The 56946-nt window shown below is 61.5% G+C and carries 53 protein-coding genes (2 of these 53 running past the window's edge); 35 read left to right on the top strand and 18 right to left on the bottom strand.

Features of this window, described 5'->3' with window-relative positions; genetic code table 11:
- Positions 1–761, bottom strand: the 5' portion of a protein-coding gene (locus AC07OG_RS17365) for an acyl-CoA dehydrogenase family protein (RefSeq protein ID WP_495067592.1). The gene continues 412 nt to the left of window position 1, outside the view; the window shows 761 of its 1173 coding nt (coding positions 1–761); the start codon lies at positions 759–761; its stop codon lies beyond the left edge, outside the window.
- A gap of 194 nt (positions 762–955) precedes the next feature.
- Here AC07OG_RS17365 and AC07OG_RS17360 point away from each other — a divergent pair, with 194 nt between their 5' ends.
- From AC07OG_RS17360 to AC07OG_RS17285, 16 genes are all read left to right on the top strand, one after another.
- A complete protein-coding gene (locus AC07OG_RS17360; protein WP_495067591.1) occupies positions 956–1846 on the top strand; it encodes a VOC family protein in 891 nt (296 codons plus the stop codon).
- 12 nt (positions 1847–1858) lie between these two features.
- On the top strand, positions 1859–2734 hold the full coding sequence (locus AC07OG_RS17355; RefSeq protein ID WP_495067590.1) for a CoA transferase subunit A: 876 nt from the start codon (positions 1859–1861) through the stop codon (positions 2732–2734).
- Between the two features lie 12 nt (positions 2735–2746).
- Complete coding sequence (locus AC07OG_RS17350; protein WP_495067589.1) at positions 2747–3544, top strand: CoA-transferase subunit beta; 798 nt, start codon at positions 2747–2749, stop codon at positions 3542–3544.
- Between the two features lie 15 nt (positions 3545–3559).
- The gene (locus AC07OG_RS17345) at positions 3560–4468 is read left to right on the top strand and encodes an enoyl-CoA hydratase (protein ID WP_060543477.1); all 909 of its coding nucleotides are present in this window, start codon (positions 3560–3562) and stop codon (positions 4466–4468) included.
- Positions 4465–5577, top strand: a complete 1113-nt coding sequence (locus tag AC07OG_RS17340; RefSeq protein WP_060543478.1) for an NAD(P)H-dependent flavin oxidoreductase — start codon at positions 4465–4467, stop codon at positions 5575–5577. The genes AC07OG_RS17345 and AC07OG_RS17340 overlap by 4 nt, the downstream gene beginning before the upstream one ends.
- Entirely contained in the window at positions 5574–6326 is a 753-nt protein-coding gene (locus AC07OG_RS17335; RefSeq protein ID WP_060543479.1) for an enoyl-CoA hydratase family protein, read from the top strand. The genes AC07OG_RS17340 and AC07OG_RS17335 overlap by 4 nt, the downstream gene beginning before the upstream one ends.
- A gap of 9 nt (positions 6327–6335) precedes the next feature.
- Positions 6336–7499, top strand: a complete 1164-nt coding sequence (locus tag AC07OG_RS17330; protein WP_060543480.1) for an acyl-CoA dehydrogenase family protein — start codon at positions 6336–6338, stop codon at positions 7497–7499.
- Between the two features lie 10 nt (positions 7500–7509).
- Entirely contained in the window at positions 7510–8568 is a 1059-nt protein-coding gene (locus tag AC07OG_RS17325) for an acyl-CoA dehydrogenase family protein (RefSeq protein WP_060543481.1), read from the top strand.
- Between the two features lie 3 nt (positions 8569–8571).
- Positions 8572–9723, top strand: a complete 1152-nt coding sequence (locus AC07OG_RS17320) for an acetyl-CoA C-acetyltransferase (RefSeq protein ID WP_495067588.1) — start codon at positions 8572–8574, stop codon at positions 9721–9723.
- 57 nt (positions 9724–9780) lie between these two features.
- On the top strand, positions 9781–10659 hold the full coding sequence (locus AC07OG_RS17315; protein ID WP_060543483.1) for an SDR family oxidoreductase: 879 nt from the start codon (positions 9781–9783) through the stop codon (positions 10657–10659).
- Between the two features lie 220 nt (positions 10660–10879).
- Positions 10880–11665, top strand: a complete 786-nt coding sequence (locus AC07OG_RS17310) for an SDR family oxidoreductase (RefSeq protein WP_495067587.1) — start codon at positions 10880–10882, stop codon at positions 11663–11665.
- A gap of 10 nt (positions 11666–11675) precedes the next feature.
- Positions 11676–12146 (top strand): MaoC family dehydratase, encoded by a 471-nt coding sequence (locus tag AC07OG_RS17305; RefSeq protein WP_060543485.1) that lies wholly within the window; start codon positions 11676–11678, stop codon positions 12144–12146.
- Between the two features lie 7 nt (positions 12147–12153).
- Positions 12154–13362 carry an acetyl-CoA C-acyltransferase gene (locus AC07OG_RS17300; RefSeq protein WP_495067586.1) on the top strand — a complete coding sequence of 403 codons (1209 nt, stop codon included), beginning with the start codon at positions 12154–12156 and terminating at the stop codon, positions 13360–13362.
- A 76-nt stretch (positions 13363–13438) separates the two neighbouring features.
- Positions 13439–14641: a helix-turn-helix transcriptional regulator gene (locus AC07OG_RS17295; protein WP_060543487.1), complete on the top strand. Its 1203-nt coding sequence runs from the start codon at positions 13439–13441 to the stop codon at positions 14639–14641.
- A gap of 101 nt (positions 14642–14742) precedes the next feature.
- Positions 14743–16119 carry a DUF1329 domain-containing protein gene (locus AC07OG_RS17290; RefSeq protein WP_082457612.1) on the top strand — a complete coding sequence of 459 codons (1377 nt, stop codon included), beginning with the start codon at positions 14743–14745 and terminating at the stop codon, positions 16117–16119.
- Between the two features lie 178 nt (positions 16120–16297).
- On the top strand, positions 16298–17338 hold the full coding sequence (locus tag AC07OG_RS17285; RefSeq protein ID WP_060543488.1) for a 3-ketosteroid-9-alpha-monooxygenase, oxygenase component: 1041 nt from the start codon (positions 16298–16300) through the stop codon (positions 17336–17338).
- Between the two features lie 267 nt (positions 17339–17605).
- Here the strand turns inward: AC07OG_RS17285 and AC07OG_RS17280 are convergent, their stop codons facing one another.
- Positions 17606–17767 carry a DUF2986 domain-containing protein gene (locus tag AC07OG_RS17280; RefSeq protein ID WP_082457613.1) on the bottom strand — a complete coding sequence of 54 codons (162 nt, stop codon included), beginning with the start codon at positions 17765–17767 and terminating at the stop codon, positions 17606–17608.
- 335 nt (positions 17768–18102) lie between these two features.
- Here AC07OG_RS17280 and AC07OG_RS17275 point away from each other — a divergent pair, with 335 nt between their 5' ends.
- The 3 genes from AC07OG_RS17275 to AC07OG_RS17265 all read left to right on the top strand — a co-directional run bounded on the left by AC07OG_RS17275 (position 18103) and on the right by AC07OG_RS17265 (position 22414).
- A complete protein-coding gene (locus tag AC07OG_RS17275; RefSeq protein ID WP_495067585.1) occupies positions 18103–20142 on the top strand; it encodes an oxidoreductase in 2040 nt (679 codons plus the stop codon).
- Between the two features lie 172 nt (positions 20143–20314).
- A complete protein-coding gene (locus AC07OG_RS17270; protein WP_495067584.1) occupies positions 20315–21313 on the top strand; it encodes an acyltransferase family protein in 999 nt (332 codons plus the stop codon).
- A gap of 174 nt (positions 21314–21487) precedes the next feature.
- Positions 21488–22414: a 1-aminocyclopropane-1-carboxylate deaminase/D-cysteine desulfhydrase gene (locus AC07OG_RS17265; RefSeq protein WP_060543491.1), complete on the top strand. Its 927-nt coding sequence runs from the start codon at positions 21488–21490 to the stop codon at positions 22412–22414.
- Positions 22415–22540: 126 nt separating this feature from the next.
- On the opposite strand, the gene AC07OG_RS17260 is transcribed toward AC07OG_RS17265, so the two are convergent.
- From AC07OG_RS17260 to AC07OG_RS17250, 3 genes are all read right to left on the bottom strand, one after another.
- A complete protein-coding gene (locus AC07OG_RS17260; RefSeq protein ID WP_495067583.1) occupies positions 22541–23101 on the bottom strand; it encodes a cytochrome b in 561 nt (186 codons plus the stop codon).
- A 262-nt stretch (positions 23102–23363) separates the two neighbouring features.
- Entirely contained in the window at positions 23364–24191 is an 828-nt protein-coding gene (gene phnX, locus AC07OG_RS17255; RefSeq protein WP_218425034.1) for a phosphonoacetaldehyde hydrolase, read from the bottom strand.
- A 151-nt stretch (positions 24192–24342) separates the two neighbouring features.
- Positions 24343–25452, bottom strand: coding sequence for a 2-aminoethylphosphonate--pyruvate transaminase (locus AC07OG_RS17250; protein ID WP_060543494.1), 1110 nt, complete (start codon positions 25450–25452; stop codon positions 24343–24345).
- Positions 25453–25561: 109 nt separating this feature from the next.
- Here AC07OG_RS17250 and AC07OG_RS17245 point away from each other — a divergent pair, with 109 nt between their 5' ends.
- On the top strand, positions 25562–26425 hold the full coding sequence (locus AC07OG_RS17245; RefSeq protein WP_060543495.1) for a LysR substrate-binding domain-containing protein: 864 nt from the start codon (positions 25562–25564) through the stop codon (positions 26423–26425).
- A gap of 101 nt (positions 26426–26526) precedes the next feature.
- On the opposite strand, the gene AC07OG_RS17240 is transcribed toward AC07OG_RS17245, so the two are convergent.
- Complete coding sequence (locus tag AC07OG_RS17240; RefSeq protein WP_495067582.1) at positions 26527–27399, bottom strand: LysR family transcriptional regulator; 873 nt, start codon at positions 27397–27399, stop codon at positions 26527–26529.
- Between the two features lie 266 nt (positions 27400–27665).
- Between AC07OG_RS17240 and AC07OG_RS17235 the strand changes: the two genes are divergently transcribed.
- Together AC07OG_RS17235 and AC07OG_RS17230 are read left to right on the top strand one after the other, a co-directional pair.
- Positions 27666–28991 (top strand): MFS transporter, encoded by a 1326-nt coding sequence (locus AC07OG_RS17235; protein ID WP_218425032.1) that lies wholly within the window; start codon positions 27666–27668, stop codon positions 28989–28991.
- A gap of 70 nt (positions 28992–29061) precedes the next feature.
- Positions 29062–30453 carry an FAD-dependent oxidoreductase gene (locus tag AC07OG_RS17230; protein WP_495067581.1) on the top strand — a complete coding sequence of 464 codons (1392 nt, stop codon included), beginning with the start codon at positions 29062–29064 and terminating at the stop codon, positions 30451–30453.
- 3 nt (positions 30454–30456) lie between these two features.
- Here the strand turns inward: AC07OG_RS17230 and AC07OG_RS17225 are convergent, their stop codons facing one another.
- Entirely contained in the window at positions 30457–31878 is a 1422-nt protein-coding gene (locus AC07OG_RS17225) for a type VI secretion system Vgr family protein (protein WP_495067630.1), read from the bottom strand.
- 215 nt (positions 31879–32093) lie between these two features.
- Here AC07OG_RS17225 and AC07OG_RS17220 point away from each other — a divergent pair, with 215 nt between their 5' ends.
- The gene (locus AC07OG_RS17220; protein WP_060543500.1) at positions 32094–32798 is read left to right on the top strand and encodes a YebC/PmpR family DNA-binding transcriptional regulator; all 705 of its coding nucleotides are present in this window, start codon (positions 32094–32096) and stop codon (positions 32796–32798) included.
- Positions 32799–33137: 339 nt separating this feature from the next.
- Here AC07OG_RS17220 and AC07OG_RS17215 read toward each other — a convergent pair whose 3' ends face one another.
- Together AC07OG_RS17215 and zapE are read right to left on the bottom strand one after the other, a co-directional pair.
- Positions 33138–34472 carry a leucine-rich repeat-containing protein kinase family protein gene (locus AC07OG_RS17215; RefSeq protein ID WP_495067580.1) on the bottom strand — a complete coding sequence of 445 codons (1335 nt, stop codon included), beginning with the start codon at positions 34470–34472 and terminating at the stop codon, positions 33138–33140.
- Between the two features lie 81 nt (positions 34473–34553).
- Positions 34554–35678 carry a cell division protein ZapE gene (gene zapE / locus AC07OG_RS17210; protein WP_495067579.1) on the bottom strand — a complete coding sequence of 375 codons (1125 nt, stop codon included), beginning with the start codon at positions 35676–35678 and terminating at the stop codon, positions 34554–34556.
- 300 nt (positions 35679–35978) lie between these two features.
- On the opposite strand from zapE, the gene AC07OG_RS17205 reads away from it, so the two are divergent.
- From AC07OG_RS17205 to AC07OG_RS17175, 7 genes are all read left to right on the top strand, one after another.
- On the top strand, positions 35979–36479 hold the full coding sequence (locus tag AC07OG_RS17205) for a Csu type fimbrial protein (RefSeq protein WP_495067629.1): 501 nt from the start codon (positions 35979–35981) through the stop codon (positions 36477–36479).
- A gap of 103 nt (positions 36480–36582) precedes the next feature.
- The gene (locus AC07OG_RS17200) at positions 36583–37116 is read left to right on the top strand and encodes a Csu type fimbrial protein (RefSeq protein WP_495067578.1); all 534 of its coding nucleotides are present in this window, start codon (positions 36583–36585) and stop codon (positions 37114–37116) included.
- Positions 37117–37136: 20 nt separating this feature from the next.
- On the top strand, positions 37137–37673 hold the full coding sequence (locus AC07OG_RS17195; protein ID WP_060543505.1) for a Csu type fimbrial protein: 537 nt from the start codon (positions 37137–37139) through the stop codon (positions 37671–37673).
- A 4-nt stretch (positions 37674–37677) separates the two neighbouring features.
- Positions 37678–38178: a Csu type fimbrial protein gene (locus AC07OG_RS17190; RefSeq protein WP_495067577.1), complete on the top strand. Its 501-nt coding sequence runs from the start codon at positions 37678–37680 to the stop codon at positions 38176–38178.
- 30 nt (positions 38179–38208) lie between these two features.
- The gene (locus tag AC07OG_RS17185) at positions 38209–38997 is read left to right on the top strand and encodes a fimbrial biogenesis chaperone (protein WP_495067576.1); all 789 of its coding nucleotides are present in this window, start codon (positions 38209–38211) and stop codon (positions 38995–38997) included.
- Positions 38998–39083: 86 nt separating this feature from the next.
- Positions 39084–41441 carry a fimbria/pilus outer membrane usher protein gene (locus AC07OG_RS17180; protein ID WP_495067575.1) on the top strand — a complete coding sequence of 786 codons (2358 nt, stop codon included), beginning with the start codon at positions 39084–39086 and terminating at the stop codon, positions 41439–41441.
- On the top strand, positions 41438–42409 hold the full coding sequence (locus tag AC07OG_RS17175) for a Csu type fimbrial protein (protein WP_495067574.1): 972 nt from the start codon (positions 41438–41440) through the stop codon (positions 42407–42409). Before AC07OG_RS17180 ends, AC07OG_RS17175 begins: the two co-directional genes overlap by 4 nt.
- A 30-nt stretch (positions 42410–42439) precedes the next feature.
- On the opposite strand, the gene AC07OG_RS17170 is transcribed toward AC07OG_RS17175, so the two are convergent.
- Complete coding sequence (locus AC07OG_RS17170; RefSeq protein ID WP_495067573.1) at positions 42440–43192, bottom strand: anti-sigma factor family protein; 753 nt, start codon at positions 43190–43192, stop codon at positions 42440–42442.
- Positions 43189–43695 carry a sigma-70 family RNA polymerase sigma factor gene (locus AC07OG_RS17165; protein WP_495067572.1) on the bottom strand — a complete coding sequence of 169 codons (507 nt, stop codon included), beginning with the start codon at positions 43693–43695 and terminating at the stop codon, positions 43189–43191. The genes AC07OG_RS17170 and AC07OG_RS17165 overlap by 4 nt, the downstream gene beginning before the upstream one ends.
- 164 nt (positions 43696–43859) lie before the next feature.
- On the opposite strand from AC07OG_RS17165, the gene AC07OG_RS17160 reads away from it, so the two are divergent.
- Both AC07OG_RS17160 and AC07OG_RS17155 read left to right on the top strand, forming a co-directional pair.
- The gene (locus tag AC07OG_RS17160; protein WP_218425022.1) at positions 43860–44945 is read left to right on the top strand and encodes a catalase family peroxidase; all 1086 of its coding nucleotides are present in this window, start codon (positions 43860–43862) and stop codon (positions 44943–44945) included.
- A complete protein-coding gene (locus AC07OG_RS17155; RefSeq protein ID WP_218425021.1) occupies positions 44942–45487 on the top strand; it encodes a cytochrome b in 546 nt (181 codons plus the stop codon). Before AC07OG_RS17160 ends, AC07OG_RS17155 begins: the two co-directional genes overlap by 4 nt.
- 172 nt (positions 45488–45659) lie before the next feature.
- On the opposite strand, the gene AC07OG_RS17150 is transcribed toward AC07OG_RS17155, so the two are convergent.
- Both AC07OG_RS17150 and AC07OG_RS17145 read right to left on the bottom strand, forming a co-directional pair.
- A complete protein-coding gene (locus AC07OG_RS17150) occupies positions 45660–46811 on the bottom strand; it encodes a M14 family metallopeptidase (protein ID WP_495067571.1) in 1152 nt (383 codons plus the stop codon).
- A gap of 482 nt (positions 46812–47293) precedes the next feature.
- Positions 47294–47626, bottom strand: a complete 333-nt coding sequence (locus tag AC07OG_RS17145) for a DUF6124 family protein (RefSeq protein WP_060543514.1) — start codon at positions 47624–47626, stop codon at positions 47294–47296.
- 129 nt (positions 47627–47755) lie between these two features.
- On the opposite strand from AC07OG_RS17145, the gene AC07OG_RS17140 reads away from it, so the two are divergent.
- Positions 47756–48403: a LexA family protein gene (locus AC07OG_RS17140; protein ID WP_060543515.1), complete on the top strand. Its 648-nt coding sequence runs from the start codon at positions 47756–47758 to the stop codon at positions 48401–48403.
- 39 nt (positions 48404–48442) lie between these two features.
- Here AC07OG_RS17140 and AC07OG_RS17135 read toward each other — a convergent pair whose 3' ends face one another.
- From AC07OG_RS17135 to AC07OG_RS17120, 4 genes are all read right to left on the bottom strand, one after another.
- Entirely contained in the window at positions 48443–50398 is a 1956-nt protein-coding gene (locus AC07OG_RS17135) for an acetyl/propionyl/methylcrotonyl-CoA carboxylase subunit alpha (protein ID WP_495067570.1), read from the bottom strand.
- The gene (locus tag AC07OG_RS17130) at positions 50398–51213 is read right to left on the bottom strand and encodes a gamma-carboxygeranoyl-CoA hydratase (RefSeq protein ID WP_495067569.1); all 816 of its coding nucleotides are present in this window, start codon (positions 51211–51213) and stop codon (positions 50398–50400) included. The genes AC07OG_RS17135 and AC07OG_RS17130 overlap by 1 nt, the downstream gene beginning before the upstream one ends.
- Before the next feature lie 111 nt (positions 51214–51324).
- Complete coding sequence (locus AC07OG_RS17125) at positions 51325–52932, bottom strand: carboxyl transferase domain-containing protein (RefSeq protein ID WP_495067568.1); 1608 nt, start codon at positions 52930–52932, stop codon at positions 51325–51327.
- A gap of 12 nt (positions 52933–52944) precedes the next feature.
- The gene (locus AC07OG_RS17120; RefSeq protein WP_060543519.1) at positions 52945–54108 is read right to left on the bottom strand and encodes an isovaleryl-CoA dehydrogenase; all 1164 of its coding nucleotides are present in this window, start codon (positions 54106–54108) and stop codon (positions 52945–52947) included.
- 341 nt (positions 54109–54449) lie between these two features.
- On the opposite strand from AC07OG_RS17120, the gene AC07OG_RS17115 reads away from it, so the two are divergent.
- Both AC07OG_RS17115 and AC07OG_RS17110 read left to right on the top strand, forming a co-directional pair.
- The gene (locus AC07OG_RS17115; RefSeq protein WP_495067567.1) at positions 54450–56144 is read left to right on the top strand and encodes an AMP-binding protein; all 1695 of its coding nucleotides are present in this window, start codon (positions 54450–54452) and stop codon (positions 56142–56144) included.
- Between the two features lie 8 nt (positions 56145–56152).
- Complete coding sequence (locus AC07OG_RS17110; protein ID WP_495067566.1) at positions 56153–56410, top strand: hypothetical protein; 258 nt, start codon at positions 56153–56155, stop codon at positions 56408–56410.
- A 396-nt stretch (positions 56411–56806) separates the two neighbouring features.
- Here AC07OG_RS17110 and AC07OG_RS17105 read toward each other — a convergent pair whose 3' ends face one another.
- Positions 56807–56946 carry the 3' end of a hydroxymethylglutaryl-CoA lyase gene (locus AC07OG_RS17105; protein ID WP_495067565.1) on the bottom strand. The gene runs 760 nt beyond the window's last position, so only the last 140 of its 900 coding nucleotides appear in the window; the start codon falls outside the window, past its right edge; the stop codon is at positions 56807–56809.

The following is a 56946-nucleotide window of genomic DNA, read 5'->3' as shown; positions in this document are numbered from 1 at the left end:
TGTTGCGCGCCGCCCGTTTGCTCGGCAGCAAGCCCGATGGCGCCGATCAGCAGGGTGTCGCGCAGCACCGCCCAGCCTTGCTCGGGGCCGCAAAGCAACTGTGCCTCGCCGACCGACACCCGATGCAGTTCAATGCGTGCCAGGCGACGGGTCTGGTCAAGAGTAGCCAGGGGCGTGCGGATCACACCCGGCGAATCGCCAGGCAAGACGAACAGGCTGATGCCATGTTCGCCCTGTGAACCGGGGGCGCGGGCGGCGACGATCAGCAGGTCGGCCGAGGCGCCATCGATGACTTGTGCGTACTGACCCTGAAGGGTCCAACCTCCCGGGCACGGCTCGGCCACGGCTTGAACACTGCATGCCTCGAGTCCTGGAACGCTGGCAAAGGCCAGGGTGGCGCGGGTTTCGCCGGCGGCAATCGCCCCCAGCCAATGCTCTTGCACGCTCTCGTTGTGCCCCAGCAAGAGGGCCGGCGTGGCGAGGCACGCCGTGGCGAATAGTGGCGAGCCCAGCAGGTAGCGACCGCTTTGCTCCAGCAGGATCGCCAGTTCGACAAAACCCAGGCCCATGCCGCCAAAGCGCTCGGGCACCATCAACGCGGGCCAATACAGCTCCTGGCCGATCCGCCGCCAAACCTCGGGGTCATGCGCATCCGGGCGGTTCATAGCGGCGCGCACGGCATGCGAGTCGCTGGCCTGAGCGAGAAAACGCTCGGCGCTGTCGCGAATCATCAGGTGCTCTTCGGTAAAAGCGAACTCCATGGGGGCGGTCTCTGCAAGGCGGAAGGATGCGCGAGTCTGGGGCGGTGGTGGTGGTGTTCGAATCACTAAAACGGACTAGGAAGGACGCACCATCGTTCTCCTGAAGGGGCTTAGTCTCAACGGACGATGAAGCGCAAGATGGCGCTTAGCACAATGCCTGCCACGTAAGCCATCCAGCCAACGAGGACCAAGGCATGATCGACATTCGCGGTTTGAGCTATTTCGTCTCGCAGATCGAAAACCTCAGCCATTGGCAGCGTTATGCCGAAGACGTGCTGGGCATGCAGGTACAGCAAGCGCCAAGTGGTGGTTTGTACGTGAAAATGGACGAGCGTCCCTTTCGCATGCTGATCGTCGAAGGCCGCGAGGCGCGTTTTCTGGCTTGCGGTTGGGAGCTGGCTAACGAGCCGGCGTTCCAGGCCGCACTTGAGCACCTGAGCGCTGCCGGCATCGAATGGCAGCCGGGCTCTGCCGACGAGATCGAGCAGCGTGGCGTACAGGCGCTGGTCAAGCTCACCGATCCATCGGGCAACTGCCATGAACTGAGCTGGGGCCATCGCTCCGACTGCCTGCCGTTCATCTCGCCTCAAGGCGTGCCGCGCTTCATTACCGGCGACATGGGCCTGGGCCACGCGGTGCTGCCGGCACCGAATTTCGACGCCACCCTGGCGTTCGCCAAGGATGTGCTGGGCTTCAAGCTGTCGGACATTTTCAACTTCCGTCCCGACCCGTCGGCCCCGCCGATCCGCATTCACTTCCTGCATTGCCAGAATGCGCGCCACCACAGCCTGGCCCTGGCCGAGTACCCGGTGCCCTCAGGTTGTGTGCACGTGATGGTCGAGGTCGACTCGATGACCGAAGTCGGCCGTGCCCATGACCGTCTGCGCGCCCATGACGTGCGCCTGTCGGCCACCCTCGGCCAGCACCTCAATGACCGCATGACCAGTTTCTACATGAAGACGCCGTCCGGTTTCGATCTCGAGTACGGCTTTGGTGGGTTGCAAGTCGACTGGGCTGAACATTCAGCGTTCGAATTCACCCGCGTGAGCATTTGGGGGCACGACTTTTCCGTCGGCCAACAGTAAGGAGTGATCAAAATGAACAAACAACTGACAGCGGCCGATGCGGTCGCTCAATTGCGCGATGGCATGACCATCGGTTTCGGTGGTTGGGGCCCGCGGCGCAAGCCGATGGCCATCGTGCGCGAGATCCTGCGTTCACCGGTCAAGGACTTGATCGTGGTCGCGTACGGCGGTCCGGAAGTGGGCATGTTGTGCGCCGCCGGTAAGGTCAAAAAGCTGGTGTTCGGCTTCGCCACTCTCGATGCCATTCCGCTGGAACCTTACTACCGCAAGGCTCGCGAAGCCGGCGAGCTGGAGCTGATGGAGCTGGACGAAGGCATGTTCCAATGGGGCCTGCGCGCGGCCGGCATGCGCTTGCCGTTCCTGCCGACCCGTTGTGGCCTGGCCACTGATGTGACGCGCCTGAATCCAGAGCTCAAGACAATCCAGTCGCCCTACGCCGATGGCGAGGTGTTGCTGGCCATGCCGGCGCTGAATCTCGACGTGGCGTTCGTGCATGCCAACGTCGCCGACCGCCTGGGCAACTGCCTGTTGACCGGGCCGGACCCGTATTTCGACCACCTGTTCGCCCGTGCCGCCAAGCAGTGCTTTGTCTCCTGCGAGCGCCTCGAAGAGCGCCTGGAATTGAACGCAGATCAAGCCCGCTTCAATACCTTCGAGCGTTACCTGGTGAGCGGAGTGGTGCATGCGCCGTTCGGTGCGCATCCGACACTTTGCGCCCCCGATTATGGCTGGGACCTCAAGCACCTGAAAAGCTATGTCGCCAGCAGCCAGGCGGAAAACGGCTGGCAAGACTATGTGCAGACCTTCGTCACCGGTGGCGAACAGACCTATCAGGCACAGAACGGCGGTGCCGAATCCATGGGCGCCTTGCCCCTTCCCCTGTTCTGAGGAGTAGCGACTATGTCTGCAACCTGTGATTTCACTCTCGCTGAACTGATGATTGTTGCCGCCTCCGAAGCCTGGCGCGGCAATGGTGAACTGATTGCCTCGGGCCTGGGCGTGATCCCGCGCCTGGGTGCCAGCCTGGCCAAACTGACCCACAGCCCGGAACTGCTGATGACCGACAGCGAGGCATTCCTGGTCGAAGAGCCGATCCCGCTGGGCCCGCGTGGCGACTACGTGCCGCGCTACTCGGGCTACATGTCGTTCGAGCGCGTCTTCGAATGCGTATGGGGTGGGCGCCGCCACGCGATGATCGGCCCGACCCAGATCGACCGTTGGGGCCAGACCAACCTGTCCTGCGTCGGCGATTATCAAAAGCCCAAGACTGCGATCCTTGGCGTGCGTGGCTTGCCCGGCAACAGCATCAATCACCTCAATTCATTCTTCGTGCCCAGCCATAACAGCCGGGTTTTCGTCAGCGGTGAAGTGGACATGGTCAGCGGTGTCGGCTTCAAGGCCGAGCGTTGGCCCGAAGGTGCGCGCCGCGACTTGATGGACATCCATTGCGTGGTCAGCGACCTGTGCGTCATGGATTTCAATGGCCCGGAACGTGCGGTGCAGGTGCGCTCTTTGCACCCAGGGGTGAGTTTCGAGCAGGTCCAGGAAAACACCGGCTTCCCGTTGCTCAAGTCCGCGCATTTGCAAGAAACCGTGCATCCCACCCCTGAGCAGTTGGCCCTGATCCGTCGACTCGACCCCCACGATTACCGCGCCACGGCGATCAAGGGCAACCCCCCCGGTATCCGTACGGTTTGAGACAAGGAGGCGAGCATGCACAGCAGCGACAGTGAATTCATCGTCCGCCAGGACAACGCCGTCTATGAGACGGACACCCCGGTGCTGTACAGCGTGGCCGAGGGTATCGCCACGCTGACGCTGAACCGGCCGACCTTCAACAATGCGCAAAACTCGCAGATGACCTACGCCCTGGATGCATGCTTTCGCCAGGCGGTGAACGACGACAGCGTCAAGGTCATCGTCCTGCGGGGCAACGGCAAGCACTTCTCGGCGGGACATGATATCGGTACCCCCGGGCGCGACATCGACAAGCCGTTCGAGCGCGCGCACCTGTGGTGGGATCACACCAACAAACCCGGTGGCGAGCAGTTGTATGCCCGCGAGCAGGAGGTGTACCTGGGCATGTGCCGGCGCTGGCGTGAACTGCCCAAGCCGACCATTGCCATGGTCCATGGCGCGTGTATCGCAGGTGGTCTGATGTTGGCCTGGGTCTGCGATCTGATCGTCGCCAGCGACGACGCGTTCTTTCAGGATCCGGTGGTGCGCATGGGTATTCCAGGGGTGGAGTACTTTGCCCACCCCTATGAAATGAATCCGCGCATCGCCAAGGAATTCCTCTTCACCGGTGATCGAATGAGCGCCAACCGGGCCTGGCAAGTGGGTATGGTCAACCGCCTGGTGACCCGTGAAGAACTGGAGTCGGCCACCTATGCCCTGGCTGCCGGCATTGCCCGCCAGCCGCGCATGGGCCTGGCCCTGACCAAGCAGGCGATCAATCACGTCGAGGACCTGCAAGGCAAGCGCACCGCAATGGATGCAGTGTTCGCCTGGCACCACTTTGCCCATGCCCATAACGAGCTGTTGTCCGGCGACAAACTGGGCGGCTTCGATGCCAAGGGCATGGCCCGGGCCAACAAGCAGGCCGAGGACAACAGCCAATGAACCGCTGGCTGGATACTCCGCTGACCGAGGCCCTTGGTTGCCGTTATCCGATAGTGCAAACCGCCATGGGCTGGGTCGCCGACGCCAACCTGGTGATCGCCACGACCCAGGCCGGGGGCTTCGGTTTCCTGGCCGGGGCGACCATCGCGGCTGATGAACTGGAAGGCGAAATCCGCAAGGTGATCGACGCCACCGGCACCAGCAACTTCGGGCTCAATTTCCATATGTTCCAGGACAACGCCGCGCAGTGCGTCGACCTGGCGATCAAGTATCGCCTGCGCGCCGTGAGTTACGGGCGCGGCCCGGACAAGCAGACCATCGCGCGCTTCAAGGCGGCCAAGGTGCTGTGCATTCCCACCGTCGGCGCCTTGAAGCATGCACTCAAAGCGGTGGAACTGGGTGCCGACCTGATCACTATCCAGGGCGGCGAGGGCGGCGGCCATACCGGCGGCGTGCCAAGTTCCATCCTGCTGCCCCAGGTACTGTCGGCGGTCAAGGTGCCGGTGATCGCCGCTGGTGGTTTCGCCACAGGCCGTGGCCTGGCCTCGGTGCTGGCCGCCGGTGGCGCCGGCATCGCCATGGGCACGCGGTTTCTCATGACCCGCGAATCGCCGACCCCGGCCGCGACCCTGGAACGCTACCTGAAGGTCAACGATCCGCAGCGGGTGCGCGTGACCACGGCAGTGGATGGCATGCGCCACCGCATGATCGAAAACCGCTTCATCAATCACCTGGAGCAGGCAGGCCCCTTCGGTCGCCTGCGTATTGCCCTGGGTAGCGCGTGGCAGTGGAAACAGCAGACTGGCATGAGCCTGGGGCACATGGCTGCAGTCTTCCTCAGCGCGTTGCGTGAAGACCCGTCGCAGTTGTCGCAAGTGGTGATGGCAGCTAACCAGCCGGTGCTGTTGCAGCGCTCGATGGTCGATGGCGCCCCGGACGAGGGCATCCTGCCCAGTGGCCAGGTCGCGGCCGCTATCGGCGAGTTGCTCAGTTGCCGCGAAGTCATCGAAGGCATCGCCAGCGAGGCCCAGCAGTGCCTGGACGCGCTCCTTGCGCGCAGCCAGACACACACCTCGAACCACCCCGCCAGTATTGGAGAGCCCCTGTGAACCAGGCATTTACCACACAACTCAATCAGGGGATCGCCGAGCTGGTGATCGCCAAGCCCCCGGTCAATGCCCTCGACAGTCAGCAATGGCACGCCCTGGCGCGGGAAATCGAAGCCCTCGGGGCCAACCCCGAGGTACGGGTGATCGTCATCCGCGCCGAAGGCCGCGGCTTTTGCGCCGGGGTCGACATCAAGGAGCTGGACCAATATCCAGAGCGGATAGTCGAGGTCAATGCCGGTAACTACGCCACTTTCAAGGCCGTGCACCGCAACCCGGTGCCTGTGATTGTCGCGGTCCATGGCTTCGTCCTGGGCGGTGGCATCGGCATCACCGGGGCGGCGGACATCGTCCTCGCCTCCGACTGCGCGACCTTCGCCTTGCCGGAAGTCGACCGCGGCGCCATGGGCGGAGGTGCGCATCTGCAGCGCCTGTTCCCGGTGCAAAAAGTCCGATACCTGTTTTTTACCGGCGACAGCATCGGCGCTCCAGAAGCGCTGCAATACGGCTTTATCGAGCGCGTCGTCAGCAAGGACCAGTTGCGCGAAACCGCCCTGGGCATCGCGGCGAAAATCGCCGAGAAGAGCCCGGCGATGATCCGCATCGCCAAGGAAGCCTTGAACGGCATCGAAGACGGCAACCTGGAAGATAAATACCGCTGGGAACAGGGCTTCACCATGCAGGCCTACAGCAGCCCGGACTCTGCGGAAACGCGCCGGGCCTTCGTCGAAAAACGCGACGCCAAGTTCTGAGATAACGCCATGGACCTGACTTATACCCCCAAGCAAAACGCCTTCCGCGCCGAAGTCCGTGCCTGGCTGGCGGCCAACCTGCCACGCGAGCCCCTGGCGAGCTATGACACTCGCGAAGGCTTTGAACAGCACCGCGCCTGGGAGGCCAAGCTGTTCGAGAGCCGCTGGTCGATGGTGATGTGGCCGGCCGAACTCGGCGGTCGCGGTAGCGACCTGATCGAGTGGCTGATCTTCGAGGAAGAGTATTACGGTGCTGGCGCACCGATGCGCGTCAACCAGAACGGCCAGTTGCTGCTGGGGCCAACGCTGATGGAATTTGGCACCCCGGAGCAGAAAAAGCGTTTCCTGCCACGCATGGCCGCCAGCCTGGACATGTGGGCGCAAGGTTGGTCGGAGCCCAACGCCGGTTCCGACATGGCGGCGATCACCAGCAAGGCGCTGCTCGACGGCGATCATTACGTGATCAATGGGCAGAAAACCTGGTCGACCCGGGCGATCTACGCCGACTGGCTGTTCGGCCTGTTCCGCAGCGAGCCAGGATCGGCTCGTCACCACGGCCTGTCGTTCATCATGGTGCCGCTGGACACGCCGGGGGTGAGCATTCGCCCGATCAAGGCGCTCAATGGCAAAGATGCTTTTGCCGAAGTGTTTTTCGACGATGTGCGAGTGCCGGTGGCCAACCGCATCGGTGACCAAGGACAAGGCTGGCACGTGGCAATGGCCACCGCCGGTTTCGAGCGCGGGCTGCTGTTGCGTTCCCCGGCGCGTTTCCAGGCCACGGCCCGCAAGCTGGTCGAACTGTATAAGGCGAACCGCGCGAGCGCCGACCGCGACCCGGGTCTGCGCGAGGCGGTACTGGAGACCTGGATGGGCGCCGAGGCCTACGCGCTGTCGGCCTATTACACCGTCGGGCGTTTGAGCCGAGGCGAGCAGGTCGGCGCCGAGTCGAGCATCAACAAAATCATCTGGTCGGAGCTGGACCTGAAGATGCACGAGACCGCCATGCGCATTCTCGGCACGCGTGGAGAACTGCTGGACAAGGGCGCGCAGGCGGGTGATGCGGCGGGTTGGCTGGAGGGCTTTCTGTTCGCCCAATCCGGCCCGATCTACGCCGGCACCAACGAAATCCAGCGCAACATCATTGCCGAGCGGATGCTCGGCTTGCCGAAATAAGGGGCCGCCCATGGACTTCACTTTTAACGATGACCAGTTGGCGTTCCGCGAAGCCATCAGTCGTTTCCTGATGACCGAAGCCGCACCGGAAATGCTCAGGGAAATCTGGGAGACCGATGCCGGGCGCTCTCGGGACTTGCGCAACAAGATCGCTGATCAGGGCCTGACCGCTTTGTCGGTGCCCGAGGCTGAAGGTGGCCTTGGCATGGACGATGTAACCTGGGCGCTGATGACCCAGGATCTGGGTTACTACGCCATTCCTGATTCCTTGGCCGACACCGCCTATGTCGCCAGTGGCTTGCTCGCCGCTCTGCCCGCGGGGCATCCCGCCCGCGCCGATCTGTTGCCACGGATCGCCGATGGCAGTTTGCGCATGGCAATCAGTCATCCTGTCAATGCCTTGGTCAGCGACGCGCAACTGGCCGAAGTGTTGATACTCACCGACGGCGACGACATCCACGTGGTGCCGCGAACCGAAGTGGACGTGGAAAACCACCCGAGCATCGATGCTTCGCGACGTCTGGGCCGGGTGAGCTGGACTCCGTCCGCGGCGACCTGCGTGGCCAGTGGCGAGCAGGGTCGGGCTTTGCAGGAACGCCTGTTGGACCGTGGCGCGCTGTCGGTGGCCGGGCAACTGTTAGGGCTGGCGCAGCGCATGCTGGACCTGTCGGTGGACTACGTGGCCCAACGCAAACAGTTCGGCAAACCGATCGGCAGTTTCCAGGCGGTCAAACATCACCTGGCCGACGTGGCCCGTTACATCGAACAGGCCAAGCCGGTGCTGTACCGCGCCGCCCATGCCTTGGCTCGGGGGGACGTCAACGCTGGCGTCTGGGTTTCCCAAGCGCGTCTGGCGGCGAATGAGGCGAGCTGGATTGCCGCGCGCAAAGGTATCCAGGTGCACGGTGCGATGGGGTACACCTGGGAAGTGGATCTGCAAATGTTCATGAAGCGAGCCTGGGCCCTCGATGCGTCCTGGGGGGACCGCGGCTTCCACAAAACCCGTGTCAGCGACTACCTGTTCGCCGACGCCACCGGCCTGGGGCCGGGGCATACTTTCGAGGAATGAGTCATGGCACAGGCCTACATTGTTGATGCACTGCGCAGCCCTACCGGCAAACGCAAGGGAGGGCTGAGCGAGATCCACGCGATTGACCTGGGCGCCCATGTGCTCAAGGCGCTGGTGGAGCGCAATGCGATCCCTGCGGAAGATTATGACGACGTGATATTCGGTTGCGTCGACACCATCGGTTCCCAGGCCGGCGATATCGCCCGCACCAGTTGGCTAGCCGCCGGTTTACCCCTGACGGTGCCCGGCACCACAGTCGATCGCCAGTGCGGGTCGTCGCAACAGGCGCTGCACTTCGCCGCGCAGGCGGTGATGAGCGGCACCCAGGATGTGATTGCGGTGGGCGGGGTACAGACCATGACCCAGATCCCGATTTCCTCGGCAATGCTCGCCGGCCAGCCGCTGGGTTTTGCTGACCCGTTCTCGGGCAGCGTCGGCTGGCGCGCGCGGTTTGGCCAGCAGCCAGTGAACCAGTTCTACGCGGCACAACGGATTGCCGATCACTGGCAGATCAGCCGCGAGCAAATGGAAGCGTTTGCTTTGCAAAGCCACGAACGCGCTTTGGCGGCCATCGCCAGTGGCCGCTTTGCCCGGGAAATCGTCAGTTGCCAGGGCCTGGCGGTGGACGAAACCCCGCGCCACAGCAGCTTGGCGAAGATGGCCGAATTGCAACCGGTGGACCCGCAATTTCCCTCGATCACCGCGGCCGTTTCCAGCCAGACCTGCGACGCCTCGGCGGCGTTGCTGGTGGTGTCCGAGGCGGCGCTCAAGCGCTACGACCTGACGCCACGGGCACGGATTCATCAGTTGACGGTGCTCGGTGACGATCCGATCTGGCACCTCACCGCCCCGATTGCGGCTACCCGCCGGGCCTTGGCCAAAAGCGGCCTGAGCATGGCCGACATCGACCGCGTGGAGATCAACGAAGCCTTTGCCTCGGTGGTCATGGCCTGGGCCAAGGAGCTGGATTACGACCCTGCGCGCACTAACGTCAATGGCGGTGCGATTGCCCTCGGCCATCCGTTGGGCGCGACCGGCGCACGACTGATGACCACGCTGCTCAACGAACTGGAATGCAGCGGTGGCCGCTATGGCTTGCAAACCATGTGTGAAGGCGGCGGCCAGGCCAACGTGACCATCATCGAACGCTTGTAATTTTTTTTGCGGCCGCCGCTTCCGGCGCGCGGTCAGCTATTTATCAAGGAGTCAAACATGGCTATCTGTGCAGACCGCACCGTGATCATCACCGGGGCCGGCGGTGGCCTCGGTCGCGCCTACGCCCTGGCGTTCGCCGCCCAAGGGGCCAATGTCGTGGTCAACGATATTCGCGCCGAGGCTGCAGAAGACGTGGCGGGGGAGATCCGCGTCAACGGTGGGCAGGCGATTGCCAACAGTGACGACATCACCACCCTGGCCACTGCGCAGGGTATTGTCGATGCGGCATTGGCAGCGTTCGGTGAAGTGCATGTGCTGATCAACAACGCCGGGGTGTTGCGCGACCGCATGTTTATCAGCCTCAGTGAAGAAGACTGGGACATGGTCATGCGCGTCCACCTCAAGGGTCACTACTGCCTGGCCAATATCCTTGGTCGTCGCTGGCGCGATCTGGCCAAGGCCGGTACGCCGGTCGACGCGCGGATCATCAACACCAGCTCCGGCGCCGGCCTGCAGGGCTCGGTGGGGCAGTCCAATTATTCGGCGGCAAAGGGCGGTATCGCCTCCCTGACCCTGGTGCAAGCAGCGGAATTGGCCCGCTACGGCGTTACTGCCAACGCGCTGGCACCGGCCGCACGCACTTCGATGACCGAGAGCGCCATGCCCGACGTGGTGAAAAAACCCGATGACGGCAGCTTCGACGCCTGGGCAGCGGAGAACGTCGCGCCGCTGGTCGTGTGGCTGGGTAGCCCTGCATCGGCGCACATCAGCGGCCAGATCTTCGAAAGCCAGGGCGGGCGAATCTCCCTCGGTGACGGCTGGCGCACCGGGGTCACTCGCGACAAAGGCGCGTTGTGGCAGGTCGATGAAATCGGCGCGGCAGTGGACGCCATTCTCGCCGAAGCGCCAAAGGCGCAGAAAGTCTGGGGGAGTTGAGCCCCCCCTGTTGGAGCGAACCTGCTCGACATGGACGTTAGCGATAACGCGTGTTTGTGGATAAACGCGTCGTCTTCAGGTCTATCGCGAGAAGGCTCGCTCCTGCAACAGTCAATTTTTTTTGCAGCATCCTGCCGCCGCCATACCCCATTTTGACGATGCGCCCGCAACGCCCTCTCCGTACAAATGCAGCGTATTGATTTCTTCGGAGGTAGACGCTGTGAAACAAGCCCCCCCTTATGTTCCCGGTCATCAATTGCTGGCTGGAAAATCGGTGTTGATTACCGCTGCTGCCGGTGCCGGTATCGGTTATTCGGCGGCCCGCCGCAGTGCCGAGGAAGGCTGTCGGGCACTGATGATTTCTGATGTGCATGCGCGGCGGCTGGAGGAGGCAGTGGAGCGTCTCAAGGCCGAGACTGGCTTGCAGGCGATTTATGGCCAGGTGTGCAATGTGACTATCGAAGACGAAGTCCAGGCCTTGGTGGCTGCTGCCGAAGAGGCCCTGGGCGGGGTCGATGTGTTGATCAACAACGCCGGCCTGGGTGGCCAGAAGCGCGTTATGGATATGAGCGACGAAGAGTGGTTGCGGGTGCTGGATGTGACCTTGACCGGCACCTTCCGCATGACCCGGGCGATGTTGCCGCACATGCAGCGTCGTGGCGCCGGGGCCATCGTCAACAACGCCTCGGTGCTCGGTTGGCGGGCACAGAAAGAGCAAGCTCACTATGCCGCCGCCAAGGCAGGGGTGATGGCGTTCACCCGTTGCAGTGCCCTGGAAGCCGCCGAGTTCGGCGTGCGCATCAATGCCGTGTCGCCATCGATTGCCCTGCACGATTTCCTCAAGAAAGCCTCCAGCGAAGAGCTGCTAGAGAGCCTGGCCGGGCGCGAGGCGTTCGGTCGCGCCGCCGAGGTCTGGGAAGTGGCCAACGTAATGATGTTCCTGGCCAGCGACTACGCCTCCTACATGGTTGGCGAAGTGCTGTCCGTCAGTTCCCAGCAAGCTTGAGGATTGCCACATGAGTCACGTTTTCAGTAGTGCCCAGGCGTTGCTTGCGGCCGAGGGCCTGGACCTGGGCCACACCGAATGGCTGACCATTGACCAGCACCGCATCGATCTGTTTGCCCAAGCCACCAGTGATCACCAGTGGATTCATGTCGACCCGGTACGCGCCGCCAGCGGTCCTTTTGGTGCCTGCATTGCCCACGGTTACCTGACGCAGTCCCTGGCCAATCTGTTCATGCCGCAGTTGATGAACATCGAAAACATGGCCATGGGCGTCAACTATGGCAGCGACCGGGTGCGCTTCCCGGCACCGGTCAAGGTCGATTCGCGGGTGCGCGGCAGTGGCCGGATCATCCGCGCCGAAACTCTGGGCGACGCCGTGCAACTGGTCGTGCGCATGACCATGGAAGTCGAGGGCCAGGCGCGCCCGGGCTGCGTGATCGACACCATCAGCCGCTACACCTTCAACCCTATTTCCGAGTGAGTTGCCCATGGACCAGAATGAAGTTGTCATTGTCGCCACCGCCCGTACCGCGCTGGCCAAGTCGTTTCGCGGATCGTTCAACGATACCGAAGCCCCGGTGCTGGGCGGCCATGTTGTGCGCGCAGTGGTCGAGCGCGCTGGTATCGAGCCTGCTGACGTCGAGGATGTGATCATGGGCGCAGCGGTCCAGCAGGGCACCCAGGCCTATAACATCGGACGGCTCTGTGCCTACACCGGCGGTTTGCCGGACAGCGTGCCGGGCATGGCCCTGGACCGGATGTGTGCCTCGGGACTGATGAGTATCGGCGTCGCGGCCAAGGGCATCATGACCGGCGAGATGAGCATCGCCATCGGCGGCGGTGTGGAGTCGCTATCGCTGACCCAGACCAAACACAAAAACAGCTTTCGCGCGCAATCCGAAGCCGTTCTGCAGGTGATGCCCAGTGCCTACATCCCCATGATCGAAACCGCCGAGATCGTCTCGCGCCGCTACGGCATCAGCCGCGCCGCCCAGGATGAATACTCGCTGCAAAGCCAACTGCGCACCGCTGCCGCCCAGCGCGACGGTCTGTTCGACGAGGAAATCGTCGGCCTGAGCGTGGACAAATTGTTGTTCGCCGCCGATGGTCAGCCCAATGGCCATGAACGCGTGCAGGTCTTGCGTGACGAGTGCAACCGGCCCAATACGCGCCTGGAAGACCTGGCGGGATTGAAGCCGGTGTGGAAGGACGGCAAATGGATCGAGCAGGGCGAGTTCGTCACCGCCGGCAACGCCTCGCAGTTCTCCGACGGTGCCGCGGCCAGTCTGCTGATGAGTCGAGCCGAGGCCAAGCGTCGCGGGTTGACGCCACTGGGCATCTACCGCGGCATTGCCGTGGCCGGTTGCGCGCCTGAGGAAATGGGCATCGGCCCGGTAATCGCCATTCCCAAACTGCTCAAGCGCTTTGGCCTGGGGGTGGCGGATATCGGTCTGTGGGAGATCAACGAGGCCTTTGCCAGCCAGGTCTTGCATTGCCGCGACGCGCTGCAGATCCCGGCCGAACGCCTGAACGTCAATGGCGGGGCGATTGCCATCGGGCACCCCTTCGGTATGTCCGGCGCGCGGATGGTTGGTCACGCCTTGCTCGAAGGTCGTCGGCGCGGCGTGCGTTATGTAGTGATCGCCATGTGCATCGGTGGCGGCATGGGCGCCGCCGGCCTTTTCGAGCTGCCGTGAGACGAGCGGGGCGCCGCCTCTGTTTCGATTCAATCCATGGGGGCCCGCCGGTCGGGCCCGCTGCTGGGGAATGGTTATGCAAAGTTGTATGCCCAATGCACAGGTCCTGGCGCAAATGGGCCTGGAGCTGGCCGAATACGAACGGATCATCGGCAACATCTACGAAGCGGCGATGAACACCCGCTGCCTGAGCGACTCGCTGCGCGAGATCCGCGGCTTGTTCAAGGCCAATTTCGTGACTCTGATCCTGCGGGTCCAGGATGAGCCGCTGCTGTCACCGATGGTCGTCGCCGGTGATATCGAACTGGGGCAGGGCGGGATCAACCATTACGCCTACTACGCCAAATCCACCCTGTTCGATGGCTTGCCCACCGACACCGTGTTCACCATCGATGAGCTGGTCAGCGATGCCGAATGGGCCAGTTCGGCGTTTTACCTGCTGTACTGCCAACCCTACGATTGTTACCACATGCTCGGTGCCGATATCCGCATGCCGGATGGCGGCACGGTGCGTTTCCGGATCAATCGGCCCCGGGGTCAACCAGCTTTCGGTGACACCGAGCGGGCCATGTGTGCCATGTTGCTGCCGCACCTGCGCCGGACCTTGCACATGTATTCGTTGCTCGACCGCAGCGAGTCCCTCGGCAGTCTGTATTCGCAGACGATCAGCCGCCTCGCGGTGGCGACTATCGTGCTCGATGAAAACGGCAGCGTGGTGCAACTCAACCCCGTGGCACGGGACATTCTCGCCAGTCAGGACGGCCTCAAGGTGGTGGGCGGGCGGCTGGAAGCGACCTATCCAAGTGACAATCGCGAGTTGACGCGCCTGGTACGCAACGCCTTCCAGCGTGCCAGGCAGGGCACCGCCAAGGGCGTGCAGTTGGCCGAGGCGACGTCGATTTCCCGTCCTTCAGGGCAGGTCAGCCTGGGGGTTGTGGTGGAGTTGATTCCCTCCCGGGATCTGCTCGAAGGCACCGGCAAGCCGACGGTGGTGGTGTATGTGCGCGATGCGGTGAGCAAGTCGCTGGTGAGCACGGTGCTGACGTCGCAACTGTATAACCTGACCCCGGCGGAAACCGCGCTGGCCCTGGAATTGGCCAACGGCTTGTCGCTGGAGGAAGCCTCGGAACTGCTTAACATCCGGCGTAATACCGCGCGTGCGCACCTGCGTTCGATTTTTTCCAAGACCGGCGTGCGGCGTCAGACCGAGCTGGTGCGGATCATGCTCAACAGCGTGGTGGCGCTGGGTGCGCCGCAGCAGGACGGGGCCCGGCTGTGAGGCGTGGCTGCGGTAAAATGCGTTAGTCCGTGCGGACGATGCTGCCGGCTTCCTGGCCTGTCGATACTGGGCAACCGTTGTCGAATCCAAGGAGAATAAAAATGACCGGCAGTAATCAGGCCTCTGGCTGGGCCATGACCTTGTTGTTGGGATGCTGTGCCGTGGGCACGGTGAATGCCGCACCAGAGGACATCCCGCGCCTGGGCAACGACTTGACGTGCCTGGGTGCGGAAAAGGCCGGCAATGCCGACGGCAGCATTCCGGCCTTCAGCGGCAAGTGGCTGGGTGCACCACCCCACGTTGATTTCAAGGGCACAGGCAACCATCCGGTGGATCCGTACCCGGACGAAAAACCGCTGTTTGTGATCACCGCGCAGAACATCGCGAAACACGACGCCTACCTGTCCGATGGCCAGAAAGCCCTGTTCAAGCTGTACCCAGGCACCTACAAAATGCCGGTCTATCCCTCGCATCGGGATTTCCGTTACAACGACGCGGTTTGCCAGGCCACTCGCGAGAACGCCAGCGTGGCACGTCTGGTGGATGATGGCGAAGGGGTGGTCGGCAAAACCGGCGGTACACCGTTCCCGGTACCGCGCAGCGGCCTGGAGCTGTTGAAGAACGCCTCGACTTTTACCTTGCGCGCCTGGACCGAGGAATATGTCTCCGATAACGCCTATGTGCTCAAGGACGGCAACATCAACTGGGGCCGCGTGCATTCGCGCAACCTGGCACCGTCGCTGGAGCCTGGCAAGATTGGCGAAACCATCGGCAACTCGTCGTTCTATCTAAATGAAACCCTGCTGCCACAACGGGACAAGGGTGAGATCAATACAGGCACTGAGTTCTGGAACGACAAGACCGAACCGCGCCAGGCCTGGCGTTACGATCCGGGCACCCGTCGCGTGCGCCAGTCGCCAGGCTATGGTTTCGACATGTCGTTCCCCGGCAGCGGAGGCTCGATCACCGTGGACGAAGTGCGCCTGTTCAACGGTTCCGGCCAGCGCTACGACTGGAAGATCGTCGGCAAGCGCGAGATGTACATACCCTACAACACCTATCGCTTGCATGCAGGCAATCTCAAGTACGCCGACCTGCTGACCCCCGGCCACATCAACCCCGAGGCCATGCGTTATGAGCGCCATCGGGTCTGGGAACTGGAAGGCACACTCAAGCCGGGCTATCGCCACTTGTATGGCAAACGCAAGTTGTATGTCGACGAAGACACCTGGTTCCCGATGCTCGCCGATAACTACGACAACCGGGGCGAGCTGTGGCGCACCTCGATGGTCAACTACTTCTACGCCTACGAAAGTCAGCGTCAGCAGGCGGGTGTGGGCCTGTACTACGACCTCAATGCCGGCAGCTACCTGGCGTTCAACCTGATCAATGAGCAGCGCAACGGTTACCTGTTGAACAAACCCGGCTTCAGCCCCCGCGACTTTGGCCCCGAGGCCGCGCGGCGTTTCGGCCAGTAACCGGCAAGTACGGCGCCCGTTGTGCCATGGGCGCCGATTGAGAGTAGGTCGCATTTGATCTAGTCCAATTGAACGATGATCTGCTTGCGCGACTGCTTAATGATGTTCGCCATGGGATCACCCTGTATTTCTTGGGGGCATTGCCTGCCCCCAAGGCTGCATTCGAGGAACAATAACAATGACCAAACTCGCTGAAATCAACATCGAGAACGCCCAGCGTACCCACCGTTACGCGCGCGGCTGGCACTGCCTGGGCAATGCGAGCGATTACCGTGATGGCAAGCCGCATACCCTGGAAGTCTTCGGCACCCGCCTGGTGGCTTTTGCCGACAGCCAGGGCAACATCAGCATTCTGGATGCCTATTGCCCGCACATGGGCGCCGACCTGTCTCAGGGCACCATCGAGAACGACAGGCTGGTGTGCCCGTTCCACCACTGGAAGTACGACACCGGTGGCAAATGCGTGGAGATCCCTTACTGCAAGCGCATTCCACCCAAGGCCAAGACCCGCAGTTGGTTGACCTGCGAGGAAAACAATCTGCTGTTCGTCTGGAACAACCCGGAGGGCCGTGCGCCAAAAGAGGGTGTGGTCATTCCACACCTGCCGGAGATGGACGATCCGGACTGGATTCATGACTGGAACATCGACACCATGCACATCGAAACCAACCCGCGGGAGTTGGTCGATAACCTGGTGGATGCCCAGCACTTCGGGCCGGTGCACGGTACGCCGACCAAGTACTTCGCCAACGTCTTCGAAGGCCATATCGGCCATCAGATTTTCCATGGCGACTCCGAGCGCCTGGGCGGCGACCTGATTGCGCCATCGGCTTACTACGGGCCAGCCACTCACTTCACGCATATCAGTTCGATGTTCGGCGACGCGCGGATCCACGCCATTCTGCTCAACAGCCACGTGCCGGTGACGCCAAACAGTTTCGACCTGCGCTTCGGTTGTATGGTCAAGCGAGTGCCGGGATGGACCGAAGAGCAGAACCAGGAAGTTGCCAGGGCCTATGTCGAAGGTAACCGTGACTCGTTCTACCAGGACGTGGTGATCTGGAAGCACAAAATTCGTATCGACAAGCCGGTATTGGCAGAAACCGATGGCCCGGTGTATCAGCTGCGTGAGTGGTACGAGCAGTTCTTCACCAATGAGGACGACGTGCCTGCGTTCATGGCGCAGCGCCGCGAGTTCATTACGGTGGACGAGCGCTGACAGGGCAACAGGGCGCCTTCGAGAGATCTGCATCGGTCACGCGAAGGCGCCGTTATAAAGGGGACTGCCCACGCAGTTTCGATTCACAGGCCATGAGAGCACTGACAATGAAAATAAAAAGTCATCTCGCCTATTGTGTTCCGTTTTTGATCCTGTTTTTCCTGGTATTTACCGTGTTGGTTTCCGTGCCGCCGGAACCCGCCAGCGTCAAGGCCTGCAAACGTTACGCGAGTTGTGTGGCGATGAGTTCGAGCGTTCCGAACTGGATCAATTTTCGCTAGGGGAACTGACCGAGGCGTCAGGAGATTCAACGGCCAGTTTCAATCGGTCAGCCTTGCTGATGTATTTAGGCTTTTTCGGTGCCAGTTTGGCGCTGGCCTTTTTGGCCTTGGCCTTGAACAACTGTTGCAGCTTTTTTTGACGGTTCATGTTTTTCCATCTCGCTTGTAAGTGTTTGAATGATATCAGCGTAGCCCTTGCCTGGCCTTACCGTCCGGTGAGGCGGGGCTTGTAGGCAATTGTGGCTATTGCAAATTGCCCCGCGCACCTGCCGACCAGCTAAACCAGCGTATGGAAGGCCGCTGCTATAAGCCGACACTGGCATCGGGCCCGCCGGAGTGGCGCGTACTGCTGCGCATTTCGATCATTAACTTGTCACTTCCGGTCATTGAGTGGCAGCCTCCCGACTCTTAGTCTGTCGAACATGACTGACGGGCGCCGTAGAGCTCCCGCATTTTCCGTGATCGTTCGATGTGGAGTTACCGATGACCGCCGCTCATTACCCGCACCTGCTGGCTCCGCTGGACCTGGGATTCACCACGCTGCGTAACCGCACCCTGATGGGGTCGATGCACACCGGTCTTGAAGAGAAGCCGGGTGGCTTCGAGCGCATGGCGGCGTACTTTGCCGAGCGCGCCCTGGGTGGTGTCGGCCTGATGGTAACCGGTGGTATTGGCCCGAATGACGAGGGTGGCGTGTATTCCGGTGCGGCCAAGCTGACCACCGAGGAAGAGGCGCTCAAGCACCGCATCGTCACCCGTGCGGTGCACGAGGCAGGCGGCAAGATCTGCATGCAGATCCTTCACGCCGGGCGTTATGCCTACAGCCCGAAGCAGGTTGCGCCAAGTGCGATCCAGGCGCCGATCAACCCGTTCAAGCCAAAAGAGCTGGACGAGGAAGGCATCGAGAAACAGATCAGCGATTTCGTCACCTGTTCGACCCTGGCCCAACAGGCCGAGTACGACGGTGTGGAAATCATGGGTTCCGAAGGTTATTTCATTAACCAGTTCCTTGCGGCCCACACCAACCACCGTACCGACCGTTGGGGCGGCAGCTACGAAAACCGTATGCGCCTGCCGGTGGAAATCGTCCGTCGCGTACGTGAAGCGGTCGGCCCGAATTTCATCATCATTTTCCGCCTGTCGATGCTCGATCTGGTGGAAGGCGGCAGCACTTGGGAAGAAATCGTGCAGTTGGCCAAGGCCATCGAGCAGGCCGGTGCGACCATCATCAACACCGGTATCGGCTGGCACGAAGCGCGGATCCCGACCATCGCCACCAAGGTGCCGCGCGCGGCGTTCAGCAAGGTCACGGCCAAGCTGCGGGGTTCGGTGAGCATTCCGTTGATCACCACCAACCGCATCAATACTCCGGAAGTGGCCGAGCAGATTCTCGCCGAGGGCGATGCCGACATGGTTTCCATGGCGCGGCCGTTCCTCGCCGACCCGGATTTCGTCAACAAGGCCGCTGAAGGCCGCGCTGATGAAATCAACACCTGCATCGGCTGCAACCAGGCGTGCCTGGACCACACCTTTGGCGGCAAGCTGACCAGTTGCCTGGTCAATCCGCGTGCCTGCCATGAAACCGAACTCAATTATCTGCCGGTACAGCAGTTGAAGAAAATCGCCGTGGTCGGCGCAGGTCCTGCCGGTCTGTCTGCGGCGACCGTGGCCGCCGAGCGCGGTCACCAGGTCACGCTGTTCGATTCGGCCAGCGAAATCGGTGGTCAGTTCAACATCGCCAAGCGCGTGCCGGGCAAGGAAGAGTTCTTTGAGACCATTCGCTACTTCAACCGCAAATTGCAGACCACTAACGTCGAGGTGTGCCTGAACACCCGCGTGGATGTGGCGCAACTGGTCGAAGGCGGTTACGACGAGATCATTCTGGCCACCGGCATTGCGCCGCGAGTGCCGGCGATTCCAGGCGTGGAGAGTGCCAAGGTGCTGAGCTACCTGGATGTGATCCTGCAGCGCAAGCCGGTGGGCAAGCGTGTTGCCGTGATTGGTGCCGGTGGGATCGGTTTTGACGTGTCGGAGTTCCTGGTTCACCAGGGCGAGGCCACCAGCCAGAACCGCGAGGCCTTCTGGAAAGAGTGGGGCATCGATACGCACCTCGAGGCGCGCGGTGGTGTCGCCGGTATCAAGGCGCAGCCCCATGCACCGGCCCGCGAGGTGTTCCTGCTGCAACGCAAGAAATCCAAGGTCGGCGACGGCCTGGGCAAGACCACCGGCTGGATTCACCGTACCGGTCTGAAGAACAAGCAGGTGCAGATGCTCAACAGCGTCGAATACCTGAAGATCGACGACGACGGCCTGCACATCCGCATCGGCGAAACCGGCGAGCCGCAAGTGCTTGCGGTGGACAATATCGTGATCTGCGCGGGGCAGGATCCGCTGCGTGAATTGCACGAAGGTCTGGTCGCGGCGGGGCAGAAGGTGCACCTGATCGGCGGCGCGGATGTCGCGGCAGAGCTGGATGCCAAGCGGGCGATCAATCAGGGTTCGCGGTTGGCGGCAGAGCTTTAATAAAGCGCCTGGTACCCGAGGCTTTCGTTGGAGCGCCGACCTGCCTAGGGCGGTGTTTCGCGAAGGCGGTCTTTGAGCGAGCGGGAGGCTGGTTCTGTAGCGAAAGCCTGTTCTTGCGGCGCAAAACATCGTAGTTTGCGTGCCATGACTACAAGGACGTTTTGGGGTAAAAGTGGGAGCTTATCGTCTGTTATTGGCCGTTCTGGTGGCCGTTTCTCATATGGGCAAGACGTTCGCAGGTCTGAACCCCGGCGTGGTCGCCGTGATTTCATTCCTGATCATCAGCGGTTTCGTGATGACTTCGCTGATCGAGCGCCACTATAAGGCGCCGGGGAACGTCGGTCTGTTCTACATGGACAGGGCTTTGCGGCTGTATCCGCAGTTCCTGTTCTACTTCGTCATCTCCTGCGTGGTGATCTATTTCCTGCTGCCAGGTACACCCCAGGCTGCTGACCTGACGCTCGGGAATATCGCTGCAAGCCTTCCTATTGTGCCCCTTGGCTTCTACATGTTCGGGGCGGCCGGGGTAGAGATTCTGCCACCGGCCTGGTCGCTGGGGCTTGAGATGTGCTTCTACCTGGCGATCCCCTTCCTGATTATCTACAAGCTGCGGGGAGTCGCGTTTACCCTGTCGGTTGTGATCTTCATGGCCGCGTATCTTGGCTTGATCAACACCGATCTGTACGGCTACCGACTATTGCCGGGCGTCTTGTTCATGTTTCTGTGCGGCAGCTACCTGTACAAACCACAGGCGAAGGGATTGGCGATAGCGGGCGGTACCGCGGTGGTGGCGGCGCTGATGTTCCTGGCGATCATGGCCGGTGTGGTCGAGCGCCGGCCGTTCAATGCCGAAGTGACTGCCGGCCTGGCGTTGGGTGTGCCCGTCGTGTATTTACTGACGAAACTCAGGTTTCACCGGGTTGACGAGTTCCTCGGGAATATCAGCTACGGGGTGTTCCTGAATCACTTTGTGGTGATGTACTTTCTGCGCGCCTTCTGGCCGGTTGCCTATGATGGGTACATCGTTGCCATCGTGCTGGGCCTGTCGTTTGTACTGAGCGGCGTTTCGTACTACTACGTTGAACGGCCCGCCTTGACGCTTCGTCATGCGCTTCGGGCCAGGGTGAGGTATGGTGTGGCACAATCGCGGGACCGTGAAATAGCGGCATGATGTGAGTGGGGCCTGGAGTTGCGGCTCCCGGGTACTTGCCCGATATCATCACGCCGTTTTATTCAAGGGGCTGCCACCGGATTTTCCCAGACCATCCTCACCTGTGCCCGCCTGTTCCCTTCATTGCCCGCAATCCTGGGTCCGCGCTGGTATTCAACTCAGTCCAACACGCCGATGCTTTCTCCTCCCGCACACTGGCTCCCCCAAGCCTCCCTCGATCCCCTTCATCTAGACTGGCTGAAAAATGCCGGCATCGAAGTCGCGATCTTGCGCCTTGACCAGATCGACCCGCTGATCAGCGGCAACAAATGGTTCAAGCTCATCGAACACCTCAAGGCCGCTGACCGCGTCGGTGCCGCGGGCATCATCAGCCTCGGGGGAGCGCACTCCAACCACCTGCATGCGCTGGCTGCGGCGGGCAAACGCTTCGGCTTTCGCACCGTTGGCCTACTGCGCGGGCATCCTCAGGAAACGGCCACGATCAAGGATTTGCAGGCGTTCGGCATGCAACTGCACTGGCTTGGCTACGCAGGTTACAGAGCGAGACATACCGCGGGTTTCTGGGCGCCATGGCAGGCGCAGTATCCCGACCTGCTTGCCGTTGCCGAAGGTGGCGGTGGGCTGCAGGGCGCCAAGGGCTGCAAGCAGCTCAAGACCATGGTAGACGACCAACTGCAGGACCTGGGCTGGAGCGACCATGACGGCTGGTGGCTGGCCTGCGGCACCGGCACGACCCTGGCCGGGCTGGTATTGGCCGAGGCGGGGAAACACCCGGTCTACGGTGCGCTGGCGGTGCCCGAAGATCATGGTGTGGCCCAGCAGGTGGAGGCGATCATCGAGGAGGCGGGGTTGAGCGATCCGGCTTATGAATTACTCGACGCCAGCCGTGGTGGTTTTGCCAGGGTGGATCCGGAGTTGATCGGGTTCATCGAACAGTGCGAGCAGGCCAGTGGCATTCCCCTCGAACCACTGTACACCGGCAAAGCGCTGCTGGCGCTCAGGCAACAGGTTGAAGGGGGTAAATTCGCCCCGGGGACTCGGCTGATCTTCATCCATACCGGCGGCTTGCAAGGGCGGCGTGGCTTCGAAACACAAAGCTGAAAGACTGTGGAGATCCAAATGTGGGAGCGGGCTTGCTCGCGAATGCGATGTGTCAGGCAAAGTTAATGCGACTGACACACCGCCTTCGCGAGCAAGCCCGCTCCCACATTTGGGTTATCGCTTGTTTCAGGAATCGCGGTTCACCCGCTTGGGCATCATCCGCAGCAGGGTGTTATCGCCCACCACATAATGGTGATACAGCCCGGCCAAGGCATGCAGGCCGATCAGCCAGTAGCCGATGGTACCGCCCAGTTCATGCCATTCCTTGATCTGTCGGGCCAGCTCCTTGTCTTCGGCCACCAGCAGCGGCAGGTCGAAGCCATAGAACATCACCTGGTTGCCCTTGGCGCTGGTCACCAGCCAGCCAAGTAGCGGCATGGCGATCATGAAGATGTACAGCGCCCAGTGCATCAATCTGGCCAGCAGGGTCTGCCATTGGGGCGAAGCCGGAAAGATCTGCGGCGCCGGGCCCAGGCTGCGGGCGATTAACCGCAACCAGACCAATACAAACACGGTGAGGCCGAGCATGAAGTGCGACTCGACGATCAGCGTGCGGCCGCCACTGCCTTTGGGGAAGAATCCTCGCAGTTCGATACAGGCGTAAACCACGGCCAGCAGGACCAGCATCAACCAGTGCAGCGTGATCGATACGGTGCTGTAGCGCGAGGCTGAGTTTTTCCAGGGCATAGGTTAGTCCTCACAGGTCCGGTTCATAGCTGCCGTTCTTGATTGACGGTTATGCCTTAACTGTAATCCTGTCTGGCGGATTTGCCTTGGGCAAATTGTCCTCGCAATGCTCTGGATCAAGCGATGGGCAAAAAAACGCACCGCGCTCTTTGTAGACGTGGGCCTGCTCGCGATGGCGTGTCAATCACATCGGTGTCGACTGACACTTCATCGCGAGCAAGCTCGCTCCTACAAGGGGGCGGTGCGTTTCTGCAGAAGTGGATCAGCTCGCCTGTGGCATCTCGCCGTTGGCCAGGCGTTTGTTGATGTCGGCGATCACTTGCGGCAGGTCGGTGATGGTGTCGATCATGTAGTGCGGGCGCGAGCCTTCGAACAGGGTGTGGATGCGCTTGCGTTCACTGTCCAGGGTGTCGCTGGCCAGGGCGCGATAACCTTCATAATCCAGGCCCAGGGCGTTGCCTGAGCAGATCAGCGCCACCGTCCACATGCCGGCACGGCGACCTTCGAGAATGCCCGGCACCGTGTCGTCAATTTTCACGCAGGCGGCGACATCGTCAATGCCCAGGGCGATGACGTTGGCCAGCGCCTGGGCCGGCCATGGGCGGCCGTTTGGCACTTCGTCGGTGGCAACCACGTGATCGGCCACGTAACCGTTGGTGGCAGCCAGCTCGACCACTTTGTCCATGACCTGTTTCGGATAGCCGGAGCACGAACCGATCTTGATCCCTTGCTGGCGCAGGTTGGCGATGGTCTCCAGGGCACCGGGAATCAGTGCCGAATGCTCGGCGATCTTTTCGATCTGCAGCGGCATGAAGCGCTGGTAGATGGCGGTGACGTCATCGTCGGTCGGCGTGCGACCGAACACCTTGCGGTAACGCTCGGCGACCTGTGGCTGGTCGCATAGGGTACGGATGTGATCCCACTTGCCCATGCCCATCGGGCCACGGGCTTCTTCAATTGACACCTGGACGTCGAACTCGGCGAAGGCTTCGACGAAAATCTGGGTCGGGGCGAAGGAGCCGAAGTCGACGACGGTGCCGGCCCAGTCGAGGATGGCGGCCTGGAGTTTGGTTGGGTTGGTGTAGTTCATAGTGATAGATCCTGTGGCAACTGGCGGATAGGGAGCTGCTTTGGGTGGGAGCGGGCTTGCTCGCGAAAGCGGACTGACATTCAAAATTGATGTCGACTGATACACCGCCTTCGCGAGCAAGCCCGCTCCCACAGGGGGATTGCGGTGTTGATCAGATTTCGAGGACTTCCATCTCGCTCAGCACTTGCGCCACCGCCGCCACCGCTTCGCGCATTTGCGCCGGGGTGACATGGCCGATGCAGCCGACGCGGAAGGTTTCGACCTGGGTCAGCTTGCCGGGGTAGAGGATGTAACCCTTGGCCTTGACCCGTTCGTAGAATTCCTTGAACTGATAGCGCGGATCTTTCGGTGCATGGAAGGTGGCAATGATCGGCGCCTGAATGGCGGCCGGCAGGAAGCTGCGCAAGCCGAGCTTGCTCATTTCTTCCATCAGCGCCTGACAGTTGGCGGCGTAACGCCGATGCCGGGCCGGCAAGCCACCTTCTTCGTTGTATTGCAGCAGGGCTTCGTGCAGCGCGGCGACCACATGGGTCGGCGGGGTGAAGCGCCACTGACCGGTCCTGGCCATGTAGCTGTGCTGGTCATGCAGGTCCATCGCCAGGGAATGCGAGTTGCCGGCGGCGCTGGCCAGGGACTCCTTGCGAGCGAAGACAAAACCCATCCCCGGCACGCCCTCCAGGCATTTGCCCGAGGCGGCGATCAGCGCGTCGAACGGCACCTGTTGCGCATCCACCGGCAGTGCGCCGAATGAGCTCATGGCATCGATGATCAGGCGCTTGCCATGGCGCGCAATCACCTGGGCAATTTCCGGCAGCGGGTTGAGGATGCCGGTGCTGGTTTCGCAATGAATCAGCGCGACATGAGTAATGCCAGGGTCGGCTCGCAGCAGGCGATCGACGTCGTTGGCGGTGGTGGGTTCGTCCTCGGCGGTTTCGAAGGTACTGAACGAGCGGCCGAGCACGTCACAGATTTTCGCCAGGCGCTTGCCGTAGGCGCCGTTGATCAATACGAGGATTTTGCCGTCGCGCGGCACCAGGGTGCCGATCGCCGCTTCGACGGCGAAGGTGCCGCTGCCTTGCAGGGGCACGCAGTGGTGGCTGGCGGCGCCGTTGATGATCGCCAGCAGCTGTTCACAGAGGCTGGCGGTCAGTTGATTGAAGCGGTCATCCCATGAACCCCAGTCCACCATCATTGCCTGGCGGGTGCGCGCCGATGTGGTCAACGGGCCGGGGGTGAGCAGGATAGGTTCGGCAGTACTCATTCTCGTGTCCTCGCAATCGATGGGATGAAGCTACGGGGCTTAAATTGCAATTTGCCGTGCTATCAATCAAATTGTTTATTGTTATACCAACCATCAGTGAGACTTATTAATGAACCTGTTTCAGCTGCGCGCCTTCGATGCCGTGGCCCGCGAGGGCAGCTTTACCAGGGCGGCCGCACGCCTGTTCATCAGCCAGCCAGCCGTCACCGGGCACATCAAGGCCCTGGAGGAGCACTACCAGATCACCCTGTTGCGCCGCACCGCGCGACGGGTGGAGTTGACGGAGGAGGGCACCAAACTGGCGGCAATCACCCGGGCGATGTTCGGCCTGGCCGAGGAGGCACAGGTGATGCTGGAGGCTAACCGGCAATTGTTGACCGGACGCCTGGAAGTGGCCGCGGACGGCCCGCACATGGTCATGCCGATGCTCGCCAGCCTGCGTGCGCGTTATCCGGGGATCACGGTGAACCTGCGCCTGGGCAATGCCCAGGAAACCCTGGCCGCGCTACTGTCCGAACATGCCGACGTGGCGGTGCTGACCGAGGTCGAGCCGCGCAAGGGTTTGCATCTGCAACCCCTGAGCGAGTCACGCATTTGTGCGCTGGTGCCCGAGGGTCATCCGTGGGTTCGGCGGAGCAAAGGCGTACCGCTCAAGGAGCTGGACCAGGTGATCATGGTGTTGCGCGAACCGGGTTCGATCACCCGGCGTACGTTCGATGAAGCCTGCACCGAGGCCAACGTGCATCCTCGGGTGTTGCTGGAGCTGGACAGTCGCGAAGCGGTGACCGAGGCGGTGGCAGCGGAGTTGGGTGTGGGAGTGGTGTCGTCGGTGGAGGTCAGCCACGACCCACGGGTGGCGGCGGTGCCGATCATTGGCGAGGGGTTGCTCAATCGACACATGATGGGGTGCATGGAGCGGCGCAGGGATTTGCGTTTGATTCAGGCGTTTTTCGGGTTGGCGCCTGGCAGGTAGACCGCGGCGCCTGCATTCGCGAGCAAGCCCGCTCCCACTGGGTTTCGTGAACCCACAGACCCCTGTGGGAGCGGGCTTGCTCGCGAAGGGGACTGGCCTGCCTACACCAGACTCTCGCGCACCATCTGCAAAAACGTCGCCACCACCCGCCGTGAGCTTTGCTCGCGCAAGCACACCAGCGTCTCTGTCAGGCGCCGTTCGCAATCGATGATCGGCAACGCGCAGACCCTGGAGTCGGCACCGAACTCGGCCGCAGACACCACGCCAACGCCAATCCCTACCACTACCGCCTCACGCGCTGCTTCCCGGCCTTCGACTTCAATGGCCGGGCGAATGCGAAAACCGGCGCGGGCCATTTCCTCTTCAAGGGTCTGGCGGGTCACCGAGCCGATTTCGCGCAGCACCAGCGGGGTGTCGTCGAGGTCGGCCAGGCAGATGGATTCGCGGTCGGCCCATGGATGATTGCGCGAAACGAATGCCACCATCGGGTCGTTGCGCAGGGGCAGCGAGATCAGGCGTTCATCGCTGACATCGCGGCCCAGCAGCGCCAGATCGGCCTGGTAGTTGAACAGGCGAAACAGCGATTCATCGGTATTGCCGGTTTCGATCTTCACGCTGATCCCGGGGTAGCGCTCGCAGAATCGGGCGATCTGCGGCAGCACATGGACCGGCGCATCCACCGCCAGAATCAGGCTGCCGGTCTGCAACGCCTGGGAGTCCTGCAGCAGTTCCTGGGCTTCGGCCTCGATCACAAAAAACCGCTGGGTGACGCTCAACAGGCGCTCGCCGAGATCGGTCAGACGCACCGAGCGTTTATTGCGATGGAACAACAAAACCCCATAGCGCTCTTCGAGTTTGCGTACCTGGTCGGAGATGGCCGGCTGCGTCAGAAACAGCCGTTCGGCGGCTTTGGTAAAGCTTCCATGCACCGCTACGGCATGGAAGGCTTTGAGCTGGGCGTGGGAAACCGACATGGGGATCTCCAGTAACAAGCTGAGCTTATATTGGAAATACGATAAATCGATTTCACTTATTAATCAGTAATTGTTTTTATCCGCCTCAGCCCCGCTGAATGCTCAGTCGAACAGCGACGGGGCCATGGGTCCGGGCGTGCAACAAGGGACTCATCTGACCGGTATCCGCCACAGGGACAAGGCGATATCGCAGTGCTCAACAATAAAAACACAGGCGTTTTCTACCAATTCTGCCGGCACACTCACACCCTGAGGTCAGAACCACAATGAACAAGCACATCGGCACCATCAAGCGTTGGCGCGTGCAGATCTTCGCGATTACCTGGCTCGCCTACGCCGCTTTCTACTTCACCCGCAAAGCCTTCTCCGTCGCCAAACTCGGCATTGCCGAAGACCCGACGTTCATGCTCGACAAAATGGCCATGGCCAACCTCGATGCCATCTACCTTGCCGCTTACGCCATCGGCCAATTCACCTGGGGCATCCTGGCCGACCGTTTCGGTCCGCGGGTGGTGGTGCTCGGCGGATTACTGATTTCCGCAGTGGCGGCGCTGGTCATGGGCAGCTTCGCAACGGTGCCGATCTTCGCCACCTGCATGCTGATTCAAGGCCTGGCGCAATCGACTGGCTGGTCGGGATTGTGCAAGAACCTTGGGAGTTTCTTTCCCTCCGAGCAGCGTGGGCGAGTCCTGGGCTTGTGGAGCTCCTGCTACGCCTTTGGCGGCCTGGTGGCATCGCCGTTCGCCGGCTGGTGGGCGTACACCCTGATGGGCACCTGGCACGCGGCGTTCATTTCCAGCGCGGCGGTGGTTGGTGTGGTGGCCGTGCTGTTTTTCTTTTTGCAACGCAACAAACCGCAGGACGTAGGTTTGCCCGCGGTGGAGCCGGAGTCTGAGCTGAGCGCCGAAGAGGCCTATGCCCAAAGCAGGATCAGCGTCCTGGAGCCCTTGAAGGAAATCCTGCGCAACCGCACAGTGCTGGTGCTGGGCCTGGCGTACTTCATGCTCAAGCCGGCGCGTTACGCGATTCTGCTGTGGGGCCCGGTGATCGTCTTCGAACAGATGCCCTCGGTCGGCAAGGTCGGTGCGGCGATCATTCCGACTTCGTTCGAACTGGCCGGACTGCTCGGGCCGATCCTGATCGGCCTGGCTTCGGACAAACTGTTCGGCGCCCGACGCATGCCGGCGTGCGTGATCAGCCTGTTGGCGCTGACCCTGACGCTGGCGCTGTTCATGGCCGCCCTGCATACCGGCAGCGTGCTGTTGGTGGTGGTGCTGCTGTTCGTCATGGGCCTGACTCTTTACGGCCCGGATTCGATGATCAGCGGCTCGGCCGCCATCGATTTTGGCAAGGCCAAGGCCGGTGCTACCGCAGCGGGATTCGTCAACGGCTGTGGCTCGGTCGGGGCGGTACTCGGTGGGTTGCTTCCGGGCTACTTCGACTCGGTCACGGTATTCATCGTCTTCGCCGGCTGCGCCATGTTCTCGGCGCTGGTGCTGATTCCGCACTGGAACAGCCGCCCGGGCGGCCTGCGGACCAACTATCCGTTCGTGCCCAACCGGGCAATGACGATCAAACCCCTGCGTACCTGAATCCTGCCTCCTCGCGGCCTGCTGCGCCTGCGGCGGGCTGGCGTGTGGGCCACTGACTGGAGATTGACCCATGAGACCCTTTTGGCTGGAGCAGGCCCTGAAGGCTGAATCAACCGAAACCTGCGCGCCACTGCAAGGCGACAGCCGCGCCGACGTGTGCATCGTCGGTGGCGGTTACACCGGGTTGTGGACCGCGATCATGCTCAAGCAACAGAACCCCGAACTGGACGTTTTGCTGATCGAAGCGGACATCTGCGGCTCCGGGGCCAGTGGCCGCAATGGCGGTTGTGCGCTGTCGTGGTCGGCCAAGTATTTCACCCTTGAGCGCTTGTTCGGCGTTGAGGAGGCAGTGCGCCTGGTCAAGGAGTCCGAACGCAGCATCCATGCCATCGGCGCCTTCTGCGAACAGTATCAAGTGGACGCCGACTACCGGCTCGACGGGACGCTCTACACCGCGACCAACCGCGCGCAATGCGGCTCGACCGATGCGGTGATCGCGGCCCTGGAACGCCATGGCATCAACTCGTTCACCCAGCGGTCGGTGGCCGATGTGCAGCGCATGGCCGGCTCCAGCAAACATCTGGAGGGCTGGTTTTCCCCGGCGGCCGCCAGTGTTCAGCCGGGCAAACTGGTGCGCGGGTTACGCCGGGTCGCCCTGCAACTGGGGGTGCGGATTCATGAAAATACAGCAATGACCGGGCTGGAAGAAGGCCGCCCGGCAGGGATACAAACTCCGCACGGCACTGTTCGCGCCGACCGGGTGGTGCTGGCGATGAACGCCTGGATGGCCCGGGCGTTCCCGCAGTTCGAGCGCAGCGTGGCGATCGTTTCCAGTGACATGCTGATCACCGAGCCACGGCCTGAGTTGCTCGACGAAATCGGCTTGACCAGCGGAGTCACGGTGCTCGATTCGCGAATTTTCGTGCACTACTACCACAACACTCCGGACGGCCGGATCATGCTCGGCAAGGGCGGCAATACCTTCGCCTACGGCGGGCGCATGCTGCCGGTGTTCGATCAGCCATCGCCCTACGCCGGCCTGTTGCAGCACAGCCTGGCGGATTTCTTCCCGGCCTTTGCTGAGGTCAAGGTCGAGTCGACCTGGAACGGCCCGTCGGACCGCTCGGTGACCGGGTTGCCGTTTTTCGGGCAGATGAGCGCCAGTGGCAACGTGTTCTATGGTTTCGGCTATTCTGGCAGCGGTGTCGGGCCGTGCCACATGGGCGGGCAGATTCTCGCGTCGATGGTCCAGGGGCTGGACAACCCCTGGACTCGCTCGCCATTGATCAACGGGCCGCTGGGCTTCTTTCCACCGGAGCCGATTCGTTACCTCGGCTCGTTGATGGTGCGCAACGCCATCCGCCGCAAGGAGCGCGCCGAGGATCGCGGGCACCGGCCACGGCACCTTGATGTGCGTCTGGCGAAGTTCGCGGCGGCGGCGGGCAAGGCCGACAAAGGCTGAGGCTCAAGGCGTGAGATCCGAGCGATTGACCAGCCAGTCGAGCAGCAGGCCGGTATCGCCGGCTGGCTCCCGAGGGCGGGAGGGTCGAGGTTGCTCGGGGTGGCCCATGACTGCACAGAGCACCGGGCGATCCGGGTCGCAGTCGAGAAAACTGACCAGCACATCGCTGCCGGCCACAGGCAATCGGGCCGGATCGATCCGGGTGTCTGCGCAAGCCAGTGCTACCGGTAGCCACAGACCGCAAGGCTCGTCTGCCGCCGTTTGCGACGGCCATAGGTTCACCTCGATTCGGCCGCGATCATCCAGCACTGGGGGAAGCCCGGAAAGGCCGCATATCCGGGCGGGCTGAAAACCGGGAACGCTTGGGCGTCGCTGGTTGAGCGTTGGCCGGAAGGCGGTCGACCAGGGGATGGCGCTGAACTGGTTAAAGTATTGCGGGGTCATGCTCGCGCAGTCTTCGGCGAGTATCGACGGCTGCCTGCCCTCATGGCGGTTCTCGGTGATCAACCATTGGTCGTTGAAATGCCCCGAGGGGTGTTCGCTGACCTGGATGATCCGGGCGCTGGTCAGGGCCGGGTGATTGCTGCGGCCGTTTAGCTGCTGCTGTCGGCAGCGCAGCCGCTCCAGTTTGCGCCGGCTGAGCTGCTCAGGATGCGGCTGTCGGGCAGGGCGATGCAGCGGCGCCGTCACTCCAATGGATTGATTGGCTGCGCCGTCACCGGGGGTCGATGCACCACGGTTGCTGGCATCCGCACGAGCGGGGATCGGCGGTGAGTCATGGCGCTGGTACAACTCTGTCATGACCGGCCCGTCGACGTTATCCGCCAGTGCGTCGTGATAAGGCACTATCAAGGGTTCCTGGGGGAAACTCAGGCTGTCATCGGCCAGGACCAGCACATGCCCATCACGCTGATGTTCGAAGTGATAGTGGATGCCTTCTTCTTCGCACAGCCGTTGCAGCAGAGCCAGATCGGTTTCGTCGTACTGGATGCAAAAAGGTCGGAAGGGGTAATGCCCGGTCGTCAATTCAAAGCGGTAACTGGTGACGGGCAAGCCGTTATCCTCCAATAGTTGACGCAGGATCATCGGCACATTCAGGTCGCGAAAGATGCGCCGGCGACACTGTTGTTCCAGTGCTTGCAGGCTCGGCACCAGAACCAGCTTGTAAGCCACCCGATGCGCGCCACGGTGCGCCTGACCAACACTGTGCAAAACGCCATGTATGCCCTGGCCCTGGCCAAAATCAAGATAGGCGGGTTGGTACAGCAATTGTTCGGGGGGGATTGCCGGTGTCAGGTCAATCGCGTCGATGTCGAATCGAAAAGGCTGGTTGAGGGCTTCGAGGCCACTGAACCGCACCACCTGCAAACTCAAGTCGACGTCGAGCAGCGTCAGGGTGAAAGGACTTTCCTTGTCATTTTGCATCGCACAGGCCACTGCCATGGAATTGGACGCTGAGGGTACGAAACCACGGTTCGTCATAGTCACCGCAAAACGTCTTTTCAGAATCGTCCTACAACAGCTGGTGAAGATGTCGATGCAAGTCGGAATTTTTGGTCGATTGCCAACTTTAGGCCGTATAAACTTGCGCAAAGCGTCGGCCAATAGATGTTTCGGCGCCACAGATAAGAGAGTGAGTAATGGGCGCACAGTGGAAAGTTAAACACAAAGAAGCGGCAGCCAATGCCAAGGGCAAGATCTTCGGCAAACTGGTGAAGGAAATCACCATTGCTGCGCGCAACGGCGCTGATATCTCGACCAACGCGCATTTGCGCCTGGTGGTTGAACAGGCCAAGAAAGCTTCGATGCCCAAGGAAACACTGGACCGTGCCATCAAGAAGGGCGCGGGCCTGCTGGGCGAAACCGTGCAATACCATCGCGTGACCTATGAAGGGTTCGCCCCGCATCAGGTGCCATTGATCGTTGAGTGTGTAACCGACAACATCAACCGCACCGTTGCTGAAATCCGTGTCGCGTTCCGCAAGGGCCAGTTGGGGGCTTCCGGTTCGGTGGCCTGGGACTTCAACCATGTCGGCATGATCGAAGCCTCGCCTGACACGCCGGACGCCGATCCGGAAATGGCCGCCATCGAGGCCGGTGCCCAGGATTTCGAGCCGGGCGAAGACGGCGCCACCCTGTTCCTGACCGAGCCTACGGATCTGGACGCGGTACAGAAAGCCCTGCCGGAACAAGGCTTCACCGTGCTCTCGGCGAAACTGGGCTACCAGCCGAAAAACCCGGTCAGCGGCCTGAGCGATGAACAGATGGCTGAAGTCGAGGCGTTCCTTGAAGGTCTCGACAACCACGATGACGTGCAGGACATGTTTGTCGGGTTGGCGGGTTAAGCCCAAGTGCTTTTTTGATCTGGGCAGTGGTGAGGGGGCTTCTGTGGCATGAGGGCTTCTGTGGCATGAGGGCTTCTGTGGCATGGGGGCTTTTGTGGCATGGGGGCTTCTATGGCATGGGGGCTTTTGTGGCATGAGGGCTTCTATGGCATGGGGGCTTTTGTGGCGAGGGGGCTTGCCCCCGCTGGGTGGCGAAGCCGCCCCATGACCACCACCGCGGTCGCTGCTTTGGGGGGCTGCTACGCAGCCCAACGGGGGCAAGCCCCCTCGCCACAGAAGCCCCCTCCCCAGAGCAAGCCCGTCGCAGTAGCGTGCCCCTCACTACAACAGGCCCCCTTGCTACAAGTTTGTGTTTAGCGTTTTGAACACAGCCAACGCCTGAACAACCTCGTCAAACCCCGGCCGCTCCAATACCGGCGGCTGACAGCAACGCCGTTGCAAGTCTTCTAAAACCGCGCGCTGCTCATCGTTCAACCCCGAATCAATCCGCTCCAGCAATTCTCCCAGCAATATCCCGAACGCCCGTACCTCGATGCGTTGCAGCGCGCGGCTTTCATGGCTGTCGTCGGTGGCATGAAACGACGCTGCGCCAAAATCTCCCAGCAAACATTCCCCTTGTTCATTCCACATGATGTTGTGGCCATAGAGATCGCCGTGGGTGATGCCGTGACGGTGCAAGTGTGCAGCCACCGAGGCGATGCCCGAGGCAATGCGCAGGGCCACGGTTGCGCTGAAACCCAGGTCGTCGGCGTAGACATCGCGACTGCAGGACGCCAGGCTCGGCAGCCCGGCGAGGTTGCGATAACTCGGGGCGATCAGGCGCATCACCAGCCCGGCGGAATTCTGCGGGTGATCGACAATCCGCCCTTCGACGCGAATCAGATTCGGGTGCAAGCCTGCGCTAATGCAGGCGTTCATCTCGTGCAGCGGCGAGCCATCGCTGGTCATTTCACCTTTGTAGAGCTTCACCGCCACCGGCATGGCTGGCTGATCGGCCGATTGCCAGTTGGCCTGATGAATGACTCCGGACGCGCCTTCACCGAGTTTTTTCTCCAGATGCAGTGCCGACCAGTCAATGCGCGGCGTGGCGTCGAGGGCGGCGGCATCGGCTTCGGTTTCCAGCGGATTACCGGCATAGGCCAGCCAGCTCAGGCTCGGCAGGGCCAGCAGCCACTGCGGCAACCCGGGCAACTGGTTGGCGGCGATGCGGATCAGTTCCAGCCGATGGCAGTTGCCCAGGGACTCGGGCAATGCCTGCAAGCGATTACCGGCGAGCATGAGTTTTTGCAGCTGCGGGCGCTCTCCCAGTTCGCTGGGTAGCGACTCGATGCAATTGTCGGTGAGGATCAGCCAGCGCAGCAGCGGCGGCAACGCTGCGCCTGGCACGTGGGCGATGCGGTTGGCCTTGAAACCGACCATCGTCAGCGCGGCACATTGACCCAGGCACGCCGGCAACTCGGTGAAGCGGTTATCGGAACAGAACAGCACTCGCAAACGGGTCAGGCGATGCAGATCCTCGGGCAGCGCGCTCAAGGCATTGCCGCTGAGGTTGAGTACTTCCAGGGAATCTGCCAGATCGAAAATTTCCCGCGGGAACTCGGTCAGGCCTTCGGCCAGATCCAGCCGTGTGACGCCCGATAACTCGCCGGCGCGCAATTGAGCAAGGGTGTGCATGAACAGATTCGCTGTTAACCAAGAGGAGGGCGCGGGGCCCCGGAAATGGGCGACATGATAGCGGCAAAGGTGTGGCGACTGTCAGGCCGGTTCGCTGACTTCGACCAGTTGCCCCAATCGGCTGCGGGTGCGCGCAAGATCGATGGCATCGCCACCCAGGCTTTCACGCAATGAGTGCTGGCCGAGCAATGTCAGGTGCTTGTCCTGGTCGTACAGCACATCGATGAGGTTGATAAAGCGCTGCTGGGCGGCAATCGTGCAATCGCCCAGCAGTGGCAGTTCATCGATGATCCAGCGGTCGAACTGGCGGCACAGCTCCAGATAATCCATCACCGCCGTGGGCTGATCGCACAAGTCGGTAAAGGTAAAACCGATGCTGCGACCTTCGCGCAAACGCGCTCGAAAATGCCGGCTGCCCACCGCCAGCGATACAGGCGGGGCATTGTGCCCGGGCAGGTTCAACGCCTGTCGTTGCGCCACGCTTGCCGGCCAGACGTAGTGACCCTGAGTGAACAATTGATGCGCATGGGTCCGGGCCTGGCTGCGGTAGTCGTGGGGCCCGCCGACCTCCATCACCTGCATGCGCGTATTGATCAGGTCAATCACCGGTTTGAAACGTGCGTGGTACAGCGGATTGGGCAGCAGGCCTTCGGGCGGATAATTGGAGGTGACCAGCAACAGGATGCCGCGCTTGAACAGTGCCTTGAACAACCGTGTGATGAGCATCGCATCGCCGATGTCGTGCACGTGGAACTCATCGAAACACAGCACCCGGCAATCGCTGAGCAGTTCATCGAGGGTGACTGCCAGGGCGTCGGCCTGATCGCGGTGCTCGAACATGCCCAGGTGCAGTTGGGCGAAAAACTGATGAAAGTGCAGGCGTTGCTTTTGCGCCAGGGGAATCGCCCGAAAAAACCCGTCGAGCAGCCAGCTTTTGCCGCGCCCCACGGCACCATGCAGGTACAGGCCGGGAAGGGGCTTTGCCGCGGCACCCATCAGCGTGCAGGCATGGAGGGCCATGTAGTCGATGACACGCTGTTGGCTGTGACTGAGTGTGTAACCCTGGGCATGGGCCTGTTGGCGAAAGTGGTCGTGGATCATTTGGCCGGCCACGGCGTTGCCGGCAGCCGGTACTTTGCCGAGCAGGCGACGCAACGTTTGCCAGCGCGATTTGATGGGCGAACGGTTGGGCGGTCGAACGGCCACTGGGGTATCACCTCTGGAGTGCGGACAGGCGCTTTGTGTTGCGGCGCCATAGTGTAACCAGAGCCGGGAATTTTTGCTTCCAGCGGTGTCGGCAGGCCATTGGCCAGAAAGTTTCTGGTGGCACGATTTATCGCGGCGCCGGGATGCTGGCCTGTTGCATTCATGGCATATAGCCATGCCCGATTGTGGGGCAAGACTGGTCCGTTGACTGGCGGATTCCCCGTGCATTGCTAACCTCAACCACACAAAGCTCCTCTCAAGAGGAATGGGGCCGTGAATGGACGTGTGGTATTGGCAGTCATGGGCGTAGCGCTCGGTGCACCGGTGTTGGCCGCAGAGCTTCAGGTGCAGGTTCGGGTCGACGTGCAGTGGGGCTGTCAATTGGTCGGGGCACAACACAGTGCCGGCATTGAACAACTGGGCGTGCTGGATTTCGGCCGTACCGCACGGCTGGACGACCAGGCGGGACCGCTGGGGGCCGCTCTGACGAATGCACGCCTGCCGCGACTCGAGTGCAACCCGGATACCCCTTATCAATTACGCGTTGACGGTGGCCTGCACGGCGGGGTCGGCGACGTGCGTTACATGGCGGCCAATGCTGGTTCCGCTCAACCCATCCCCTATCGGCTTTATCAAGACCCGGCGCGGCGCATCCCCCTGATGGTGGATCAGCCGATGAGCGGTCGTGTGCCTGACAGCGGTTCCGTGGATTTGCCGCTGTATGCGCGAATCGAGCCGCTGGCGCAGATACCGCATGCGGGGAGCTATTCAGACCTGGTGAAGGTGACCGTCACCTGGTAGCTACGATGATCAAACAGCCCGGTGCAGCGGGTCTGTGCAAGGAAGGGGCGTTCGCTGGCGAACGCGCGTGTACGTGCATTCTGAGGGCCTCGGGTATTACCTCATGAAAAGCAGATTGTGGATGGTTGTCATAGCGGCAGCACTGGTGCTGCTGACCGAGGACGCGCAAGCGGCGATCAGCGGGCAGTTTCACGCGCGCCTGACCATCATCGCCGGTTGCCAGGTGTCCAATGGGGCCAGTCCCGACAGCCCGGTCAACGACTTTGGCACCCTGGATTTCGGCGAGCAAGGCCCGACCTGGAGTACCCCGCTCAAAGCCAGTCTCAGCTCAGACAGCAGCGGCAAACTGAACGTCGCCTGCAATCCCACGGTTACCGGGTTCACCGTCACCATCGATGGTGGCACCCACGGCGACGGTACCACTCGACGCCTGAGCAACGGTCGCCAGACCATCCCCTATAAATTGTTCCTCGATGCCTCTGGCAGCCAAAGCTACAGCATCGGCCAACAGCAAAATTTCGCTGTCACCAGCGCAGCCCAGGTACCGATTCCGGTATTTGGCTCGGTGGTGGCGAATACCCGCGCACTACCGGCCGGTGTTTATACCGACACGCTGACGGTGACGCTCGACTGGTAAAACTGTAGAGGACGTACTCCATGCACATGTTTGCATCCAGAATTGGTTTGTCATTGCTTGGCCTGACGCTGGCGTCAGGCGCCCAGGCCGCCACCACGGTCACCGGCCAGATCTCCGCCAGCCTGATTCTGGTCAGCAGTTGCCAGGTGAACGGCGCCGGCGGCTCCTCCAACCTCAATTTCGGTGCGTTGAACTTCGGCACCACCGACAGTCTGTTCACCACCGCTACGGGTCAGGTGCTGGGTGGCGGTGGCGGGGCGCTGTCGATTCTCTGCTCCAGCGGCACCACCCCGACGATCAAGGTGCGTGCCGGCACCAATGACGGAATGTCGCCGGGCGGCAGCCGCGCGCTGTTCGACGGTGTCGCCAACTACGTGCCCTATGACCTGTACACCGATGCCGGGCATTCGCAGTTACTGGCTATCGATGGCGTGATCAACCTCGCCGCCAGCACCGGTGCGGCGCAGACCGTGAACATCTACGGTCAGGCCTTGGGCAAGGCCGGTTTGCCGGCAGGGACCTACACCGACACCGTCGCCGTCGAACTGACGTTCTAGCGTCATGGCCCGCCACGGGTGTGCGGCGTTGCTCCTGTTGTGCGCGGGTAGCGTGCCGTTGCCGCTGTCCGCCGTGACCAGCCAGAGTTTCCAGGTCAGCGCCACGGTGACCCCGGGGTGTCTGGTCGTGGGTGGTGTTTCCAGTTACGGCAGCCTGAACTTCGGCAGCCGCTCGGCGCTGGACACTGGCACGGTGCAGGTGGCGCTGACCGGTGGCGTGCAGTTGCAATGCACGCCGGGCGTGACCTTGAACATGACGGTCGATGGCGGCCAGTACAACAGCGGCGGGCGACACCTGCAGCTCAGCACCGGCAGCAATCGGGTGGCGTACCAGTTGTTCCGCGATGCGGCGTACAGCCAGGTATTGGGGATAGGCCAGAGCGTGGCCGTGGCCTACGCCGATGCAAACAACATCAACCTGCCGATCTACGGCCAGGTGCAATTGCCGGGCAATCAGCCGGGGGGTACGTATAGCGATGTGCTGCAGGTGCAGCTATCGTGGTAACGGAATGGGTAGATTATAAGGAGTCGACAGATGCATTCATCTTCGCAGCGGCATTGCGTCGTTGGCTTTACGGCGATGGCATTGGCGCTGTTCACAGCGTTTAACGTGCAGGCGGCCAGTTCAGTATTGATCTGGCCCATCGATCCGGTACTGGAAGCGGATCAACAGGCCAGTGCGTTGTGGCTGGAAAACCGCGGTAATGAAACCGCCAATCTGCAAATCCGCGTCTTTGCCTGGAGCCAGAGTGGGTTCAGTGATCAGTACCAGAACCAGCGCGACGTGATCGGCAGCCCGCCAGTGGCGAAGATCGAGCCGGGTCAGAAGCAACTGGTGCGCCTGACCCGAACCCGGGAAATTCCACCGGGGCAGGAACTGGCGTATCGCATCATCATCGATGAAATCCCTTCCGCGAAACCTCCCTCCACCGATGACGGCAAGACTGGCGCAGCGATTCGCTTCCAGATGCGTTATTCGGTCCCTCTGTTTGCCTACGGCGCGGGCCTGTGGAGCAAGGAAGACAGCACTCGCCCGCGAGACCCCAAGGGCGCGGGCAAGGCGGACTTGAGTTGGCGCACGGTGGCGGTAGACGGGCGCCCCTATGTGGAAGTGCGCAACCAGGGCGCGGTGCATGCGCGGTTGACCGATGTGGCACTCAAGCAGGGCAGCCAGACGCGGCCGCTGGTAGACGGTTTGCTCGGGTATGTATTGCCCGGCGCGATCATGCGCTGGCCGGCCCCCGGGCCGCTGGCAGGCGACCCGGCCTTGCAGGTGCGGGTCAATGGCGCACCGCAGGTGCAGAGTGTTGCGCCGGCACGTTAGGGAGGGTTGAGCGTTTTGTGGTGAGGGGGCTTGCCTGTGTAGCCGGGCGTTGAAGGGGTAAACAGTCCAATGGGCGAGAAGCGCTAATGAGCCAGGGGTGGGCTCACAAGATTCAGTGTCCGTTGTGGGCCATGGGCTGTGTGTGCAGCCTGTTGGTCGTTCATCACGCAGAGGCCGGCGACCTGCCGCCTCCGCCCAGCGGCATGGAGGCGGTGGCCGATGCGCAGTTGTTTCTGGAAATGGTGGTCAACCAGATGAATACCGGCCGGGTCGTGGCGGTGGAGCAGCGCAACGGGCAGCTTTTTGTTCCGACGTCTGCGTTGCGCGAAACCGGCATGAAACTGCCGGAAAACCTCGCAGCCGAGGTCAGCCTCGACAGCCTGCCGGGCCTGCACAGCGAGTACGACAGCACCGCCCAGCGCCTGTTTCTGGACGTACCGCCAGACTGGCTGCCGGAGCAGTTCGTCGGACGCAGCGAAGTCTATCCGCGCACCCCGGCAATGAGCAGTTTCGGTGCCTTGTTCAACTATGACCTGTACTTCAATGACACCGATGATGCCGGTACGTACCTCGCCGCCTGGAACGAGGTGCGGCTGTTTGATAGTTGGGGCACGTTGTCCAACACCGGGCAGTATCGACGCACCCTGTCCGGCGACTCGATCAACACCCTGGACAACGGCTATCTGCGCTACGACACCACCTGGCGCTACTCCGACGATGAACGCCTGCTGACCTACGAGGCGGGCGACGTGATCAGCGGTGCCTTGCCCTGGACCAGCTCAGTACGCCTGGGCGGGGTGCAGCTGTCGAGGGATTTTGCGGTGCGTCCGGACCTGGTGACCTATCCCTTGCCGCAGTTTGCTGGCGAGGCCGCCGTGCCATCCTCGGTGGACCTGTTCATCAACGGCTACAAATCCAGCAGCGCCGAGTTGCAACCCGGTCCGTACACCCTGACCAACGTTCCGTTCATCAACGGTGCCGGTGAAGCCGTGGTCGTCACCACCGATGCGTTGGGGCGTCAGGTCTCGACGACGGTGCCGTTCTACGTCACCAGCAGCCTTTTGCAAAAAGGCTTGAGTGATTATTCCGTGGCGGCCGGCACCTTGCGCCGTGACTATGGCCTGCGCGATTTCGGCTACGGCCCGGGCGTGAGTTCCGGCAGTCTGCGTTATGGCTTGAGTGATTACCTGACCCTGGAAAGCCACGCCGAAGCTTCGGATGCCCTGACCCTCGCAGGTGTCGGCGGTAACATGCGCCTGGGCAATTTCGGCGTGCTTAACACGGCCATCAGCCAAAGCCGTTTCGACGGCGACAGCGGGCAGCAACTGAGCATCGGTTATCAGTACAGCAACCAGCGCTACAGCTTCAGCTGGCAGCGCCTGCAACGTCGCGATCAATACGCCGACCTGAGTGTGATCGACACACCTTTTGCGAGCCTGAGCAAGCGCAGCGAACAGGCGACCCTGAGCCTGAACCTCGATGCCTGGGGTAGCCTCGGTGTCGGTTATTTCGACGTGCGCGCGGTGGATGATTCGCGCACCCGCTTACTCAACCTGACATGGAGCAAGCCGCTGTGGCACAACAGCAGTTTCTACCTGTCGGCCAACCGCGAGATCAGCGACAGCAATTGGGCGGTGCAGGCGCAACTGGTGGTTCCGTTCGACCTGCACGGCAGCCTGGCGGTCAGCAGCGAACGCAGCAACAGCGGGCAAACCCAGCAACGGGTCAACTACAGCCGCGCTGTTCCGACCCAGGGTGGGGTGGGTTTCAACCTGGGCTACGCCCAAGGTGACGGGCCGGAGTACCGGCAGGCCGACCTGACCTGGCGCCTGCAGTCGGTGCAGTTGCAGGCCGGCGTCTATGGTACCGACGAAGCCGAAACCCGTTGGGCCGATGCCAGTGGATCGCTGGTGTGGATGGACCGGCAAGTGTTCGCCGCCAATCGCATCGACGATGCCTTTGTGGTGGTCAGCACCGATGGCTTCGCCGATGTTCCGGTGCGTTACGAAAACCAGGTGGTAGGCCAGACTGACCGCAGTGGTCACTTGCTGGTGCCCTGGAGCAGCGCCTATTACCGTGGCAAATATGAAATCGATCCACTGAATCTGCCGGCCAACGTACGCAGCCCTGATGTCGAACAACGCATCGCGGTGCGCCGTGGCAGTGGTTATCTGCTGGAGTTTGCGCTGAGCCGGATGGTCGCCGCGAGCATCGTACTGGTGGATGCGCAGCAGCAGGATTTGCCCTTGGGCAGTAGCGTCGTGCACGAGCAGAGCGGCACGCAGACCGTGGTGGGTTGGGACGGCCTGGTGTACCTGGAAAACCTCCAGCCGCAGAACAATCTGCGGGTGACCCTGGCAGGCGGCAAAACCTGCGCGGTGCAGTTCGCCGTGGATATGAATCAGGATCAGATCCCGTTAATCGGGCCGTTGGTGTGCCAATGAGTCTGGTGAAATGGCTCCTGTTGTCAGCGCTGCTTATTCCGGGGACGACATGGGCGCTGTGCTCGGTGGTGGGCACCACGCCGGTGGCGTTCGGCACCCTCAGTTCGATTGCCGTGCGCACCACCGCGCAATCGAGTTCCACGCTCAATGCCGGGTTGAGTTGCACCGGTTCACTGCTGTCATTGCTGACCAGCAATGACCATTTCTGGGCGACCGTCACATCCCTCCAGAGCGGGTTGGTCGGCCCCACCGGTGATGTCATCGCCTACACCCTCTACGCCAACAACAGCACCAGTTATCCCATTACTCGCGGCACACCGTATGACTTCGCCCGAAACGGCATCATCGACGCCCTCGGCCTGCTTAACGGCACAACACCGAAAACCGTGCCGCTTTACCTGCGTACCACTATCGGCAGCAATGTCGCGGCCGGGGTGTACACCGAAACCCTGAGTATTTTATGGAGCTGGAACTACTGCTCCGGTATCGGTCTTGGCGACCTGTGCCTGGGGCGTGACATCAGCAATGGGACGGCCACCCTGACCGTCAACTTGACGGTCGCCAATGACTGCACCATTACCGCGCCGAACATTGCATTCGGCAGCGCCCCGGTGGTCAGCGCTTTTACCCCGGTCACCGGCCAGACCATCAACCTGATGTGCACCAAGGGCAGCGCTTACACCGTGGGCTTGAGTGACGGACAAAATGCAATCAGTGTCAACGGTCGGCGGCGGATGATTTCAGGCAGCAACTATCTGGCCTACGACATTTTCAAAAGCGCCGGCACTACCCGCTGGGGCAGCGTCGGCAGCGCGCGCCGGGCCAGCAGCGACGCCGAGGTCAATCCCGGCAACGGGCTTGGCACCGGCAGCCAGATCTTCAACTACAACGCGAAGATCTATACCGACCAGCCCACCCCACCGGCGGGGACCTATCTGGACAACGTGGTGCTGGATGTCGGGTTCTAAGGTCATGCCGCAGAACCAGTGGGGGCGTGATCAGAACTGCGTGGTTTGCTTGAGCATCTGCGCCGCCGCCGTATCCGCCGGGCTGACCATCGCATAGTTGTAGCCACTGCCCGACCAGTACTCGGCCTGTAACCCGCCATCGATACGACTGCCCCTGGGCAACAGGAAGTTTTTCGGCCCTGGCGGGCGCACGTAGAAACTGATTTTCTGCCCGCCCTGATCCTCGTAGACCACCATGGCCGCAGGGCCTTGTTCAGTACTCAGCAAACGCCCGCTGGCCGGTTTGAATCCTGCACCCGAGAGGTCGGGCAGGCGATTGGCCCGGGTGAAGTAGCGGTCGAGCCAATCCTGCATATCACCGTCGGCGCCGACTTTGTAATCCGCTGGCAGGACGCCTTGCTGGGCAATCAGCCGATACGCCTGCAGGGCATCGGTCATCGGAAGCTGGGGGCTTGCCAGTGTCATTTGTCGCGCTTGCCAACCGCTGATACCGCCGATGCTGACGGCGATGAGCAACACAGCGGCACTGGCCAGGTGTCGACGGGACTGGCGTTTGAGGCGCTGGCGTATCACCGCCGGATCAAGCGTGGGGTTCGGCGGCTGTTGCAAGGCGCCACCGAGGGCCGCGCGCAGGTGCTGGGCATCCTGCTGCCAGGCGCGCACTTGTGCGGCCACTTCGGGGTTATTGCCGAGAAAAGTCTCCACCAGGCGGCGGTCGGCGTCGCTCAGTTGATGGTCGACGTAGGCGTGCAGGTCGCGCTCGCCGGGGGGCATGCTGATCATTTGAGTCTCCGCAGGGAAGGGCGGTTGATTTCGCCATCACTGAGTTGGCGCAGGGCCTGGCGCGCCCGGGACAGGCGGGACATCACGGTACCGGTGGGGACGTCGAGAATCTCGGCGACCTCTTTATAGCTCAAGCCTTCCACGGAAACCCAGAGCAGCAGCGCACGCTGCTCGGTGGGCAGTTGGTCAAAGGCATTGAGGGTGGATTGAGCCATCACCGTGCGCTCTACCGAAGGCTGCGCATCGTCGCGCCCGGTGAAAAATTCGAGCATTCGCGCATAACGTCGCGAGCGTCGGTGCGCATCGAGAAACTGTCGATACAGGATCGAAAACAACCAGGCGCGCAGGTCGCCGCCCGCACGTTTACCGCCCCAACTGGACAGCGCACGCTCCAGGCTGGCTTGCACCAGGTCATCGGCGCTGCTGGCGTTGCGGGTCAACGACACGGCAAAACGGCGCAGTCGCGGAATGATTTCTCTGAGTTGTTCGTCAATATCGTTCATGAAGTTCTGACTGGTCACTACGCTGTGGTGAGTGTCCAGCAAGACGCTTGGTATCGGAAGTTATTCCATGCCTGAAAAAATAAACACCGCACCAAGGAATAAACCCGGGTGCGGTTCGTCTGCTTGATTCTTCTCACTTGTGGCCGATGGCCCTGGAGTCTTTCATGGTAGATCGATCATCACCGCCGGGCAGGCCACCGTTGAGTGCCGCGAGCCTGACGTTACGACTGGCGGGCATTGCCGTGGTTGTCGCCGCAGTCGCCGGGGCTTTTGCCTATGTCAACGGTACGCTCGACCCCCAGCGCCTGACCCCGAAAAAACTGATCAATGTGCTCGAAACCAACAACGGCGTGCATCCCGGGTTCCGTCGCAACCACTCCAAAGGCGTTTGCGTGATCGGCCATTTCGAGAGCACTGACGAGGCGCGCAGCTTTTCCACAGCTCAGGTGTTCAATCAGGCACAAACCCCGGTGGTCGGGCGATTCGCTTTGCCAGCCGGCAATCCATACGCGCCGGACAACGCCGTGCCGATCCGCAGCATGGCGCTGCGCTTCACCCAGGCCAACGGTCAGCAATGGCGCACCGGGATGAACAGCATGCCGGTGTTCCCGGTAGGTACGCCGCAAGCATTCTATGAGCTGCAAAAAGCCCAGTCACCGGACCCGGCCACCGGCAAGCCGAACCCCGCTGCGCCGCCGGCGTTCTTCGCTTCTCATCCGGAAACCGCACCGTTTCTGGCCTGGATCAAAACCGCCAAACCGTCTGCCAGTTACGTGACCGAGACCTACAACAGCGTCAATGCTTTTTACCTGGTCAACGCGGCCGGGCAAAAGCAGGCCGTGCGCTGGAGCATGGTGCCGGTGGCGCAGGATGCGGCGGGGGCGACGGCACCGCAAGGGGGCGATTTTCTCGAGAAAGATCTGGTTCAGCGAATCGCCGCGGGGCCGTTGCGCTGGCAGTTGAACATTACCCTGGCCAACCCCGGCGACCCGGTCAATGACGCCAGCAAGGCCTGGCCTGAGGGGCGCAAGGTATTGAACGCCGGCACCCTGGTGCTTGAGAAAGCCCAGGCACAACTCAACGGCGAATGCCGTGACATCAACTACGACCCCTTGGTACTGCCCGCCGGTATCGAAGGGTCCGACGACCCGTTGCTCGCGGCTCGTTCAGCCGGCTACTCCAATTCCTACCTGCGTCGCACCAGCGAAGTCAGCCAATTGCCCGCCGCCAAACAGGAGACCCGGCAATGAGCACTCAACCTAACCACTTCGCACCGCTGGCGCGCCTGCTGCACTGGCTTATGGCGCTGATGATCATCGCCATGCTATTTATCGGCGCGGGCATGGTTGCCTCGGTTTCCGAACGTCATGAATGGCTGATCCACCTGCACAAACCCCTGGGCGTGGCCATTTTGCTGTTGGTGATCGTGCGCCTGGTGGTGCGCTTCTCCACCACGCAGCCACCGCTGCCGGCAGATTTGCCGGGGTGGCAAGTATTGGCGGCCAAGGCGTCGCATGTGTTGCTGTACGCCTTGATGCTGGTCATACCCCTGTTGGGCTGGACGATGATTTCCGCGTCTGGCGAGCCGGTGATGCTCAGCAACTCGCTGCAGTTGCCGTCGATTGTGCCGGCCAATGCCCAGGTATTTGCCTTCCTGCGCAAGTCCCACGGCTATCTGGCGTATCTGTTGTTCCTGACCGTGCTGCTGCACCTGGCGGCGGCGTTGTTCCACGGTTGGGTACGGCGGGATGAAGTGCTGGACAGTATGCTGCGGGGCAGGGATCGCACCTGACCCCTACGCGATCCTGTGGGAGCTGCGGTGCGGCGATCCGACTTGCCGGCGATGGGCCTGAGACGTACGAAACACTCATGCCTCTATCGCCAGCAAGCCGGCTCCTACGGTGATCATCAGGACGCATCCAGTTCGATCAGACCGCAGTGGCCGGTGCGACCATCGAGGTGAATCAGCGCAGGGTATCGACCATGTCAGCCACGGTGGTCAACACGTCCTTGCCCAACTGTTTGGAGCGCTTGCCCGACCATCCCGTCAAGGTATTGGGCGAATCATTGTTGTCCTTGAAGGGCATTTCCAGGGTCAACGACAGGCAGTCGAACTTCTCGCCGACGCTGTTGCAGGCCAGGGTCATGTTGGCTTTACCCGGTTCGTCCCGGGTGTAACCGTATTTGCTCTGGAAGTCCTTGGTCAGGTGCTTCAGGTGGCTGCGGAAGTGCTCTTCGAGTTTTTCAATCCGTGGCGTGTAGCCCGGGTTGCCTTCGCAACCGGCGGTGAACACGTAAGGGATTTCCTCATCGCCATGGATGTCGAGGAACAGGTCGACTCCGTACTGTTCCATTTGCTGCTGTACGAACAGGACTTCCGGGCTGATCTCCTGGCTGGCGCTCTGCCAGGCCCGGTTCAGGTCCTGGCCCATGGCGTTGGTGCGCAGATGACCGTGGAACGCACCGTCCGGATTCATGTTTGGCACCAGGTACAGGTCGGCGCTGGCCAGCAGCTTGTTCAGTACCGGGTCGTCGTGCTGCTCCAGGCGTTCGATCACCCCTTCCATGAACCATTCGGCCATGTGTTCGCCCGGATGCTGTTGGGCAATCATCCACACCTTGCGTCGGCCTTCGGCCCCGGTGCCTTTGCGCAGCAACTGGATATCCCGCCCCTCGACGCTCTTGCCGGTCGCCAGCAGTTCGGTGCCGGCCTTGGTCTGGGCCTGCTCGATCAGCCAGTCGTGGCGACCACGGCTATAGGGTTCGAAATAGGCGAACCAGGCATGAGTGGCAGTGGTTTCAAGGCTGAAACGCAGGCAGTCGCCCTCGAAGATGGTCGGTACGCGGAACCAGTTGACGTGGTCGTAGGACGCGACTGCCTGATAACCATCCCAGGCTTTGTTATACGAGGATCGACTGGCGTTGTTCAGGCGAAACCAGTGTTCCTGGCCGACATGCAGGCCGCTGGCCTTGAAGTGGAACCACTGGAAATGCTGACTGCGGGTATCGGGTTTGATGGCCAGCAATGCCTGCAGCGGATTGCTGATATCCAGCACTTCAATGTTGCCGCTGTCGAAGTTGGCACTGATGTCGAAGGAGGATTTCGCCACGGTCATAATCGGTTCCTGAATATGATTTTATGGTGGCTACTTTACACGCAAGGCTTGGGTGAAACCGAGGGAATTTATGGGGTGGAGCAGTGGGGGCGTCCTCCATGACGCCGGCGCAGCTTAGAGACTATGCAATTGATTCTCAAGTGCTATTCGTCGTTGGTTTGATCCAGTGGTGCCGGGCTTCTATTGCCATCGGCCATTCTTTTGCCATCATCGGCGCCATTCAATTAGCGGCCCCCCAAAGACTTCATTAGCCTGAAGCCAAAGCCAGATTAACTGGCAAAAAAAGACCCGGCAAAAAGCCGGGTCAAAAACCGTGATTAGCCTGATGAGGAGATAGTCCAGGAGACCGACCTAAGGTCACCTGGTCCATCGACTGATCTCGCGATCAGTAGATGTAATAATAATCATTATCGTTTGTAGGTCAAGCATTTTTATCCGTGCGGGAAAATTCTCTTCCGCCCTCCCGTATTTTCGTCCGCGCTTCAGCGTCCTTCCAGAGAACGATCCACCAGGGCCTTGGCCATGTCGATCATGTGCACGGTCGAAAACGCCAGGTCGCGGATGGCGCCTTGCAGATGGCTGGCCGATTCGAACGCGGTGGCCGCGGCACAGCGCAACAGGTCTGAAGCATGGACCAATGCCTCTTCACTGCTGACGTTGCGGCTCACATCGAAGAAGCGCGTCTCGACCACCGCCTCGGAAACTGTTGGTTTCAAGTAATAGTCCAGCGCTCGTTGTGCTGCGGCAGAGCCTTGCGGCGAGGTCAGGGTGGTGTCGATTTGCATGTCTGGCAGGTCGTTGGCAGGGTGTTCCATGATGATGGCAAACTCCGTGATGAATTCAGATCCGTGAATTCATGTTAGTACGATCTGTATTTGTGACGATAATTTAAATACTACAATTTGTGTTTTGATGGCCGGAGACGCCCACGTATCGTGCCGCACATGGATAAATGGATTGAATTGGTCAAGGCCAAGATGGGTGAACTCAAAATCACCCAGGAAATACTCGCCGAACGCCTCGGGATGTCCCAGGGCGGCATTGGTCATTGGCTTAACAAACGTCGTGAGCCGGGCATCGATGACATGAATCGTGTCCTGCAGGCGCTGGGCCTGGGGTTTCTCGAGGTCGCCCTGGTGATCAAGGAACCGCAGGCATCCAAGGACGACGAAATCCCTCTGACACAAAAGTACAACCCGTATTTCCGTTACCCGGTCAGTGACTGGCGCGAACCTGTCGAAGTGCGCGACGGCGACACCGCGGTCTATGACACGGGGCGTTTCGAGTTGTCCGATTACCACGCCCGGGGCGCAGCATTCTGGCTGACAGTGACAGGGGATGCGATGACCGCACCCTGTGGCATCAGCATTGCCGAAGGCATGATGATTCTGGTGGATCCGGCAGTGGCGGCGGTGCCGGGAAAACTGGTCATTGCGCAGTGGCCCGACTGCCCCGAGGCGACCTTTCGCAAGCTGATCGAAGAGGGCGGGCAGCGTTACCTGGTCCCGCTCAATCCGACGTATCCGAAAGCCTTGTACCACGACGAGTGCCGAATCATCGGCGTAGTGGTTCAGGCAACCGCCAAATTCTGATCAGATCGGTCCTCGCAAGGCGTAGGACCGATCTTCATTTCAGGCTTCCTCCAGTTCGACCAGTGCGCTGCCTTCGCTGACCATCTCGCCTTCCTGGCAATACAGCGCCTTGATCACCCCGGCATGGGGCGCGCGGATGCTGTGCTCCATCTTCATCGCTTCCAGCACCACCAACTGCGCCCCGGCTTCCACGGTTTGCCCGGCCTCCACCAGCACCCGCACGATGCTGCCGTTCATCGGCGCGGTCAGGCCGCCCTGATGGCTGTGGCTGGCTTCGACGGCGCTGATCGGGTCGTAGGACTCGATGCGGCGCAGTTCGCCCTGCCATTGCAGATACACGGCGTCGCCGCTGCGAATGGCGCGATGCTGGCGACGTACGCCATTGTGCTCAGTCGTCAGGTAGTCGCCTGAGAGCCTGGCACTGTGAGCATCCGTGGCACCCAGGGTCAGCGCCCGGTCCTGGCCTTCGCAGCTCAGGTGCAGGGTGACTTCCCGCGGCAGTCCGACACGCAGGCCGCTGCGAGCGGCCCACGGCGAACTCGGGTCATCGGTTCGGGTTGCGTGCGGCTGGCTCTGGGCAAACGCCTGGGCGGCCGCCTGCCAGAAGTCTTCGCCGAGCTCGGACGGGGCCGGCAACAGCTGTTCGTGGTAGCGCGGGATGAACCCGGTATCGAGTTCGGCAGCGGCAAACGCCGGGTGAGCGATGATGCGGCGCAGGAAGTTGATGTTGGTCTTCAGACCGCCAATGGCGAATTCGTCGAGCATGCTCAACAGGCGCAGACGCGCCTGTTCACGGTCCTCGCCCCAGGCAATCAATTTGCCGAGCATCGGGTCGTAGAACGGCGAGATTTCGTCGCCTTCTTCTACACCGCTGTCGACCCGGCGCCCTGGCCCTTCGGCAGATTCACGATACAAATCCAGGCGTCCGGTTGCGGGCAAGAAATCGTTGCCCGGGTCTTCGGCATACAGCCGTACTTCGATCGCGTGGCCGATCAGCGGCACCTGGTCCTGGGTCATCGGCAATGCCTCGCCGCGAGCCACACGAATCTGCCAGGCCACCAGGTCGAGGCCGGTGATGGCTTCGGTGACCGGGTGCTCGACCTGCAGGCGTGTGTTCATCTCCATGAAGAAGAATTCACCGCGGGCGTCCAACAGAAACTCGACGGTGCCTGCACCGACGTAGCCGATGGCCTGGGCCGAGCGCACGGCGGCTTCGCCCATGGCGCGGCGCAGTTCCTGGCTCAGGCCTGGCGCCGGTGCTTCTTCGACGACTTTCTGGTGGCGACGCTGGATCGAGCAGTCCCGTTCGTTGAGGTACAGGCAGTTGCCGTGCTGATCGGCGAAGACCTGGATCTCCACGTGGCGCGGTTTGAGCAGGTACTTCTCCACCAGCATCCGCGAGTCACCGAAGGACGACTGCGCTTCACGCTGGGCCGAGGCCAGGGCTTCAGCCAGCTGGCTGACGTCCTCGACCACTTTCATGCCCTTGCCACCGCCCCCGGCCGTGGCCTTGAGCAGCACTGGATAGCCGATGCGTTCGCAGGCCGCACGGAACGTTTCCAGGTCCTGGGCTTCGCCGTGGTAGCCGGGCACCAGCGGTACGCCGGCGGTTTCCATCAAGGCCTTGGCCGCGGACTTGCTGCCCATGGCGTCGATGGCCGAGGCGGGCGGGCCGAGGAAGATCAGGCCGGCGTTTTCGATGGCGCGGGCAAAGCCTGCGTTCTCCGACAGAAAGCCGTAGCCGGGGTGAATGGCCTGGGCGCCACTGGCCTTTGCCGCAGCGATCAGTTTGTCGATTTGCAGGTAGCTGTCGGCGGCCTTGCTGCCGCCCAGGTCGACGCGAATATCGGCTTCACGGCTGTGGCGGGCGTCACGGTCAGTGGCGCTGTGCACGGCCACGGTGGTCAGCCCCAGGGCCTTGGCGGTACGCATCACCCGACAAGCGATTTCGCCGCGGTTGGCCACCAGCAGAGTGGTGAGGACAGGTGCGCTCATCAACGCGGCTCCTTGGTGGTGGTGGGTGCCTGCCAGCTCGGCGGCCGTTTTTGCAGGAAGGCGCGCAGGCCTTCCTGGCCTTCGGGACTGACGCGGATGCAGGCGATGGCGTTTTCGGTGTAGCGGCGCAATGCGGGGGTCAGTGAGCCGTCGCCGACTTCGCGCAACAGGTCCTTGCTGGCGCGCATCGCGGCCGGACTGTTGAGTAGCAGATTGTCGATCCACTGCTCGACGTTCTGTTCCAGCTCGGCACCGGCGTAGCTCTGCGACAACAAACCGATTTCCCGTGCCCGCTGCCCGCCGAAGCGTTCGGCGGTCAATGCATAACGACGGGTCGCGCGCTCGCCGATGGCTTGCACCACGAACGGGCTGATCACCGCTGGCGCCAGGCCGATGCGCACTTCCGACAGGCAGAACTGTGCGTCATCGCTACCAATGGCCATGTCGCAACAACTGATCAGGCCCAGCGCGCCGCCAAAGGCTGCGCCTTGCACGACGGCCATGGTCGGGATCTTCAGTTTGGCCAGGTTATACATCAACTCCGCCAGTTCCCGGGCGTCATCGAGGTTGGTGGCGTAATCGAGTTCAGCCGATTGCTGCATCCAGGCCAGGTCGGCGCCGGCACTGAAATGCTTGCCGCGACCGCGCAGCAACAGGAAACGTAAACTGGAATCGCTCGCTACTTGGTCGAGGGCGAGGATCAGCTCGCGGATCATTTCGGCGTTGAAGGCGTTGTTCTTTTCTTCACGGCTGAGCCACAGGGTGGCGAAACCCCGAGGGTCGGTCAGCAGTTCCAGCGTATTGAAGTCGCTCATGTTCTTCCGTCTCCACGGTCCTTGTGGGAGCGGGGTTGTGCAGTTTTACGACTGCTGCGCAATCGAACGGGGGCAAGCCCCCTCGCCACACAAGCCCGCTCCCACAGAAAATCACATCCGGAACACGCCGAAGCGGCTCGGTTCGACTGGCGCGTTCAACGACGCCGACAAGGCCAGGGCCAGTACGTCGCGGGTCTGTGCCGGGTCGATGACACCGTCGTCCCACAAACGCGCGCTTGAGTAGTAGGGGTGGCCCTGTTCTTCGTACTGGTCGAGGATCGGTTGCTTGATCTCGTTTTCCTGCTCGGCGCTGAAACCCTGGCCACTGCGTTCGGCCTGCTCGCGCTTGACCTGCACCAGGACGCCGGCGGCCTGTTCGGCGCCCATTACACCGATGCGAGCATTGGGCCACATCCACAGGAAGCGCGGATCGTAAGCCCGGCCACACATACCGTAGTTGCCGGCGCCGAAGCTGCCGCCGATGATCACGGTGAATTTCGGTACCTTGGCACAGGCCACGGCGGTCACCAGCTTGGCGCCATGCTTGGCGATGCCACCGGCTTCGTACTTCTGGCCGACCATGAACCCGGTGATGTTTTGCAGGAACAGCAAGGGGATGCCGCGCTGGCAGGCCAGTTCGATAAAATGCGCACCTTTCTGCGCAGCTTCAGCGAAGAGAATGCCGTTGTTGGCGAGGATGGCGATCGGGTAGCCGTGCAGCCAGGCGAACCCGCACACCAGGGTGGTGCCAAACAGTGCTTTGAATTCATCGAACACCGAACCGTCCACCAGTCGCGCGATGACTTCGCGTACGTCGAACGGTTGCTTGGCGTCGGCCGACACCACGCCATACAACTCGTCGCTGCTGTACAGCGGTGCAATGGGCGCGCGCTGCTGCACTTCACCGAGCTTGCGCCAGTTGAGGTTGGCGACGCTGCGCCGAGCGATAGCGAGGGCGTGTTCGTCGCTCTCTGCATAATGGTCGGCCACCCCGGAAACCTTGCAGTGCACGTCGGCCCCGCCAAGGTCTTCGGCGCTGACCACTTCACCGGTCGCCGCTTTCACCAGCGGCGGGCCGGCCAGGAAAATCGTCGCCTGGTTACGCACCATGATCGCTTCGTCGGCCATGGCCGGTACGTAAGCGCCACCGGCGGTGCAGGAGCCCATGACCACGGCGATCTGCGGGATACCCATGGCGCTCATGTTGGCCTGGTTGAAGAAGATCCGGCCAAAGTGCTCGCGGTCCGGGAATACTTCGTCCTGGCGCGGCAAGTTGGCGCCGCCGGAGTCCACCAGGTAGATGCACGGCAAGCGATTCTGCTGGGCGATGGTCTGGGCGCGCAGGTGCTTTTTCACGGTCAGCGGGTAATACGAGCCGCCTTTTACCGTGGCGTCGTTGGCGACGATCATGCACTCAACGCCTTCCACGCGGCCGATCCCGGCAATCACGCCAGCGGCGGGAACGTCTTCGCCGTAAACCTCATACGCTGCCAATTGGCTGATCTCGAGAAAGGGCGAACCCGGATCCAGCAGACGATTGATGCGTTCACGGGGCAGCAGTTTGCCTCGCGAAGTGTGGCGTTCTTGCGCTTTCGGGCCGCCACCTTGCGCCACTTGGGCGAGCAGGGTGTGCAAGGCCTCGACCTGTTTGAGCATCGCCGCGCTGTTGGCCGCGAACTCCGCTGACCGGGGATTGAGCTGGGTATGCAGGGTAGCCATGAGCAGCTCCGATTAGCGGGTTTCGTTGAACAGTTCGCGTCCGATCAACATACGGCGGATCTCACTGGTTCCCGCGCCGATTTCGTACAGCTTGGCGTCGCGCAACAGGCGGCCGGCCGGGAATTCGTTGATGTAGCCGTTGCCACCGAGAATCTGGATGGCGTCGAGGGCCATCTGCGTGGCACGTTCAGCGCTGTAGAGGATTACGCCGGCGGCGTCCTTGCGCGTGGTTTCGCCGCGCTCGCAAGCCTGGGCCACTGCGTACAGGTAGGCGCGGCTGGCGTTGAGCTGGGTGTACATGTCGGCGACTTTGCCCTGGATCAGCTGGAATTCGCCGATGCTCTGGCCGAACTGCTTGCGATCGTGGATGTACGGCACGATCAGGTCCATACAGGCCTGCATGATCCCGGTCGGGCCGCCCGAGAGCACCACGCGCTCGTAATCGAGACCGCTCATCAGTACTTTGACGCCGCCGTTGAGCACGCCGAGGATGTTTTCCTGCGGCACCTCGACGTCGTCGAAAAACAGTTCGCAGGTGTTCGAGCCGCGCATGCCGAGCTTGTCGAATTTGTTGCTGCGGCTGAAGCCTTTCCAGTCGCGCTCGACGATGAAGGCGGTGATGCCATGAGGACCCTTTTCCAGGTCGGTCTTGGCGTAGATCACGTAGGTGTTGGCGTCCGGACCGTTGGTGATCCAGGTCTTGCTGCCGTTGAGTACATAGTGGTCGCCGCGTTTGTCGGCGCGCAGCTTCATCGATACCACGTCGGAACCGGCGTTGGGTTCGCTCATGGCCAGGGCGCCGATGTGCTCGCCGCTGATCAGCTTCGGCAGGTATTTGCTTTTCTGCTCGTGATTGCCGTTACGGTTGATCTGGTTGACGCACAGGTTCGAGTGGGCGCCATAGGACAACGCCACCGAGGCCGAGCCACGGCTGATTTCTTCCATCGCGACCACGTGCGCCAGGTAACCCAGGCCGGCACCGCCGTACTCTTCCGGCACGGTGATACCCAACAGGCCCATGTCGCCGAATTTACGCCACAGGTCAGCGGGGAACAGGTTATCGATGTCGATCTGAGCGGCGCGCGGAGCGATCTCTTTGGCGACGAAGGACTGAACCTGATCGCGCAGCATGTCGATGGTTTCACCGAGGGCAAAATTCAGGGATGGGTAGCTCATGGGGCACCTTTTTGGCTTTTTTGTAGGGCGGGGAGGGCAGTGATCTACCTCTCACCTTTACGTTAACGTAAACCTGTGTCGAATGGCTGTCAATCGCCCTTTACGTTAACGTCAACTTGAGCGAGAGTAGAGCCAGTTCAAGATAGAGCGCGGTCCTGCTCTGTGGGAGCGACCTGTGGTGAGGGGGCTTGCTGTGGAGAGGGGGCTTGCTGTGGAGAGGGGGCTTGCTGTGGAGAGGGGGCTTGCCACAGACAAGCCCCTCATCTCAGTAGGCTCTCTAACCAAGGTTGCTCCCACAGGTGTCCGCCGGTAGCCCATTAATAAAGACAATAGGGGTCGTCATGGATCAACTCACTGCAAGCCCGCAACGCAGCTATACCCGCGGTTCCCAGGACAAAGCCTTGCTGGCGATGACCATAGGCCAGGCGTTCGACAATACGGTCGCGCAGTACCCGGACGGGGAAGCGCTGGTAGTGCGCCATCAACAGCTGCGCTACACCTGGCGGCAACTGGCGGAAGCGGCAGATTTGCATGCCAGGGCGTTGCTGGCCCTGGGGTTGCAGGCCGGTGACCGTCTCGGCATCTGGGCTCCGAACTGTGCCCAGTGGTGCATTACGCAGATCGCCACGGCGAAAATCGGCGTGATCCTGGTCAACATCAATCCCGCCTACCGCAGCTGCGAACTCGAGTACGTCCTCAAGCAATCCGGTTGTCAGTGGCTGGTCTGCGCCGGTGCGTTCAAAACCTCGGACTATCATGCGATGCTGCAAGGCCTGGTACCGGAACTGGCCGGGCAATCCATCGGCAAACTGCACAGCGAGCGTCTGCCGGACCTGCGCGGGGTCATCAGCCTGGGTGCGCAACCACCGTCGGGCTTCCTGCCTTGGTCGCAGCTTGCCGATCTGGCCGGCAGCGTATCCTTGGAGCAATTGCACGAACGCCAGGCCAGCCTGCACTTCGATCAGCCCGTGAACATCCAGTACACCTCCGGCACCACCGGGTTCCCCAAGGGCGCGACCCTGAGTCACTACAACATTCTCAACAACGGTTACATGGTCGGCGAAAGCCTTGGCCTGACCGCCGCTGATCGCCTGGTGATCCCGGTGCCGCTGTATCACTGCTTCGGCATGGTCATGGGCAACCTCGGTTGCATCACCCATGGCAGCACCATGATTTATCCCAGTGACGCCTTCGATCCGCTGCTGACCCTGAGCACCGTCGCCGAAGAAAAGGCCACTGCGTTATATGGCGTTCCGACCATGTTCATCGCCATGCTCGACCAGCCACAACGCGCCGGGATTGATCTGTCGACTCTGCGGACCGGGATCATGGCGGGCGCGACGTGCCCCATCGAAGTGATGCGCCGGGTCATCAGCGAAATGCACATGAACGAAGTGCAGATCGCCTACGGCATGACGGAAACCAGTCCGGTGTCGTTGCAGACCGGTCCTGCGGACGAACTGGAACTGCGCGTGACCACGGTCGGCCGGACTCAGCCGCAACTGGAAAGCAAGATCATCGACGAGGCGGGCAACCTGGTCCCCCGTGGCACCATCGGTGAGCTGTGCACCCGCGGTTACAGCGTGATGCTCGGCTACTGGAACAACCCCGAAGGTACCGCGCTAGCGATCGATCAGGCCGGCTGGATGCACACCGGCGACCTGGCGAGCATGAACGACGAGGGTTACGTGTGCATTGCCGGGCGTAACAAGGACATGATCATCCGTGGTGGTGAAAACGTTTATCCGCGCGAGCTCGAAGAGTTCTTTTTTACCCACCCGGCCGTGGCCGACGTGCAGGTGATTGGTATTCCATGTTCGCGTTACGGCGAGGAGATCGTCGCCTGGATCAAGTTCCACCCCGGCCACAGCGCTACCGAGCAGGAGCTGCAGGCCTGGTGCAAGGAGCGCATCGCGCACTTCAAGACGCCGCGTTACTTCAAGTTCGTCGATGAGTTTCCGATGACCGTGACCGGCAAGATCCAGAAGTTCCGCATGCGCGAGATCAGCATCGCGCAGCTCAACGCGAAGCTGTAGGAGCCGGCTTGCTGGCGATGCAGGCGCCGCAGTCCATCAGTCAGATCGCGTCATCGTTCATCGCCAGCAAGTCAGCTCCTACGGATCAAGAATTTCAAATCGCAGACAGCACAAAGGGGAGCCGAAGCTCCCCTTTAATTTGTCGTTGCGCGTGCTCTTTTTTTATTATTGAGGGTTGGTCTGTTGTTGTTTTTGGTGACCGTGACCCTTTACCGCTGTTTTTTGGCGATCCCCATTCAGGATCAAGAGCAAACGTATTTTTTTGAGCGCTGATCTGCTTTTTCGCTTAGCGATCCAACCGATTCGGGAGCTACCTGAAGGTAGTTTTATTGTTCTCTGCCCGGTTGCGGGTTGCTCCGAAAAGCACCCTGAAAAGCACACCTTCTCCAAAAAAATCTGTTAGCTGCGTCTCTGTCGTGTTGTTCTTGTTATGTCAGAGTCGTTACGTCTTATTTTTATTGGGTTTGCCGCAATTTTTTTGTTCTTGTTATGCCATAGAGATAGCAGGACCCGTGCCAACTTTTTAAAACCCTTTAAAATCAATGCTTTATCATTTTGTGAGGGTTTTTGTTGCGGGCAAAACCTGAGAATTTGTTTCCGTGTTACTCGATTGCGCCCCACATTTATGTCCGTGGGGTAACACCCGGACACACTACCCACACTTATTGCGCGCTACGGGCCCGGGCCACACGGGAACCTGTAGGTCGGCCCAATACAGTGCAGATTTGCTGACCGGCGAGCACCAGGGCGTCCAGGTCGATGCCGGTTTCGATACCCAGGCCATTGAGCAGATACACCACGT

The organism is Pseudomonas sp. GW821-FHT09H03 (assembly GCF_059415945.1).
The sequence above is the reverse complement of the archived record's forward strand: the minus strand, read 5'-3'. Positions and strand labels throughout refer to the sequence as shown.

Excerpts from the sequence above, each read along its gene's own strand:
- AC07OG_RS17360 (WP_495067591.1), top strand. The coding sequence starts at position 956 with ATGATCGACATTCGCGGTTTGAGCTATTTCGTCTCGCAGATCGAAAAC.
- AC07OG_RS17355 (WP_495067590.1), top strand. The coding sequence starts at position 1,859 with ATGAACAAACAACTGACAGCGGCCGATGCGGTCGCTCAATTGCGCGAT.
- AC07OG_RS17350 (WP_495067589.1), top strand. The coding sequence starts at position 2,747 with ATGTCTGCAACCTGTGATTTCACTCTCGCTGAACTGATGATTGTTGCC.
- AC07OG_RS17345 (WP_060543477.1), top strand. The coding sequence starts at position 3,560 with ATGCACAGCAGCGACAGTGAATTCATCGTCCGCCAGGACAACGCCGTC.
- AC07OG_RS17340 (WP_060543478.1), top strand. The coding sequence starts at position 4,465 with ATGAACCGCTGGCTGGATACTCCGCTGACCGAGGCCCTTGGTTGCCGT.
- AC07OG_RS17330 (WP_060543480.1), top strand. The coding sequence starts at position 6,336 with ATGGACCTGACTTATACCCCCAAGCAAAACGCCTTCCGCGCCGAAGTC.
- AC07OG_RS17325 (WP_060543481.1), top strand. The coding sequence starts at position 7,510 with ATGGACTTCACTTTTAACGATGACCAGTTGGCGTTCCGCGAAGCCATC.
- AC07OG_RS17320 (WP_495067588.1), top strand. The coding sequence starts at position 8,572 with ATGGCACAGGCCTACATTGTTGATGCACTGCGCAGCCCTACCGGCAAA.
- AC07OG_RS17315 (WP_060543483.1), top strand. The coding sequence starts at position 9,781 with ATGGCTATCTGTGCAGACCGCACCGTGATCATCACCGGGGCCGGCGGT.
- AC07OG_RS17305 (WP_060543485.1), top strand. The coding sequence starts at position 11,676 with ATGAGTCACGTTTTCAGTAGTGCCCAGGCGTTGCTTGCGGCCGAGGGC.
- AC07OG_RS17300 (WP_495067586.1), top strand. The coding sequence starts at position 12,154 with ATGGACCAGAATGAAGTTGTCATTGTCGCCACCGCCCGTACCGCGCTG.
- AC07OG_RS17295 (WP_060543487.1), top strand. The coding sequence starts at position 13,439 with ATGCAAAGTTGTATGCCCAATGCACAGGTCCTGGCGCAAATGGGCCTG.
- AC07OG_RS17290 (WP_082457612.1), top strand. The coding sequence starts at position 14,743 with ATGACCGGCAGTAATCAGGCCTCTGGCTGGGCCATGACCTTGTTGTTG.
- AC07OG_RS17285 (WP_060543488.1), top strand. The coding sequence starts at position 16,298 with ATGACCAAACTCGCTGAAATCAACATCGAGAACGCCCAGCGTACCCAC.
- AC07OG_RS17280 (WP_082457613.1), bottom strand. The coding sequence starts at position 17,767 with ATGAACCGTCAAAAAAAGCTGCAACAGTTGTTCAAGGCCAAGGCCAAA.
- AC07OG_RS17275 (WP_495067585.1), top strand. The coding sequence starts at position 18,103 with ATGACCGCCGCTCATTACCCGCACCTGCTGGCTCCGCTGGACCTGGGA.
- AC07OG_RS17265 (WP_060543491.1), top strand. The coding sequence starts at position 21,488 with ATGCTTTCTCCTCCCGCACACTGGCTCCCCCAAGCCTCCCTCGATCCC.
- AC07OG_RS17260 (WP_495067583.1), bottom strand. The coding sequence starts at position 23,101 with ATGCCCTGGAAAAACTCAGCCTCGCGCTACAGCACCGTATCGATCACG.
- phnX (WP_218425034.1), bottom strand. The coding sequence starts at position 24,191 with ATGAACTACACCAACCCAACCAAACTCCAGGCCGCCATCCTCGACTGG.
- AC07OG_RS17250 (WP_060543494.1), bottom strand. The coding sequence starts at position 25,452 with ATGAGTACTGCCGAACCTATCCTGCTCACCCCCGGCCCGTTGACCACA.
- AC07OG_RS17245 (WP_060543495.1), top strand. The coding sequence starts at position 25,562 with ATGAACCTGTTTCAGCTGCGCGCCTTCGATGCCGTGGCCCGCGAGGGC.
- AC07OG_RS17240 (WP_495067582.1), bottom strand. The coding sequence starts at position 27,399 with ATGTCGGTTTCCCACGCCCAGCTCAAAGCCTTCCATGCCGTAGCGGTG.
- AC07OG_RS17235 (WP_218425032.1), top strand. The coding sequence starts at position 27,666 with ATGAACAAGCACATCGGCACCATCAAGCGTTGGCGCGTGCAGATCTTC.
- AC07OG_RS17230 (WP_495067581.1), top strand. The coding sequence starts at position 29,062 with ATGAGACCCTTTTGGCTGGAGCAGGCCCTGAAGGCTGAATCAACCGAA.
- AC07OG_RS17225 (WP_495067630.1), bottom strand. The coding sequence starts at position 31,878 with ATGCAAAATGACAAGGAAAGTCCTTTCACCCTGACGCTGCTCGACGTC.
- AC07OG_RS17220 (WP_060543500.1), top strand. The coding sequence starts at position 32,094 with ATGGGCGCACAGTGGAAAGTTAAACACAAAGAAGCGGCAGCCAATGCC.
- AC07OG_RS17215 (WP_495067580.1), bottom strand. The coding sequence starts at position 34,472 with ATGCACACCCTTGCTCAATTGCGCGCCGGCGAGTTATCGGGCGTCACA.
- AC07OG_RS17205 (WP_495067629.1), top strand. The coding sequence starts at position 35,979 with ATGGGCGTAGCGCTCGGTGCACCGGTGTTGGCCGCAGAGCTTCAGGTG.
- AC07OG_RS17200 (WP_495067578.1), top strand. The coding sequence starts at position 36,583 with ATGAAAAGCAGATTGTGGATGGTTGTCATAGCGGCAGCACTGGTGCTG.
- AC07OG_RS17195 (WP_060543505.1), top strand. The coding sequence starts at position 37,137 with ATGCACATGTTTGCATCCAGAATTGGTTTGTCATTGCTTGGCCTGACG.
- AC07OG_RS17190 (WP_495067577.1), top strand. The coding sequence starts at position 37,678 with ATGGCCCGCCACGGGTGTGCGGCGTTGCTCCTGTTGTGCGCGGGTAGC.
- AC07OG_RS17185 (WP_495067576.1), top strand. The coding sequence starts at position 38,209 with ATGCATTCATCTTCGCAGCGGCATTGCGTCGTTGGCTTTACGGCGATG.
- AC07OG_RS17180 (WP_495067575.1), top strand. The coding sequence starts at position 39,084 with ATGAGCCAGGGGTGGGCTCACAAGATTCAGTGTCCGTTGTGGGCCATG.
- AC07OG_RS17175 (WP_495067574.1), top strand. The coding sequence starts at position 41,438 with ATGAGTCTGGTGAAATGGCTCCTGTTGTCAGCGCTGCTTATTCCGGGG.
- AC07OG_RS17170 (WP_495067573.1), bottom strand. The coding sequence starts at position 43,192 with ATGATCAGCATGCCCCCCGGCGAGCGCGACCTGCACGCCTACGTCGAC.
- AC07OG_RS17165 (WP_495067572.1), bottom strand. The coding sequence starts at position 43,695 with ATGAACGATATTGACGAACAACTCAGAGAAATCATTCCGCGACTGCGC.
- AC07OG_RS17160 (WP_218425022.1), top strand. The coding sequence starts at position 43,860 with ATGGTAGATCGATCATCACCGCCGGGCAGGCCACCGTTGAGTGCCGCG.
- AC07OG_RS17155 (WP_218425021.1), top strand. The coding sequence starts at position 44,942 with ATGAGCACTCAACCTAACCACTTCGCACCGCTGGCGCGCCTGCTGCAC.
- AC07OG_RS17150 (WP_495067571.1), bottom strand. The coding sequence starts at position 46,811 with ATGACCGTGGCGAAATCCTCCTTCGACATCAGTGCCAACTTCGACAGC.
- AC07OG_RS17145 (WP_060543514.1), bottom strand. The coding sequence starts at position 47,626 with ATGGAACACCCTGCCAACGACCTGCCAGACATGCAAATCGACACCACC.
- AC07OG_RS17140 (WP_060543515.1), top strand. The coding sequence starts at position 47,756 with ATGGATAAATGGATTGAATTGGTCAAGGCCAAGATGGGTGAACTCAAA.
- AC07OG_RS17135 (WP_495067570.1), bottom strand. The coding sequence starts at position 50,398 with ATGAGCGCACCTGTCCTCACCACTCTGCTGGTGGCCAACCGCGGCGAA.
- AC07OG_RS17130 (WP_495067569.1), bottom strand. The coding sequence starts at position 51,213 with ATGAGCGACTTCAATACGCTGGAACTGCTGACCGACCCTCGGGGTTTC.
- AC07OG_RS17125 (WP_495067568.1), bottom strand. The coding sequence starts at position 52,932 with ATGGCTACCCTGCATACCCAGCTCAATCCCCGGTCAGCGGAGTTCGCG.
- AC07OG_RS17120 (WP_060543519.1), bottom strand. The coding sequence starts at position 54,108 with ATGAGCTACCCATCCCTGAATTTTGCCCTCGGTGAAACCATCGACATG.
- AC07OG_RS17115 (WP_495067567.1), top strand. The coding sequence starts at position 54,450 with ATGGATCAACTCACTGCAAGCCCGCAACGCAGCTATACCCGCGGTTCC.